The 55,350-nt window shown below is 69.3% G+C and carries 66 protein-coding genes and 3 tRNA genes; 65 read left to right on the top strand and 4 right to left on the bottom strand.

The window, feature by feature from the left end:
- The first annotated feature begins 80 nt into the window (after positions 1 to 80).
- From DA085_RS15920 to DA085_RS15895, 6 genes are all read left to right on the top strand, one after another.
- A tRNA-Thr gene (locus DA085_RS15920) sits at positions 81 to 153 on the top strand.
- Positions 154 to 191: 38 nt separating this feature from the next.
- A tRNA-Met gene (locus DA085_RS15915) sits at positions 192 to 265 on the top strand.
- 121 nt (positions 266 to 386) lie between these two features.
- Entirely contained in the window at positions 387 to 557 is a 171-nt protein-coding gene (gene rpmG / locus DA085_RS15910) for a 50S ribosomal protein L33 (RefSeq protein WP_109473970.1), read from the top strand.
- Between the two features lie 106 nt (positions 558 to 663).
- A complete protein-coding gene (locus tag DA085_RS15905; protein ID WP_109473969.1) occupies positions 664 to 1,110 on the top strand; it encodes an FAS1-like dehydratase domain-containing protein in 447 nt (148 codons plus the stop codon).
- Positions 1,110 to 1,520 carry a MaoC/PaaZ C-terminal domain-containing protein gene (locus DA085_RS15900; RefSeq protein ID WP_109473968.1) on the top strand — a complete coding sequence of 137 codons (411 nt, stop codon included), beginning with the start codon at positions 1,110 to 1,112 and terminating at the stop codon, positions 1,518 to 1,520. Before DA085_RS15905 ends, DA085_RS15900 begins: the two co-directional genes overlap by 1 nt.
- 107 nt (positions 1,521 to 1,627) lie before the next feature.
- Positions 1,628 to 2,695: a UDP-N-acetylmuramate dehydrogenase gene (locus tag DA085_RS15895; RefSeq protein ID WP_237565568.1), complete on the top strand. Its 1,068-nt coding sequence runs from the start codon at positions 1,628 to 1,630 to the stop codon at positions 2,693 to 2,695.
- Here DA085_RS15895 and DA085_RS15890 read toward each other — a convergent pair.
- Positions 2,685 to 3,755, bottom strand: coding sequence for an adenosine deaminase (locus DA085_RS15890; RefSeq protein ID WP_109473966.1), 1,071 nt, complete (start codon positions 3,753 to 3,755; stop codon positions 2,685 to 2,687). The genes DA085_RS15895 and DA085_RS15890 overlap by 11 nt on opposite strands.
- A gap of 233 nt (positions 3,756 to 3,988) precedes the next feature.
- Between DA085_RS15890 and DA085_RS21040 the strand changes: the two genes are divergently transcribed.
- From DA085_RS21040 to DA085_RS15865, 6 genes are all read left to right on the top strand, one after another.
- Positions 3,989 to 4,150: a hypothetical protein gene (locus DA085_RS21040; protein WP_154402228.1), complete on the top strand. Its 162-nt coding sequence runs from the start codon at positions 3,989 to 3,991 to the stop codon at positions 4,148 to 4,150.
- Positions 4,150 to 4,935: a glucosamine-6-phosphate deaminase gene (gene nagB, locus DA085_RS15885; protein ID WP_109473965.1), complete on the top strand. Its 786-nt coding sequence runs from the start codon at positions 4,150 to 4,152 to the stop codon at positions 4,933 to 4,935. The genes DA085_RS21040 and nagB overlap by 1 nt, the downstream gene beginning before the upstream one ends.
- Positions 4,936 to 5,008: 73 nt before the next feature.
- Positions 5,009 to 5,938 (top strand): ABC transporter ATP-binding protein, encoded by a 930-nt coding sequence (locus DA085_RS15880; protein ID WP_109473964.1) that lies wholly within the window; start codon positions 5,009 to 5,011, stop codon positions 5,936 to 5,938.
- Positions 5,922 to 6,821 carry an ABC transporter permease gene (locus DA085_RS15875; RefSeq protein WP_109473963.1) on the top strand — a complete coding sequence of 300 codons (900 nt, stop codon included), beginning with the start codon at positions 5,922 to 5,924 and terminating at the stop codon, positions 6,819 to 6,821. Before DA085_RS15880 ends, DA085_RS15875 begins: the two co-directional genes overlap by 17 nt.
- A complete protein-coding gene (locus DA085_RS15870; protein ID WP_109473962.1) occupies positions 6,818 to 7,732 on the top strand; it encodes an ABC transporter ATP-binding protein in 915 nt (304 codons plus the stop codon). The genes DA085_RS15875 and DA085_RS15870 overlap by 4 nt, the downstream gene beginning before the upstream one ends.
- Complete coding sequence (locus DA085_RS15865) at positions 7,729 to 8,454, top strand: ABC transporter permease (RefSeq protein ID WP_109473961.1); 726 nt, start codon at positions 7,729 to 7,731, stop codon at positions 8,452 to 8,454. The genes DA085_RS15870 and DA085_RS15865 overlap by 4 nt, the downstream gene beginning before the upstream one ends.
- Before the next feature lie 81 nt (positions 8,455 to 8,535).
- On the opposite strand, the gene DA085_RS15860 is transcribed toward DA085_RS15865, so the two are convergent.
- The gene (locus tag DA085_RS15860) at positions 8,536 to 9,753 is read right to left on the bottom strand and encodes a pyridoxal phosphate-dependent aminotransferase (RefSeq protein ID WP_237565561.1); all 1,218 of its coding nucleotides are present in this window, start codon (positions 9,751 to 9,753) and stop codon (positions 8,536 to 8,538) included.
- 120 nt (positions 9,754 to 9,873) lie between these two features.
- Between DA085_RS15860 and DA085_RS15855 the strand changes: the two genes are divergently transcribed.
- The 49 genes from DA085_RS15855 (at position 9,874) to DA085_RS15615 (ending at position 50,063) form a co-directional block, all read left to right on the top strand.
- Positions 9,874 to 9,946: transfer RNA gene (locus DA085_RS15855), tRNA-Trp, on the top strand.
- A 69-nt stretch (positions 9,947 to 10,015) separates the two neighbouring features.
- Complete coding sequence (gene secE, locus DA085_RS15850; protein ID WP_237565560.1) at positions 10,016 to 10,264, top strand: preprotein translocase subunit SecE; 249 nt, start codon at positions 10,016 to 10,018, stop codon at positions 10,262 to 10,264.
- 84 nt (positions 10,265 to 10,348) lie between these two features.
- A complete protein-coding gene (nusG, locus tag DA085_RS15845) occupies positions 10,349 to 11,293 on the top strand; it encodes a transcription termination/antitermination protein NusG (protein ID WP_109473958.1) in 945 nt (314 codons plus the stop codon).
- Positions 11,294 to 11,434: 141 nt separating this feature from the next.
- A complete protein-coding gene (gene rplK / locus DA085_RS15840; protein ID WP_109473957.1) occupies positions 11,435 to 11,866 on the top strand; it encodes a 50S ribosomal protein L11 in 432 nt (143 codons plus the stop codon).
- A gap of 96 nt (positions 11,867 to 11,962) precedes the next feature.
- Complete coding sequence (gene rplA / locus DA085_RS15835) at positions 11,963 to 12,670, top strand: 50S ribosomal protein L1 (RefSeq protein ID WP_109473956.1); 708 nt, start codon at positions 11,963 to 11,965, stop codon at positions 12,668 to 12,670.
- A gap of 197 nt (positions 12,671 to 12,867) precedes the next feature.
- Complete coding sequence (locus DA085_RS15830; RefSeq protein ID WP_109473955.1) at positions 12,868 to 13,878, top strand: GTP pyrophosphokinase; 1,011 nt, start codon at positions 12,868 to 12,870, stop codon at positions 13,876 to 13,878.
- Between the two features lie 16 nt (positions 13,879 to 13,894).
- Positions 13,895 to 14,524 carry a VOC family protein gene (locus DA085_RS15825; protein ID WP_161958520.1) on the top strand — a complete coding sequence of 210 codons (630 nt, stop codon included), beginning with the start codon at positions 13,895 to 13,897 and terminating at the stop codon, positions 14,522 to 14,524.
- Positions 14,525 to 14,812: 288 nt separating this feature from the next.
- Positions 14,813 to 15,487 carry a 50S ribosomal protein L10 gene (gene rplJ, locus DA085_RS15820; RefSeq protein ID WP_109473953.1) on the top strand — a complete coding sequence of 225 codons (675 nt, stop codon included), beginning with the start codon at positions 14,813 to 14,815 and terminating at the stop codon, positions 15,485 to 15,487.
- 73 nt (positions 15,488 to 15,560) lie between these two features.
- Positions 15,561 to 15,950: a 50S ribosomal protein L7/L12 gene (rplL, locus tag DA085_RS15815; RefSeq protein WP_109473952.1), complete on the top strand. Its 390-nt coding sequence runs from the start codon at positions 15,561 to 15,563 to the stop codon at positions 15,948 to 15,950.
- Between the two features lie 657 nt (positions 15,951 to 16,607).
- Entirely contained in the window at positions 16,608 to 20,099 is a 3,492-nt protein-coding gene (gene rpoB, locus DA085_RS15810) for a DNA-directed RNA polymerase subunit beta (RefSeq protein WP_109473951.1), read from the top strand.
- A 179-nt stretch (positions 20,100 to 20,278) separates the two neighbouring features.
- Complete coding sequence (locus DA085_RS15805) at positions 20,279 to 24,184, top strand: DNA-directed RNA polymerase subunit beta' (protein ID WP_109473950.1); 3,906 nt, start codon at positions 20,279 to 20,281, stop codon at positions 24,182 to 24,184.
- Positions 24,185 to 24,321: 137 nt separating this feature from the next.
- Entirely contained in the window at positions 24,322 to 24,903 is a 582-nt protein-coding gene (locus tag DA085_RS15800) for a GNAT family N-acetyltransferase (RefSeq protein WP_154402227.1), read from the top strand.
- A gap of 311 nt (positions 24,904 to 25,214) precedes the next feature.
- On the top strand, positions 25,215 to 25,589 hold the full coding sequence (gene rpsL / locus DA085_RS15795; protein ID WP_109473948.1) for a 30S ribosomal protein S12: 375 nt from the start codon (positions 25,215 to 25,217) through the stop codon (positions 25,587 to 25,589).
- Positions 25,589 to 26,059, top strand: a complete 471-nt coding sequence (rpsG, locus tag DA085_RS15790) for a 30S ribosomal protein S7 (RefSeq protein WP_109473947.1) — start codon at positions 25,589 to 25,591, stop codon at positions 26,057 to 26,059. Before rpsL ends, rpsG begins: the two co-directional genes overlap by 1 nt.
- Before the next feature lie 57 nt (positions 26,060 to 26,116).
- Entirely contained in the window at positions 26,117 to 28,219 is a 2,103-nt protein-coding gene (gene fusA, locus DA085_RS15785) for an elongation factor G (protein ID WP_109473946.1), read from the top strand.
- 101 nt (positions 28,220 to 28,320) lie between these two features.
- On the top strand, positions 28,321 to 29,517 hold the full coding sequence (gene tuf / locus DA085_RS15780; protein WP_109473945.1) for an elongation factor Tu: 1,197 nt from the start codon (positions 28,321 to 28,323) through the stop codon (positions 29,515 to 29,517).
- A 707-nt stretch (positions 29,518 to 30,224) separates the two neighbouring features.
- Entirely contained in the window at positions 30,225 to 30,533 is a 309-nt protein-coding gene (gene rpsJ / locus DA085_RS15775; protein WP_006946210.1) for a 30S ribosomal protein S10, read from the top strand.
- 10 nt (positions 30,534 to 30,543) lie between these two features.
- Positions 30,544 to 31,200, top strand: coding sequence for a 50S ribosomal protein L3 (rplC, locus tag DA085_RS15770; protein WP_109473944.1), 657 nt, complete (start codon positions 30,544 to 30,546; stop codon positions 31,198 to 31,200).
- A 4-nt stretch (positions 31,201 to 31,204) separates the two neighbouring features.
- Complete coding sequence (gene rplD / locus DA085_RS15765) at positions 31,205 to 32,206, top strand: 50S ribosomal protein L4, sunset domain variant (RefSeq protein ID WP_109473943.1); 1,002 nt, start codon at positions 31,205 to 31,207, stop codon at positions 32,204 to 32,206.
- Positions 32,203 to 32,508, top strand: a complete 306-nt coding sequence (rplW, locus tag DA085_RS15760) for a 50S ribosomal protein L23 (protein WP_109473942.1) — start codon at positions 32,203 to 32,205, stop codon at positions 32,506 to 32,508. Before rplD ends, rplW begins: the two co-directional genes overlap by 4 nt.
- A gap of 38 nt (positions 32,509 to 32,546) precedes the next feature.
- The gene (gene rplB, locus DA085_RS15755) at positions 32,547 to 33,386 is read left to right on the top strand and encodes a 50S ribosomal protein L2 (RefSeq protein WP_109473941.1); all 840 of its coding nucleotides are present in this window, start codon (positions 32,547 to 32,549) and stop codon (positions 33,384 to 33,386) included.
- A 19-nt stretch (positions 33,387 to 33,405) separates the two neighbouring features.
- Entirely contained in the window at positions 33,406 to 33,687 is a 282-nt protein-coding gene (gene rpsS, locus DA085_RS15750) for a 30S ribosomal protein S19 (protein WP_109473940.1), read from the top strand.
- 26 nt (positions 33,688 to 33,713) lie between these two features.
- A complete protein-coding gene (gene rplV, locus DA085_RS15745; protein ID WP_109474041.1) occupies positions 33,714 to 34,076 on the top strand; it encodes a 50S ribosomal protein L22 in 363 nt (120 codons plus the stop codon).
- Positions 34,076 to 34,900, top strand: a complete 825-nt coding sequence (rpsC, locus tag DA085_RS15740) for a 30S ribosomal protein S3 (RefSeq protein WP_109473939.1) — start codon at positions 34,076 to 34,078, stop codon at positions 34,898 to 34,900. Before rplV ends, rpsC begins: the two co-directional genes overlap by 1 nt.
- Positions 34,900 to 35,319 (top strand): 50S ribosomal protein L16, encoded by a 420-nt coding sequence (gene rplP, locus DA085_RS15735; RefSeq protein WP_109473938.1) that lies wholly within the window; start codon positions 34,900 to 34,902, stop codon positions 35,317 to 35,319. The genes rpsC and rplP overlap by 1 nt, the downstream gene beginning before the upstream one ends.
- On the top strand, positions 35,319 to 35,585 hold the full coding sequence (gene rpmC / locus DA085_RS15730) for a 50S ribosomal protein L29 (protein ID WP_109473937.1): 267 nt from the start codon (positions 35,319 to 35,321) through the stop codon (positions 35,583 to 35,585). Before rplP ends, rpmC begins: the two co-directional genes overlap by 1 nt.
- A gap of 2 nt (positions 35,586 to 35,587) precedes the next feature.
- A complete protein-coding gene (rpsQ, locus tag DA085_RS15725) occupies positions 35,588 to 35,887 on the top strand; it encodes a 30S ribosomal protein S17 (protein ID WP_109473936.1) in 300 nt (99 codons plus the stop codon).
- A gap of 136 nt (positions 35,888 to 36,023) precedes the next feature.
- Positions 36,024 to 36,392, top strand: coding sequence for a 50S ribosomal protein L14 (gene rplN / locus DA085_RS15720; protein ID WP_109473935.1), 369 nt, complete (start codon positions 36,024 to 36,026; stop codon positions 36,390 to 36,392).
- 2 nt (positions 36,393 to 36,394) lie between these two features.
- Positions 36,395 to 36,757, top strand: coding sequence for a 50S ribosomal protein L24 (gene rplX, locus DA085_RS15715; RefSeq protein ID WP_109473934.1), 363 nt, complete (start codon positions 36,395 to 36,397; stop codon positions 36,755 to 36,757).
- Entirely contained in the window at positions 36,757 to 37,347 is a 591-nt protein-coding gene (rplE, locus tag DA085_RS15710; protein ID WP_109473933.1) for a 50S ribosomal protein L5, read from the top strand. The genes rplX and rplE overlap by 1 nt, the downstream gene beginning before the upstream one ends.
- Before the next feature lie 3 nt (positions 37,348 to 37,350).
- A complete protein-coding gene (locus DA085_RS15705) occupies positions 37,351 to 37,536 on the top strand; it encodes a type Z 30S ribosomal protein S14 (protein ID WP_109473932.1) in 186 nt (61 codons plus the stop codon).
- Between the two features lie 91 nt (positions 37,537 to 37,627).
- Entirely contained in the window at positions 37,628 to 38,026 is a 399-nt protein-coding gene (gene rpsH, locus DA085_RS15700; protein WP_109473931.1) for a 30S ribosomal protein S8, read from the top strand.
- A gap of 19 nt (positions 38,027 to 38,045) precedes the next feature.
- On the top strand, positions 38,046 to 38,585 hold the full coding sequence (gene rplF / locus DA085_RS15695; protein ID WP_109473930.1) for a 50S ribosomal protein L6: 540 nt from the start codon (positions 38,046 to 38,048) through the stop codon (positions 38,583 to 38,585).
- Positions 38,586 to 38,588: 3 nt separating this feature from the next.
- Positions 38,589 to 38,963, top strand: a complete 375-nt coding sequence (gene rplR, locus DA085_RS15690) for a 50S ribosomal protein L18 (RefSeq protein WP_109473929.1) — start codon at positions 38,589 to 38,591, stop codon at positions 38,961 to 38,963.
- A gap of 34 nt (positions 38,964 to 38,997) precedes the next feature.
- Positions 38,998 to 39,639, top strand: coding sequence for a 30S ribosomal protein S5 (gene rpsE, locus DA085_RS15685; RefSeq protein WP_109473928.1), 642 nt, complete (start codon positions 38,998 to 39,000; stop codon positions 39,637 to 39,639).
- Positions 39,639 to 39,821: a 50S ribosomal protein L30 gene (gene rpmD, locus DA085_RS15680; protein WP_109473927.1), complete on the top strand. Its 183-nt coding sequence runs from the start codon at positions 39,639 to 39,641 to the stop codon at positions 39,819 to 39,821. Before rpsE ends, rpmD begins: the two co-directional genes overlap by 1 nt.
- A gap of 2 nt (positions 39,822 to 39,823) precedes the next feature.
- Positions 39,824 to 40,300, top strand: coding sequence for a 50S ribosomal protein L15 (gene rplO / locus DA085_RS15675; RefSeq protein ID WP_109473926.1), 477 nt, complete (start codon positions 39,824 to 39,826; stop codon positions 40,298 to 40,300).
- Between the two features lie 188 nt (positions 40,301 to 40,488).
- Positions 40,489 to 41,814: a preprotein translocase subunit SecY gene (gene secY, locus DA085_RS15670; RefSeq protein WP_109473925.1), complete on the top strand. Its 1,326-nt coding sequence runs from the start codon at positions 40,489 to 40,491 to the stop codon at positions 41,812 to 41,814.
- A complete protein-coding gene (locus DA085_RS15665; RefSeq protein WP_109473924.1) occupies positions 41,814 to 42,407 on the top strand; it encodes an adenylate kinase in 594 nt (197 codons plus the stop codon). Before secY ends, DA085_RS15665 begins: the two co-directional genes overlap by 1 nt.
- A gap of 11 nt (positions 42,408 to 42,418) precedes the next feature.
- On the top strand, positions 42,419 to 43,282 hold the full coding sequence (gene map, locus DA085_RS15660; RefSeq protein WP_109473923.1) for a type I methionyl aminopeptidase: 864 nt from the start codon (positions 42,419 to 42,421) through the stop codon (positions 43,280 to 43,282).
- Positions 43,283 to 43,484: 202 nt separating this feature from the next.
- The gene (infA, locus tag DA085_RS15655; protein WP_109474040.1) at positions 43,485 to 43,706 is read left to right on the top strand and encodes a translation initiation factor IF-1; all 222 of its coding nucleotides are present in this window, start codon (positions 43,485 to 43,487) and stop codon (positions 43,704 to 43,706) included.
- Positions 43,707 to 43,775: 69 nt separating this feature from the next.
- Positions 43,776 to 43,889 (top strand): 50S ribosomal protein L36, encoded by a 114-nt coding sequence (rpmJ, locus tag DA085_RS15650; protein ID WP_006592630.1) that lies wholly within the window; start codon positions 43,776 to 43,778, stop codon positions 43,887 to 43,889.
- A 204-nt stretch (positions 43,890 to 44,093) separates the two neighbouring features.
- Entirely contained in the window at positions 44,094 to 44,471 is a 378-nt protein-coding gene (gene rpsM, locus DA085_RS15645; RefSeq protein WP_109473922.1) for a 30S ribosomal protein S13, read from the top strand.
- Between the two features lie 47 nt (positions 44,472 to 44,518).
- A complete protein-coding gene (gene rpsK, locus DA085_RS15640) occupies positions 44,519 to 44,926 on the top strand; it encodes a 30S ribosomal protein S11 (RefSeq protein WP_109473921.1) in 408 nt (135 codons plus the stop codon).
- Positions 44,927 to 44,954: 28 nt separating this feature from the next.
- Positions 44,955 to 45,563: a 30S ribosomal protein S4 gene (rpsD, locus tag DA085_RS15635; RefSeq protein WP_109473920.1), complete on the top strand. Its 609-nt coding sequence runs from the start codon at positions 44,955 to 44,957 to the stop codon at positions 45,561 to 45,563.
- A gap of 217 nt (positions 45,564 to 45,780) precedes the next feature.
- Positions 45,781 to 46,803, top strand: a complete 1,023-nt coding sequence (locus tag DA085_RS15630) for a DNA-directed RNA polymerase subunit alpha (protein ID WP_109473919.1) — start codon at positions 45,781 to 45,783, stop codon at positions 46,801 to 46,803.
- 22 nt (positions 46,804 to 46,825) lie between these two features.
- Positions 46,826 to 47,629 (top strand): 50S ribosomal protein L17, sunset domain variant, encoded by an 804-nt coding sequence (gene rplQ / locus DA085_RS15625; RefSeq protein ID WP_109473918.1) that lies wholly within the window; start codon positions 46,826 to 46,828, stop codon positions 47,627 to 47,629.
- 248 nt (positions 47,630 to 47,877) lie between these two features.
- The gene (gene truA / locus DA085_RS15620; protein WP_109473917.1) at positions 47,878 to 48,729 is read left to right on the top strand and encodes a tRNA pseudouridine(38-40) synthase TruA; all 852 of its coding nucleotides are present in this window, start codon (positions 47,878 to 47,880) and stop codon (positions 48,727 to 48,729) included.
- Complete coding sequence (locus DA085_RS15615; RefSeq protein WP_109473916.1) at positions 48,726 to 50,063, top strand: serine hydroxymethyltransferase; 1,338 nt, start codon at positions 48,726 to 48,728, stop codon at positions 50,061 to 50,063. Before truA ends, DA085_RS15615 begins: the two co-directional genes overlap by 4 nt.
- Before the next feature lie 54 nt (positions 50,064 to 50,117).
- On the opposite strand, the gene DA085_RS15610 is transcribed toward DA085_RS15615, so the two are convergent.
- A complete protein-coding gene (locus DA085_RS15610; protein WP_109473915.1) occupies positions 50,118 to 51,041 on the bottom strand; it encodes an EamA family transporter in 924 nt (307 codons plus the stop codon).
- Positions 51,042 to 51,112: 71 nt separating this feature from the next.
- Here DA085_RS15610 and DA085_RS15605 point away from each other — a divergent pair, with 71 nt between their 5' ends.
- The 3 genes from DA085_RS15605 to DA085_RS15595 are packed head-to-tail and all read left to right on the top strand — an operon-like array spanning position 51,113 to position 52,777.
- Positions 51,113 to 52,033: a LysR family transcriptional regulator gene (locus DA085_RS15605; RefSeq protein WP_109473914.1), complete on the top strand. Its 921-nt coding sequence runs from the start codon at positions 51,113 to 51,115 to the stop codon at positions 52,031 to 52,033.
- A gap of 4 nt (positions 52,034 to 52,037) precedes the next feature.
- Positions 52,038 to 52,361 carry a TraR/DksA family transcriptional regulator gene (locus DA085_RS15600; RefSeq protein ID WP_109473913.1) on the top strand — a complete coding sequence of 108 codons (324 nt, stop codon included), beginning with the start codon at positions 52,038 to 52,040 and terminating at the stop codon, positions 52,359 to 52,361.
- 11 nt (positions 52,362 to 52,372) lie between these two features.
- Positions 52,373 to 52,777, top strand: a complete 405-nt coding sequence (locus DA085_RS15595) for a YjbQ family protein (protein ID WP_109473912.1) — start codon at positions 52,373 to 52,375, stop codon at positions 52,775 to 52,777.
- 3 nt (positions 52,778 to 52,780) lie between these two features.
- On the opposite strand, the gene DA085_RS15590 is transcribed toward DA085_RS15595, so the two are convergent.
- A complete protein-coding gene (locus DA085_RS15590; protein ID WP_109473911.1) occupies positions 52,781 to 53,218 on the bottom strand; it encodes a cupin domain-containing protein in 438 nt (145 codons plus the stop codon).
- Positions 53,219 to 53,391: 173 nt separating this feature from the next.
- On the opposite strand from DA085_RS15590, the gene DA085_RS15585 reads away from it, so the two are divergent.
- Entirely contained in the window at positions 53,392 to 55,086 is a 1,695-nt protein-coding gene (locus DA085_RS15585; RefSeq protein WP_109474039.1) for an ABC-F family ATP-binding cassette domain-containing protein, read from the top strand.
- Positions 55,087 to 55,350 lie beyond the last annotated feature (264 nt).

Here is a 55,350-nt window from a genome sequence, read left to right as displayed (position 1 = left end):
CGATTTCGTGGACACCGGGTGGGCCGTGTAAAGTCTGCGGAGCGTTCCGCGCCCGGGCAGGACCCGATGCGCTGACGCAGGCCCCTATAGCTCAGTCGGTAGAGCGTCTCCATGGTAAGGAGAAGGTCAACGGTTCGATTCCGTTTGGGGGCTCAGGGAAGCCACTCGGTCAGCCGGGAGGCACCGCCCAAGGCGGGATAGCTCAGCTGGTTAGAGCGCACGACTCATAATCGTGAGGTCGCGGGATCGAGCCCCGCTCCCGCTACTGGTCGCGATTCGGTGCACAGCCGATCGTCGCGTATCCTTGAGTGCTGCTGTCTGCCGCCGCGTGTGCGACGGACTCCCGCACGCACCACCACACCATCGTTTCGAGAGCAGGTTGCCCCGTGGCTAGCAAGAGCGCCGACGTCCGCCCGAAGATCACTCTGGCGTGCACGGAGTGCAAGGAGCGCAACTACATCACCAAGAAGAACCGCCGCAACAACCCCGACCGGGTCGAGCTGGCCAAGTTCTGCTCGCGCTGCGGCAAGCACACCGCGCACCGCGAGACCCGCTGACGCACTCCGGCACCAGCCGGACCGCTGACCCCGGTCAGCACCTCGAAGGCCGTCACCCTGCTGGGTGACGGCCTTCGGCGTGTCCCGGGCGGATAGGCTGACCGGCATGCCTGTGAATCCCGACTACGCCGGCCGGGAGTACCCGCCGGCCGGCCCGTTCCCGGTCACCGCCGCGGAGATCTCCGCCTTCGCCGAAGCGATCGGCTCCACGAGCCCGGCGCACCGCGACGCGGCCGCCGCGCAGGCCCTCGGTCACGCCGACGTGGTCGCGCCCCCCACCTTCGCGGTGCGGCTGGCGCAGCAGTGCGAGGCCCAGCTGATCCAGGACCCCGGCGCCGGCATTGACTTCTCGCGGGTGGTGCACGGTGAGGAGGGCTTCACCCACCACCGGCCGATCACGGCAGGTGACGCCCTGACCGGCGTCCTGCACGTCGACCGCGTCCGTGAGGCGGGTGGCCACGGCATGGTCTCGACCCGCGTGGAGCTCAGCGATGCCGAGGGGCAGCCGGTGACGACGGTGCGGTCCACCATCGTGGTGAGGGGAGAGGGCTGATGAGCGAGCTGACCACCGACACCGCCGCGCTGACGAGGACGGTCACGGTCGACCGGGCCCGCCTGGTGGACTACGCGAACGCCTCCGGCGACCAGAACCCGATCCACCAGGACGCCGAGTTCGCCCGGTCCGTCGGGCTGCCCGACGTCATCGCCCACGGGATGTGGACGATGGGTGCCGCGCTCGACGTCGTCACCGCCTACGTCGGCGGGGACCCGGGCCGGGTCCTGTCCTGCACCACGAAGTTCACCGGCATGGTCGTCGTGCCCGAGGGCGAGACCGTCGAGGTGCTCGTCGAGGGTGTGGTGCGCAAGACCGACGAGGAGGCCGGCACCCAGACCATCGAGGTGGCCGCCACCTGCGCCGGTGAGAAGGTCCTGGGCCGCTGCCAGGCCGTCGTCCGGGCATGACCCCGACCGACCCGGGCGCTGCCCCTGAGGTCGCGACCGACGCCTCACCTGCCGCCGGCGCACCTGCCGGCCCCACGGCATACAACGCCCTGGCAGGGCTGACCACGATGCGGGTCGGGGGACCGGCGCGACGCACGGTCACCGCCACCACCGAGGCCGAGCTGATCGAGGCGGTCCGGGACGCCGACGCCGCGGGCGATCCGCTGCTCGTCGTGGCGGGTGGCTCCAACCTGCTGGTGTCCGATGACGGCTTCCCCGGCACCGTCGTGCTCGTCCGCACCACCGGCATCGCGGTGCCCGACGCCTCGGCCTGCGGCGGGGTGACAGCGCAGGTCGCGGCGGGCGAGGTGTGGGACGACGTCGTCGCCCGGGCCGTCGCCGAGGGCTGGTCGGGGATCGAGGCGCTCTCCGGCATCCCGGGCAGTGCGGGCGCGACGCCCGTGCAGAACGTCGGCGCGTATGGCCAGGAGGTCGCGCAGACGATCGCCCAGGTGCGCGTGTGGGACCGCGTGGAGCAGCGGGTGCGCACGATGTTCGCCGCGGACCTGGGGTTCAGCTACCGGCACTCCGTGCTCAAGGACACGATCGTCGGCCCGGACGCGCCGGCCGGCGCCGTGACGCCCCGGCACATCGTGCTGTCGGTGACCTTCTCGCTGCGGCCGACCGAGCTCTCCCAGCCGGTGGGCTACGCCGCGCTGGCCGAGGGGCTGGGGGTGGCGCTGGGCTCGCGGGTGCCGCTCGCCGAGGCCCGCGAGGCGGTGCTGCAGCAGCGGCGCAACCGGGGGATGGTGCTCGACGCGACCGACCACGACACGTGGTCCTGCGGCTCGTTCTTCACCAACCCCATCCTCCCGGCCCAGGAGTATGCCGCCCTGGTCACCCGGGCCGCCGAGCGCCTGGGCCCCGACGGTCCCGTCCCGCCGCGGTTCCCGTCGGCGGAGGGCACGGTGAAGACCTCGGCGGCGTGGCTGATCGACCGGGCCGGCTTCCGCAAGGGGCACGGGCTGCCCGGCCCGGCCGCCCTGTCGACCAAGCACACGCTCGCGCTGACCAACCGGGGCCGGGCGCGCGCGGCTGACGTGGTGGCCCTGGCCCGCGAGGTGCGCGACGGTGTGCAGGAGGCCTTCGGCGTGACCCTGGTCAACGAGCCGGTGCTCGTGGGCCTCACCCTCTGAGCGCGTCGCCTGCCCGGCTCGGCGACCGGTCCGCAGAGGGGGCGGCGAGCCAGGCGTCGATGTCGGCCAGCAGGGCGGCCCGGGTCGCCTCAGGCGCGCGGCTGCCGCGCACGGAGCCGCGCGCCAGCTCGGCGAGCTCCTCGTCGGTCAGGCCGTGGTCGGTGCGCGCCGACTCGTACTGCGCCAGCAGCCGCGACCCGAACAGCAGCGGGTCGTCGGCGCCCAGCGCGATGCCGACACCGGAGTCGACGAGCCGGCGCAGCGGGACGTGCGACAGCTCCTCGTAGACGCCGAGCGCGACGTTGCTGGACGGGCACACCTCGAGGGTCACCCCGCGTCGCACCAGGGACTCCAGCAGGGCAGGGTCCTCCGTGGCGCGGACACCGTGCCCGAGCCGGTCCGGCGACAGGTGGTCGAGCGCGTCCCGGACGTGCGAGGGCCCGAGCAGCTCCCCGGCGTGCGGCACCCGGGCCAGGCCGGCCCGGCCGGCGATCCGGAACGCGGGCTCGAACTCCGCGGTGTCGCCGCGCCGCTCGTCGTTGGACAGCCCGAAGCCGACCACGGTGCCGGGCCCGTCCCCGGCGTACTGCGCCGCGAGGCGCGCCAGGGTCCGGGCATCCATCGGGTGCCGCGTGCGGCTGGCCGCCACGATGACGGCGACCTCGGTGGCCGTCTCCCGGCTCGCGGCCCGGGCCTCGTCGAGGACGATCTCGAGCGCCGGGGTGAGGCCGCCGACGAACGGCGCGTAGGAGGTGGGATCGACCTGGATCTCCAACCAGCGCGACCCCTCGGCCGCATCGTCCTCGGCGGCCTCGCGCACGATCCGTCGCATGTCCGACTCGTCCTGCACGCAGGCCCGGGCCGCGTCATACAGCCGCTGGAACCGGAACCACCCCCGCTCGTCCGTCGCGCGCAGCCGCGGCGGCCAGTCCTGCACCAGGGCGGCGGGGAGCCGGAGCCCGTGCTTGTCGGCGAGTGCGCGCAGCGTGGTGATCCGCAGGGACCCCGTGAAGTGCAGGTGCAGGTGCGCCTTGGGGAGCGCCTGGACGGAGCGGGCCATCCGCACTGTCTACCCCATGCCACCGACCCCACGGCCGGGCACCCCGGACAGGCAGGGGTATGCCGCGGGCGCGCCGGCCGCGCGCCCGTCCCGTCTCAGGGGGCCGGGTCGGGGTGCCGACGCGTGTCCCGTGCGGCAACCGAGGGGTGCCGACCCGCGCCGCAGGGCGAGAGGTCAGACTTGACCCCCGGGACGGCATACCGCGCCCCCTGACGACACCCGAGGAGCCACGCATGACCATCTCCCACGACGACCTGCTGCGCCCCGGGGCGCAACCGGTCGTCCCCAGCCAGGCCGGACCCGGTGCGCCGCGCACCGCGGAAGCCGGGACCCGTGCGGTCGACCGCCACCACCCCGGGTCGCGGGCCCGCTGGTTCATCGAGGGGATGCCCTGATGGAGGTGGTGATCCTCGAGGACGAGGCACAGGTCGGTCGGGCCGGTGCCGACGCGATCGCCGAGCACGTCCGGCGTGACCCGGCCGCGGTGCTGGGGCTGGCGACGGGGTCGACCCCCCTGGCGATCTACCGCGAGCTGGCCGACCGGGTGGGGCGCGGCGAGCTGAGCCTGGCCAGGTGCCGGGCCTTCCTGCTCGACGAGTACGTCGGTCTGCCGCCTGGCCACCCCGAGAGCTACCGCGCTGTGATCGACCGCGAGTTCGTCGACCTCGTCGACATCGACCCGGCGCACGTGCTGAGCCCGGACTGCGGGGCCACCGACCTGCCGGGAGCCTGCGCCACCTACGAGCAGGCCATCGCCGCGGCCGGCGGTGTCGACGTGCAGCTCCTGGGGGTGGGCAGTGACGGCCACATCGCCTTCAACGAGCCGGGGTCGTCCCTCGTCTCGCGCACGCGCGTCAAGACCCTGACCCCGCAGACCCGCCGCGACAACGCACGGTTCTTCGGTGGTGACATCGACGCCGTGCCGCGGCACTGCGTGACGCAGGGGATCGGCACCATCCTGGACGCCCGGCACCTCGTGCTCGTCGCTCTGGGGCCGGCGAAGGCGGAGGCGGTCCACCAGCTCGTCGAGGGACCGGTGAGCGCCCGGTGGCCCGCGTCGGCCCTCCAGATGCACGCCCACGTGACGGTGCTGCTCGACGAGGCGGCCGCCGACCGGCTGCACCTGAAGAACTACTACCGGGAGACCTATCTCGGCAAACTGTCCTGGCAGGGGTTCTGAGCGCTGAGGGCAGACGGCGCACGCGGACAAAATCTGGTCCGGAAGGTCGCGCCCACACGCTAGGTTGGTCCCTGTGGGGATCATCGACACACAGGGCCTGACCAAGCGCTACGGGCAGGTGACTGCGCTCGAGGGGCTCGACCTGTCGATCGGTGAGGGAGTCACGGGGCTGGTCGGCGCCAACGGCGCGGGCAAGTCCACCCTGATCAAGATCCTTCTCGGGCTCATCGCCGCGACCCAGGGCACCGCTCAGGTCCTGGGGCACGACATCCGGGCCGAAGGGCAGCGCATCCGTTCGGTCGTGGGCTACATGCCGGAGCACGACTGCCTGCCTCCCGACGTGCGCGCGATCGACTTCGTGGTGCACATGGCGCGGATGTCCGGGCTGCCGCCGACCGCCGCGCGCGAGCGGGCCGCCGACGTGCTCCGTCACGTCGGCCTCGCGGAGGAGCGCTACCGGCTGATGGGCGGCTACTCCACCGGCATGAAGCAGCGTGCCAAGCTCGCGCAGGCCCTGGCCCACGACCCGCAGCTCGTCTTCCTGGACGAGCCGACCAACGGCCTGGACCCCGCTGCCCGCGATGACATGCTCGCGCTGGTGAGCAAGATCGGCCGTGACTTCGGCATCTCCGTGCTGGTCACCTCCCACCTGCTCGGGGAGCTGGAGCGCGTCAGCGACCACGTCGTCGTCCTGGACGGCGGCCACCTGCTGCGCTCCTCGGCCACCACCGAGTTCACGTCCGACACCGGGCTGCTGCTCATCGAGGTGCTGGGCGAGGGCGACGCCCAGACCGCGATGGGGGAGCGCCTCGCGGCGCAGGGCATCCCGTGCCGCCCGCGCGGCCCGCTCATCGAGATCAACGCCCCCGGCCGGACCGACCTGCACGACCTGGTCCGGGACACGGCGGTCGACGTGGGTGTCGGGCTGGTCCGGCTGGCTGCCGACCACCGACGCATCGAGGACGTGTTCCGGGAGGAGGCGGGTCATGGCGCTGCCCACTGAGGCACCGCGGCCGGGAGGTGTCATCCACGACATCGGTTACCGGCCCTACACCGGGCCGCGGCTCGACACCGATGCTGCGGCACGCTCGCTGTTCGTGACGGGCCTGCTCAACGCCTACGGCATCGGCCGCTCCGGTCGCGCCAAGGGTCTGCCGATGACACTGCTCGCGCTGATGGTCGTCCCCGCGGCGATCATGGTGGCCGTGATGGTCACCCTCAGGCTGACCGAGCCCCTCCTGAACTACGGCACCTACCCGGTGACGCTGATGCTCATCATCGTCATCTTCGTGGCGGCGCAGGCGCCGGTGCTCTTCTCCCGCGACCTGAGGTCCGGGGCCATCTCGCTGTACCTCGCGCGTCCACTCAGCTCCACGGCCTACGCCCTGGTCCGTTGGGCCTCGCTCTTCGTGGCCATCCTGCTCTTCATCGCGCTGCCGGTCATCGTGCTGTATGTCGGTGCCCTCACCGCCGAGGCGGACATCGCCGAGCAGTCGAGAGACTTCTTTGCCGCCGTGGTCGGGATCGTGCTGCTGTCCGCGGTGCTGGCGACCCTGTCGGGGCTGGTCGCCTCGCACACGCGTCGGCGTGGCCTGGCGGTGGGCGTCACGATCATCGCGCTGCTGGTCAGCACCGGGGTGGTCACGGCCGTGCAGGCGATCACCGCGGAGGCGGGCAACGAGACGGCGGGGCTGCTGGCGGGCCTGTTCTCCCCGTTCTCCCTGGTCGACGGCGTGCAGGTCGAGCTGCTCGGCGGGCAGAGCTCCTTCCAGGTGCCGCCGGACACGACCGGCTGGGGGCTGCTCTACCTCGCGGTCTCGCTCGCCCTCGTCGCCGGCGGGCTCTGGCTCCTCGTCCGCTACTACCGGAAGCAGGCGGGCCGATGAGCGTCCTCGAGCTGGCGAACACGTCGCGCTGGTACGGCAACGTCGTGGCGGTCAACGACGTGTCCATGCAGATCGGGCCGGGCGTGACCGGGCTGCTGGGGCCCAACGGGGCCGGCAAGACCACCCTCATCGCGATGATGTCCGGGTTCCTCGCGCCCTCGGCCGGCACGGTGCTCCTGGACGGCACCCCCGTGTGGGGCAACGTGTCGGTCTACCGCGCGATCGGCCTGGTGCCCGAACGCGAGGCCAGCTTCGGTTACCTGAGCGGCCGACAGTTCGTCCGGGCCAACGCCGAGCTGCACAAGCTGTCCTCGCCGGGGGAGGCGACCGAGCGGGCCCTGGGCATCGTCGACCTGGTGGAGCCCGCCGGACGGCTGATCAGCACCTACTCCAAGGGGATGCGCCAGCGGATCAAGCTGGCGGCCGCCCTCGTGCACGACCCCGCGGTGCTCCTGCTCGACGAGCCGTTCAACGGCGTCGACCCGCGGCAGCGGATGCACCTGATGGAGCTCCTCACCCGGATGGGCGCGGAGGGCCGGACGGTGCTGTTCAGCTCGCACATCCTCGAGGAGGTCGAGCAGATCGCACGGCACATCGAGGTCATCGTCTCCGGCCGGCACGCCGCCTCCGGCGACTTCGGGGCGATCCGACGGCTGATGACCGACCGTCCCAACGTCTACCTGGTCCGCAGCAGCGACGACCGGCGGCTGGCGACGGTGCTGATGGCTGCGGAGAGCGTCGCCGGTGTCCAGCTCGAACCCCGGGGAGGGGTGCAGGTGCAGGTGACCGACTTCGGGGAGTTCGCCGTCGCGCTGCCGCGACTGGCCCGGGACCACCGGATCAGCCTGCGTGAGGTCACGCCCACGGACGAGTCGCTGGAGTCGGTCTTCGCCTACCTGGTGTCCGCGTGAACGGCACGATCTCCCGGCTGGCGTTCCAGTCGCTGTTCGGTCAGAAGCGGTGGTGGGTGCTGGTCGCCCTCCCGCTGCTGCTCATGGGGCTGTGCCTGCTCGTGCAGGTGCTCACCTCGGGCGATGCCGCCGCGACCTCGTTCGAGCCGGTCATCGTGGTGTTCGGGCTGGGCCTGGTGCTGCCGCTGGTCTCCCTGCTCGTCACCACCGGCGTCCTGGGGCCCGAGATCGACGACGGGTCGATCGTCTACCTGCTGTCCAAGCCGGTGTCCCGCTATGTCGTGGCGCTGAGCAAGCTGGTCGTCGCCGTGGCGGTCACCGTGGTCCTCGGGGCCGGGTCGCTGTTCGTCGCCGGCCTGATCCTCGACCCGTCCCAGCTGGGGCAGGCGCTCGCGGTGGCGGTCGGCGCGGCAGTGGCCGGCACCGCCTACTGCGCCGCGTTCGTCATGCTGTCGGCGATCAACCGCCACGGCATGATCTCCGGGCTGATCTACGTCCTGGTCTTCGAGGGGCTGCTCGCGTCGTGGTTGTCCGGGCTGCGCTTCGTGAGCGTGTCCGCCTTCGGCCGGCGCATCGCCGAGGGACTCGACGACTCGCTCAACCTGGTCGCCGGCAACCTGCCTGTCACGTATGCGTGGCTCGCCAGCCTCGTGGTGATCGTCGCAGGCTGCTACGTCGCGGGCCGGCGCCTGTCCCGGTTCCAGCTCCGCGGCGACGAGTAGCCCGCCCCGGGCACGAGACTGGCCGGGTCACACGGTCCTGCAGGTGGCGCCGGCCGGGGTCTCGACCGGGGCACGGGTGGCTCAGCGCGCCCCGCGCAGCAGCTCCTGGATGCGGCCCACACCCTCGGCGAGGTCGTTGTCACCCAGGGCGTACGACAACCGCAGGTAGCCGGAGGGCCCGAACGCCTCGCCGGGCACCACCGCGACCTCGACCTCCTCGAGGATGATCTCGGCCAGCTCGACGGAGGTCTGCGGGGTGCGACCGCGGATCGTGCGTCCCAGCACGCCCGCGACACTGGGGTAGGCGTAGAACGCGCCCTGCGGGGTCGGGCACTCGACCCCGTCGATCTCGTTGAGCATCGACACCATGGTCTGGCGACGCCGGTCGAAGGCGGTGCGCATCTCGTCGACCGCCTCCAGGGACCCCTGGAGCGCGGCGATGGCGGCACGCTGGGAGACGTTGGCGACGTTGGAGGTCGCGTGCGACTGCAGGTTGGTGGCGGCCTTGACGACGTCCTTGGGGCCCAGCATCCAGCCGACGCGCCACCCGGTCATCGCGTAGGTCTTGGCGACGCCGTTGAGGACCACGCAGGTGTCCGCGAGCTCGGGCACCAGCACCGGGAGCGAGGGGGCGGTGGCGCCGTCGTAGAGCAGGTGCTCGTAGATCTCGTCCGTCACGACCCAGAGGCCGTGCTGCACCGCCCAGCGACCGATCGCCTCCACCTGCTCGGGCGGGTAGACCGCTCCGGTGGGGTTGGACGGCGAGCAGAACAGCAGCACCTTGGTGCGCTCGGTCCGGGCCGCCTCGAGCTGGTCGACCGTCACCAGGTAACCCTGGTCCGCGCCGGCGAACACGTCGACCGGCACGCCACCGGCCAGCCGGATCGACTCCGGGTAGGTCGTCCAGTAGGGGGTCGGCAGAATGACCTCGTCACCCGGGTCGAGCAGGGTGGCGAAGGTGTTGTAGACCGCCTGCTTGCCGCCGTTGGTGACGAGCACGTTGGCCGGCTCCACGGCATACCCGCTGTCCCGCTGGGTCTTGTCGACGATGGCGACCTTCAGGTCCGGCAGGCCACCGGCGGGGGAGTAGCGGTGGTTCACCGGGTCCTGGGAGGCGGCGACCGCAGCGGCCACGATGTAGTCGGGCGTCGGGAAGTCGGGCTCGCCGGCCCCGAAGCCGATCACCGGGCGGCCCTGCGCCTTGAGCGCCTTGGCCTTGGCGTCGACCGCCAGGGTGGCAGACTCGGCGATCGAGCCGATACGGGTGGAGATGCGGGGCGTCTGGGTGCTCTCGGTCACCCCGACATTCAACCATCGGCGGCCGGGTTCGCACGGACCCGGCCTGATCGCGTAGACTGACTCCTCGGGTGTTGACGCATCCCATGCTGGAGCCTGCCCACCGAGGCCCCGGCAGCACCTAGGGCACTAGCTCAATTGGTAGAGCACTGGTCTCCAAAACCAGCGGTTGGGGGTTCGAGTCCCTCGTGCCCTGCGCGACGCGACCTGGCTGGTCGCTGCCGACAACGCCATGCCCAACCACGAGGGCAAAGGAAGGTTATCCGTGTCTGAGACAAGCGCCCGTGACACCCAGGGTGTCGACCGGGGCCACCCCCAGGCCGGAGGACCGCCACGTCCCACCACCTATGTGGCACAGGTCATGGCCGAGCTGCGCAAGGTGCACCGCCCCACGCAGCGCGAGCTGATCACCTACACGATCGTCGTGCTGGTGTTCGTGCTGGTGATCATGGGCTTCGTCGTGGGTCTGGACCAGATCTTCACGCGGGTCGTCGACTTCACCTTCGGCGGCTGATCAGCCAGTCCGTGTGGTCGCCCGGCGACCGTCCCCGGTCGTCACGACGACCGATCCGCCCGAGTCAGTAGTGAGGAAGTAGCCATGTCCGAGCAGTGGACCAACAACGCCGACGAGGCGCCCGAGGTCGCGGAGGTGACCCCAGAGGACTCCGCGGCGGAGCAGCCCGTGGACACCGAGGCCACCGAGGAGTATGCCGACGCGCCGGCTGGCGAGGTCGACGTCGAGCAGGAGGACCCTGCCTCGGGCGACGAGGACGACGCGTCTGCCGAGGGCGACGAGACGGCTGCGGCGGATGACGAGCCTTCTGTCGACGAGGAGCCCGCTGCGGCTGACGACGAGCCCTCTGCCGACGAGGAGCCCGCTGCGGCTGACGACGAGCCCTCTGTCGACGAGGAGCCCGCTGGCGACCCGATGGAGGAGTTCCGCGCGACCCTGGAGGGTCAGTTCGGTGACTGGTACGTCATCCACTCCTATGCCGGCTACGAGAACCGCGTCAAGGTCAACCTGGAGACCCGCGCCACCAGCCTCAACATGGAGGACTACATCTTCCAGGTCGAGGTGCCGATGGAGGAGGTCACCGAGATCAAGTCGGGCGTGCGCAAGCAGGTCCGCCGCGTCCGGATGCCCGGTTACGTCCTGGTCCGGATGGACCTGACCGACGAGTCCTGGGGTGCCGTCCGGCACACGCCGGGCGTCACGGGCTTCGTCGGCAACGCCCACCAGCCGGTGCCGCTGAGCATCGACGAGGTCATCAGCATGCTGGCGCCGGTGTTCGAGACCACGCCGAGCGGTGACGCGGCCGAGGGCGCCGCGGCCGGTGCCGCCACCCCGTCGACCCGGACGAGCTCCCCGGAGGTCGACTTCGAGGTCGGCGAGTCCGTCACCGTCATGGAGGGTCCGTTCGAGACCCTGCCTGCCACGATCTCCGAGATCATCCCCGAGAGCCAGAAGCTCAAGGTCCTGGTCTCGATCTTCGGCCGCGAGACACCGGTCGAGCTGTCGTTCAACCAGGTCGCCAAGCTGTAGTCGGTCAGGGGACTGCGTCCCCGGTCCGCACCGCTCCACAGATTTCCACGGACTCCGTCCGCGGGATCGCCAGGACTCCGTCCTGGCGTTGCAACCGGGTCATCGCCCACGGCGTCGGCCCACAACACCAGAGGAAGACATATGCCCCCCAAGAAGAAGGTCTCCGGCTTCATCAAGCTGCAGATCCAGGCCGGTGCGGCCACCCCGGCCCCGCCGGTCGGTCCCGCACTGGGTCAGCACGGTGTCAACATCATGGAGTTCGTCAAGGCGTACAACGCCGCGACGGAGTCCCAGCGTGGCAACGTCATCCCGGTCGAGATCACGGTCTATGAGGACCGCTCGTTCACCTTCATCACCAAGACCCCTCCGGCCGCCGAGCTGATCAAGAAGGCTGCGGGCGTCCAGAAGGGTTCCGGTGAGCCGCACAAGACGAAGGTCGCCAAGCTGACCAGCGCCCAGGTGCGCGAGATCGCCGAGACCAAGATGGCCGACCTCAACGCCAACGACCTGGACCAGGCGTCCAAGATCATCGCCGGCACCGCCCGCTCGATGGGCATCACCGTCGAGGGCTGAGCCCCCGGCACACCCGAGGGTTCCCCACCCTCACCGTGGCAGGGCCAGCGCTGGCCCGCAGACCACAACTCCACCACCGCACCAACAGGAGCACTCATGAAGCGCAGCAAGGCTTACACCGCCGCCGTCGAGAAGATCGAGGACGGCAAGTTCTACACCCCGGTCGAGGCGATCGCCCTGGCCCGGGAGACCTCGACCACCAAGTACGACGCCACCGTCGAGGTGGCCCTGCGTCTGGGCGTTGACCCGCGCAAGGCCGACCAGCTGGTCCGTGGCACCGTCAACCTGCCCAACGGCACCGGCAAGACCGCCCGCGTGCTGGTCTTCGCCAACGGTGACAAGGCCGAGGCCGCCCGCGAGGCCGGAGCCGACTACGTCGGTTCCGACGACCTGCTGGAGAAGGTCGCCGGCGGCTGGCTCGACTTCGACGCCGTCGTGGCCACCCCGGACCTGATGGGCAAGGTCGGTCGTCTGGGCAAGGTGCTGGGTCCCCGTGGCCTGATGCCGAACCCGAAGACCGGCACCGTCACGATGGACACCGCCAAGGCTGTCACCGACATCAAGGGCGGCAAGATCGAGTTCCGTGTCGACAAGCACGCCAACCTGCACTTCATCATCGGCAAGACGTCGTTCGACCAGGACAAGCTGGTGCAGAACTACGGCGCGGCGATCGACGAGGTCATGCGGCTGAAGCCGGCCTCCTCCAAGGGCCGCTACGTCACCAAGGCGACCATGAGCACCACGATGGGCCCGGGCATCCCGCTCGACCCCGCGCGAGTCTCCAGCCTGACCGCCGCGGAGTGATCTGAGCCGACAATGGGCCGGGTGAGCAACTGCTCACCCGGCCCTTTCTCATGCCCGCTGCCTCCCTGCCTCGCCTCCCCTCCCGCCGCCCGCCTCCCGCTTCCGCCAACCGCGGGCTGGGGCGCAGCAGCCGCGTTGGCAGGGCCAAGCGCGGGGCGCCCGCGCCGGCCGCGGCCGGCATCCGGCAGGATGGGGGCATGACGACGACGGACGTGCCGGACCCCGACCGGGTCCGCGAGGCCGTCCGCCTGTATGTCGCGCGCCAGCCCGAGCTGACCCGCGCCACGGAGGGTTTCCTCGCCCTGGTCACCGCGGCGCTGGACGACGCCGGCATCAACTACCTGACCGTGACGGGCCGCACCAAGTCGGTCGAGAGCTTCGCGGGCAAGGCGGCGCGCACGGTGGACGGCAGGCTGCTCTACCCCGACCCGCTCGAGCAGATCACCGACCAGATCGGGCTGCGGGTGATCACCTACGTCCGGGACGACGTCGACGCGGTCGCGCAGCTGCTGGCGAGCGAGCTCACCGTGCTGGACGATCGCGACATGGGGCAGGAGACCGCCGACCAGGGGCGGTGGGGCTACGTGAGCCGTCACCTCGTGGTCGCCGTGGACGCCAGCCGGACCCTGAGCCCCGAGCAGGCGGCCCTGCGCACGTTCACGGCCTCGGTCCAGGTCCGCACGGTGCTGCAGCACGCGTGGGCCGAGTTCGAGCACGACATCCGTTACAAGGGCACCGTGCCGGAGGCGCACGCCCCCGACCTCAACCGCCGGTTCACGCTGGCAGCGGGCCTGCTGGAACTCGCCGACCGCGAGTTCTCGGCGATCCGCGACCGGCTGCAGGCGACCATGCCGGAGCATCCGGGGGAGGAGCCGGACGAGACGGATCCGCGTCTCAGCGCCCAGGAGCTGGCCACGTTCCTGGCCGGGACCTACCCCGGTGCCGGCTGGTCCCGCACCGAGCACTACGCCTGGATCTCCGGGCTCCTGCTGGAGCTCGGGATCTCCTCGCTCGAGGAGCTGGCGCACGTGCTCGCCGGCACCGACAGTGACCGGATCACGGCGCGGATGGGTTACCGGTATCCGCCCGCGGCGGTCCGGCGGCTCGATGACGCGCTGCTGGCCGTCTACGGCGGGGACTACATCGCCCTGCACGGCAACGCGCACCGCGAGGAGCAGCTGCGTGAGCGGCTGGCAAAACTCGACTGACCAAGGAAGGGGTGCCGTGCGGGCACAGATCGACCACATCATCCTGGCCGGACCGGACCTGACCGAGCTGGAGGAGTATGCCGAGGCGCACCTCGGTCTGCGGCCGCAGCCGGGTGGGGCGCACCCGGGTCTGGGCACCCGCAACTCGCTGCTCGGCCTCGGTGGCCAGCGCTACCTCGAGCTCGTGGCGCCCGACCCGGACCAGCCGGAGCCGGACCACCCGAGACCGTTCCGGGTGGACGAGCTCACGGCGCCCACGCTGACCGGGTGGGCGCTGCGTGCACCGGGCCTGGGCGATCGTGTCAGCCGGGCCCGCGAGAAGGGCCTGGACCCGGGGGACCCCCGGCCGATGAGCCGCACCCGCCCCGACGGGACCGAGCTCTCCTGGGAGCTGACCTCCCTCGACACCGGGCTGGACGGCACCGTGCCGTTCCTCATCGACTGGGGGGACACCCCGCACCCGAGTGAGGGACTACCGGCCGTCAAGCTGGTGACGGTGCGGGTGCGCCACCCCGAGGCGGCGCGGCTCAGCAGCGCCCTGGAGGCGCTGGAGGCCCCGCGCGGGCCGATCCAGCTCCGCGCTGCCGAGCCCGTGCGCATCTCCCTGGTGATCGAGACGGAGCGCGGTCCGGTCGAGCTGGGCTGACCGGGGCAGCCGCACGGGCGGGCGCGGGCCCGTCCCGCGGCCGCTCGGCCCGGGTGGGATTTGTCCCGGCGGCCCCGGTGCCGGTACGCTGTGGCCATACCCAATGACCGCCGGTTGTCGGCGTGCCCGCAAGGGCGTCTCGACCGAAGGTCCGCACGATGCGGGCGACCTGCGCAGGTGAACTGAGCTGAACGGCATACCTCTGCCGTTGTGAGAGCCCCGTGCGCCTGCGCCGGGGCTCTTGTCGTCAGGCCTGGAGGGTGCCGGCACCACGACGAAGGAGGCCCCATGGCAACTGCTGCGAAGGCTGCTGCCATTGCCGAGCTGACGGACCAGTTCCGCAACTCGGGTGCGGCCGTGCTCACTGAGTACCGCGGTCTGACCGTGGCTCAGCTGACCGAGCTGCGAGGCTCGCTGCGCGAGCACGCGACCTATTCCGTGGTGAAGAACACGCTCACCAAGCTGGCTGCCAGCGAGGCCGGTGTCACCGACCTCGAAGAGCACCTGCAGGGCCCCACTGCGATCGCCTTCGTCACCGGTGACCCGGTCGAGGCCGCCAAGGGCCTGCGTGACTTTGCCAAGGCCAACCCTGCCCTGGTGATCAAGGCCGGTGTGCTCGACGGCAAGCCGTTGACAGCCGAGGAGATCACCAAGCTCGCCGACCTCGAGTCGCGCGAGACCCTGCTGGCGAAGCTGGCCGGGGCGCTCAACGCCTCGCTCACCAACGCCGTGTACCTGTTCGCCGCGCCGCTGTCCCAGACGGCTCGCGTGGTCGACGCGCTCCGCGCGAAGGTCGAGCAGGAGGGCCCTCAGGGAGGATCTGCGGCGGACACCGCTGCGGCCGACACCGCGGAGGCCGAGCCGGCCGCTGCGGAGGACGCCACGACCGAGTTCGCGGAGGCCGCACCGGCCGCTGCGGAGGAGGGCACCACCGACGTCGCCGAGGGTGGCGACGACAGCTGAGACGAGCCTGCGGGCACGTCAAGGCACAATCCACACACCGCCACTCACGGCACCACTAGGAAGGAACGCCACCATGGCGAAGCTGAGCACCGAGGAGCTCCTGGAGAGCTTCAAGGAGATGACCCTGATCGAGCTCTCCGAGTTCGTGAAGGAGTTCGAGGAGACCTTCAACGTCACCGCCGCGGCCCCCGTTGCCGTCGCCGGTGCTGCCCCGGCCGCTGGCGGCGGCGACGCCGCTGCTGTCGAGGAGCAGAGCGAGTTCGACGTCGTCCTCGAGTCCGCGGGCGACAAGAAGATCCAGGTCATCAAGGAGGTCCGCACCCTGACCTCCCTCGGCCTGAAGGAGGCCAAGGACCTCGTCGACGGCGCGCCGAAGCCGGTTCTGGAGGGCGTCGACAAGGACGCCGCCGAGAAGGCCAAGGAGGCCCTCGAGGGCGCTGGCGCCACCGTCACCCTCAAGTGACACCTGCCGGGCTCGCCCGGCACGCCTGTTGAGCGGGCGGGACCGACCACTGGTCGGTCCCGCCCGTTCTGCGTCGGGGGGAGTATGCCGCGTGGTCACCTCTGTGACGGTGTCCGCCTCTGGGACGGTGTCCGCTGGTCGCCGCGGGCTGCGGTTCCTGTCCGCACCGCAGGGCGAGCGCGGACGTCACCGCACCGGCCCCACGTCTTCGAGCGGCTGGTGCTTCTTGGAGCGCCCAGTGCTTCTTGGAGCCTCCTGTTGCCGGCTGTTAGAACACTGTGTTGCTCCAAGAACCCAGGCTCGGGCTGTGGGTCCGCGATACGGTGCGCTCGGTGGGGATTTGGGGCGCGGCGCGGTGCGCTCGGTGGGGGGTTTTGAGGGCGGTTTCGCAGGACACGCCGGGGGTGGGCTTGACGGATCGCGGTCCAGAGGGGCATCCTCTTTGCCGTCGTCACGCACCGGCGTGAGTCACCGTTGGAGGGGACGGTTGGACTGTGCCGGCAGTTCGTGTATGCTATCTCTTTGCGCTGCCCTGTCCCGTGCCGCACCCACCATCTGAGGTCCAGATTCGCTGTCGCGTCTGGTCCGACTTGAGTGTGGTCCAGGCTGGTGCAGCAGACCCGCTGCTCATTGTAAGGCCTGTGGAAGGACCCATCCTTGGCTGCCTCGCGCACTGCGAAGACGACTGTGTCCACCGCTCGGACGGCATCTGGCCGCCTGAGCTTCGCCAAGATCCGGGAGCCCCTTGAGGTCCCCGATCTCCTGGCGCTTCAGACGGAGAGTTTCGACTGGTTGCTCGGAAACGAGGACTGGCAGGCTCGCGTCGCTGCCGCGAAGGACGGCGGCAAGTATGACGTCCCGGACCGCTCCGGTCTCGAGGAGATCTTCGAGGAGATCTCCCCGATCGAGGACTTCTCCGGCTCCATGTCCCTGTCGTTCCGGGACCACCGTTTCGAGGAGCAGAAGTACTCCATCGACGAGTGCAAGGAGCGGGACATGACCTACTCCGCGCCGCTCTTCGTCACCGCGGAGTTCATCAACAACACCACCGGTGAGATCAAGTCCCAGACGGTCTTCATGGGCGACTTCCCGCTCATGACCGACCGGGGCACCTTCATCATCAACGGCACCGAGCGCGTCGTGGTGTCCCAGCTCGTCCGCAGCCCGGGCGTCTACTTCGAGCGGTCGCTCGACAAGACGGCCGACAAGGACATCTTCTCCAGCAAGATCATCCCGAGCCGTGGCGCCTGGCTCGAGTTCGAGATCGACAAGCGCGACCAGGTCGGTGTCCGCGTCGACCGCAAGCGCAAGCAGAGCGTGACCGTGCTCCTGAAGGCGCTGGGCTGGACCGAGGCGCAGATCCTCGAGGAGTTCGGCGAGTACGAGTCGATGCGCGCCACCCTGGAGAAGGACCACACGGCCGACCAGGACGAGGCGCTTCTGGACATCTACCGCAAGCTCCGCCCGGGCGAGCCGCCGACCAAGGAGGCCGCCCAGACCCTCCTCGACAACCTGTACTTCAACCCGAAGCGCTACGACCTGGCCAAGGTCGGTCGCTACAAGATCAACAAGAAGCTGGGTGTCGAGGCCCCGCTGAGCGAGTCCGTGCTGGGGGTCGACGACATCGTCGCGACCATCAAGTACATCGTGGCGCTGCACGCCGGCGAGGAGACCATGCCGGTCACCCGCCACGGCCAGGCCGAGGAGCTGCGCGTCGAGGTCGACGACATCGACCACTTCGGCAACCGTCGTCTCCGCTCCGTGGGCGAGCTCATCCAGAACCAGGTCCGCACCGGCCTGTCCCGGATGGAGCGCGTCGTCCGTGAGCGGATGACCACCCAGGACGTCGAGGCGATCACGCCGCAGACCCTGATCAACATCCGGCCCGTCGTCGCCTCCATCAAGGAGTTCTTCGGAACCAGCCAGCTGTCGCAGTTCATGGACCAGAACAACCCGCTGTCGGGCCTGACCCACAAGCGCCGCCTGTCGGCGCTGGGCCCCGGTGGTCTGTCCCGTGACCGCGCCGGCATGGAGGTCCGCGACGTCCACCCGTCGCACTACGGCCGCATGTGCCCGATCGAGACGCCTGAGGGCCCGAACATCGGCCTGATCGGCTCGCTCGCCTCCTACGGGCGGATCAACCCGTTCGGCTTCGTGGAGACCCCCTACCGCAAGGTCGTCGACGGTCGGGTCACCGACGACATCGACTACCTGTCCGCGGACGAGGAGGACCACTTCGTCATCGCGCAGGCCAACGCCGCGCTCAACGAGGACGGCACCTTCGCCGAGGAGCGGGTCCTCGTCCGCGCCAAGGGCGGTGGCGGCGAGGCCGTCGACGTCCCGGCCGGCGAGGTCGACTACATGGACGTGTCCGCGCGCCAGATGGTGTCGGCCGCGACCGCGATGATCCCGTTCCTGGAGCACGACGACGCCAACCGTGCGCTCATGGGCGCCAACATGCAGCGTCAGGCCGTGCCGCTGGTGCGCGCCGAGGCGCCGCTGGTCGGCACCGGCATGGAGCACCGCGCGGCGCTCGACTCCGGTGACGTGGTGCGTGCCGCCAAGGCGGGTGTGGTCCAGGAGGTCTCGGCCGACCTGGTCACCGTCGCCCACGACGACGGCACCTACCAGTCCTACAAGGTCGCGAAGTTCACCCGGTCCAACCAGGGCAACTGCTACAACCAGCAGGTCAAGGTCAACACCGGTGACCGCGTCGAGGCCGGCGACCTGCTCGCCGACGGTCCCGCGACCGACGGTGGCGAGATGGCGCTGGGGCGCAACCTCCTCGTGGCGTTCATGCCGTGGGAGGGCCACAACTACGAGGACGCGATCATCCTCTCCCAGCGTCTGGTGCAGGACGACGTCCTCTCCTCGATCCACATCGAGGAGCACGAGATCGACGCCCGCGACACCAAGCTGGGGCCGGAGGAGATCACCCGGGACATCCCGAACGTCTCCGACGAGGTCCTGGCCGACCTGGACGAGCGCGGCATCATCCGCATCGGTGCCGAGGTCCGCGACGGCGACCTGCTGGTCGGCAAGGTCACGCCCAAGGGTGAGACCGAGCTGACCCCGGAGGAGCGCCTGCTGCGCGCCATCTTCGGTGAGAAGGCCCGCGAGGTCCGCGACACGTCCATGAAGGTCCCGCACGGCGAGACCGGCACCGTCATCGGTGTCAAGGTCTTCGACCGCGAGGAGGGCGACGAGCTGCCCCCGGGTGTCAACCAGCTGGTCCGCGTCTACGTCGCGAACAAGCGCAAGATCACCGACGGTGACAAGCTCGCCGGCCGCCACGGCAACAAGGGCGTGATCTCCAAGATCCTGCCCGTCGAGGACATGCCGTTCATGGAGGACGGCACGCCGGTCGACATCGTGCTCAACCCGCTGGGCGTGCCCGGCCGGATGAACGTCGGCCAGATCCTCGAGCTGCACCTCGGCTGGGCCGCGGCGCAGGGCTGGGAGATCGCCGAGGGCGCCGAGTGGGCCAACGGCATCCCGGCCGACGCGCACAAGGCCGCGCCGCGCAGCCGGGTAGCCAGCCCGGTGTTCGACGGTGCGACCGAGGCCGAGATCGCCGGTCTGCTGGAGTCGACCACGCCGTCGGGCTCCGGCGAGCGGCTCATCGGTGAGTCGGGCAAGGCCCGGCTGTTCGACGGCCGCTCCGGCGAGCCGTACCCGCAGCCGGTGTCCGTGGGCTACATGTACATCCTGAAGCTGCACCACCTCGTGGACGACAAGATCCACGCGCGCAGCACCGGGCCGTACTCCATGATCACGCAGCAGCCGCTGGGTGGTAAGGCACAGTTCGGTGGACAGCGTTTCGGCGAGATGGAGGTCTGGGCCCTGGAGGCCTACGGTGCCGCCTACGCCCTGCAGGAGCTGCTCACCATCAAGTCCGACGACGTCACGGGCCGCGTGAAGGTCTACGAGTCGATCGTCAAGGGTGACAACGTCCCCGAGCCGGGTATCCCCGAGTCGTTCAAGGTGCTCATCAAGGAGATGCAGTCCCTGTGCCTGAACGTCGAGGTGCTCTCCAGCGACGGCACGCAGATCGACCTGCGTGAGTCCGACCAGGAGGTCTTCCGCGCGGCGGAGGAGCTCGGGATCGACCTGTCGCGCCGGGAGCCCAGCTCCGTCGAGGAGGTATGACGGACGGCCGGGCCCGCGACCACCCTCACCGGTGCGCGGGACTCGGCCACCGACAGACAGCCTGCTGAGCGAGGCAGCGTCCGAGCCGAACCACCACATCGGCTCCACGGCATACGCCACCTATGAACTGTTGCAAGACCTAACTGAGACTCACGAGATCTCACGAGAGAAGGATCCACGTGCTCGACGTCAACTTCTTCGACGAGTTGCGGATTGGCCTGGCCACGGCGGAGGACATCCGCCGCTGGAGCCACGGCGAAGTCAAGAAGCCCGAGACCATCAACTACCGAACCCTGAAGCCGGAGAAGGACGGGCTCTTCTGCGAGAAGATCTTCGGTCCCACCCGGGACTGGGAGTGCTACTGCGGCAAGTACAAGCGCGTCCGCTTCAAGGGCATCATCTGTGAGCGCTGCGGCGTCGAGGTGACCCGCGCCGGCGTGCGCCGCGAGCGGATGGGCCACATCGAGCTCGCCGCTCCGGTGACCCACATCTGGTACTTCAAGGGTGTCCCGAGCCGCCTCGGCTACCTGCTGGACCTGGCCCCGAAGGACCTGGAGAAGGTCATCTACTTCGCGGCCTACATGATCACCTCGGTCGACGAGGACGGTCGCCACCAGGCGCTGCCCTCGCTCGAGGCGGAGATCGACTCCGAGCGCAAGGCGCTGGAGAACCGTCGCGACGCCGACGTCAACGCCCGGGCTGTCAAGCTGGAGGCCGACCTGGCCGAGCTCGAGGCCGAGGGTGCCAAGGGCGACGCGCGCCGCAAGGTCCGGGACGGGGCCGAGCGCGAGATGAACCAGATCCGCCGCCGCGCGGACCAGCAGATCGAGCGCCTCGACCAGGTCTGGGACCGGTTCAAGAACCTCAAGGTCCAGGACCTCGAGGGCGACGAGATCCTGTACCGCGAGATGCGGGACCGCTTCGGCATGTACTTCGAGGGCGGCATGGGTGCCGCGGCCCTGCAGAAGCGTCTGCAGAACTTCGACCTCGAGGCCGAGGTGGAGCTGCTCCGCGAGATCATCGCCACGGGCAAGGGCCAGAAGAAGACCCGCGCCATCAAGCGGTTGAAGGTCGTCACCTCGTTCCTGACCACCAACAACAACCCGGACGGCATGGTCCTGGACTGCGTCCCGGTCATCCCGCCGGACCTGCGCCCCATGGTGCAGCTGGACGGTGGCCGGTTCGCGACCTCCGACCTCAACGACCTGTACCGCCGTGTGATCAACCGGAACAACCGGCTCAAGCGACTGCTGGACCTGGGCGCTCCGGAGATCATCGTCAACAACGAGAAGCGGATGCTGCAGGAGGCCGTCGACTCGCTGTTCGACAACGGTCGCCGCGGTCGCGCCGTCACCGGCCCGGGCAACCGGCCGCTGAAGTCGCTGTCCGACATGCTCAAGGGCAAGCAGGGACGCTTCCGGCAGAACCTGCTCGGCAAGCGTGTCGACTACTCGGGCCGTTCGGTCATCGTCGTCGGCCCGCAGCTGAAGCTGCACCAGTGTGGTCTGCCCAAGCAGATGGCCCTGGAGCTGTTCAAGCCGTTCGTGATGAAGCGTCTGGTCGACCTGGACCACGCGCAGAACATCAAGTCCGCCAAGCGGATGGTCGAGCGCGGCCGCTCGGTCGTGTGGGACGTGCTCGAGGAGGTCATCACCGACCACCCCGTGCTGCTGAACCGCGCACCCACGCTGCACCGCCTCGGCATCCAGGCCTTCGAGCCGCAGCTGGTCGAGGGCAAGGCCATCCAGATCCACCCGCTCGTCTGCACCGCGTTCAACGCGGACTTCGACGGTGACCAGATGGCCGTGCACCTGCCGCTGTCGGCCGAGGCCCAGGCCGAGGCCCGGATCCTGATGCTCTCGAGCAACAACATCCTGAAGCCGGCCGACGGTCGCCCCGTCACCATGCCGACGCAGGACATGATCATCGGTCTGTTCCACCTGACGTCCGAGTCGTTCAGCGCCCCGGAGCTCACCGAGGACGGCGCGCCCGCGCGCGCCTTCAGCTCGGTCGCCGAGGCGCAGATGGCCTACGACGCCGGTGAGATCGAGATCGGCTCGTCGATCCGGTTGCGCGTGCGGGACACCGCCGCGCCGCTGGGCCACAAGCTGCCCGAGGGCGTCGAGGTCACCGAGGACGGCATCGCCTCCGAGTTCATCGTGGACACCACGCTGGGCCGCGCGATCTTCAACGACTCGCTGCCGCCGAACTACCCGTTCGTCAACGCGGTCGTCGACAAGAAGCGCCTCTCGGAGATCGTCAACGACCTCGCCGAGCGCTACACCAAGGTGCAGGTCGCGGCGTCGCTGGACTCGCTGAAGGACACCGGCTTCTACTGGGCGACCCGCTCGGGGACCACCGTGGCCATCTCCGACGTGATGACCCCGGCCCGCAAGGCCGACATCCTGGAGACCTACGACGCCAAGGCCGCCAAGGTCCAGACGCAGTACGAGCGTGGTCTGATCACCGACGACGAGCGCCGTCAGGAGCTCATCGAGATCTGGACCCAGGCGACCAACGAGGTCGCCAAGGAGCTCGAGACCACCATGCCCAAGGAGAACACCATCTACCGGATGGTCACCTCGGGTGCACGTGGTAACTGGTTCCAGCTGCGTCAGATCGCCGGCATGCGTGGCCTGATGGCCAACCCCAAGGGTGAGATCATCCCGCGTCCGATCAAGTCCAACTTCCGTGAGGGCCTGTCGGTGCTGGAGTTCTTCATCTCCACGCACGGTGCCCGGAAGGGCCTGGCGGACACCGCGCTGCGCACCGCCGACTCGGGTTACCTGACCCGTCGTCTGGTGGACGTCAGCCAGGACGTCATCATCCGTGAGGACGACTGCGGCACCGACCGCGGGTTCCTCATGCCGATCGCCGTGGAGACCCCGAGCGGTGACCTGCGCGAGCACGACGACGTCGAGACCGCGGTCTACGCCCGGACGCTGGCCCAGGACGTCGTCCACGAGGGTCAGACCCTCGCCGAGGCGGGCATGGACCTCGGTGACGTGGTCATCGACGCCCTGGTCGCCGCGGGTGTCACGGAGGTCAAGGTCCGCTCGGTGCTCACCTGTGAGTCGCTGGTCGGCACCTGCGCCAAGTGCTACGGCCGCTCGCTGGCCACCGGCAAGCTGGTCGACATCGGTGAGGCCGTGGGCATCATCGCGGCGCAGTCCATCGGTGAGCCCGGCACCCAGCTGACGATGCGCACCTTCCACACCGGTGGTGTGGCCGGTGACGACATCACGCAGGGTCTGCCGCGTGTGGTCGAGCTGTTCGAGGCCCGAACGCCGAAGGCGGTCGCCCCGATCGCCGAGGCCACCGGCCGCGTCCAGATCGAGGACACCGACAAGTCGCGACGCATCCTGCTGGTGCCGGACGACGGCTCCGAGGAGCACGCCTACCCGGTCACCAAGCGGCAGCGGCTGCTGGTCGCCGACGGCGAGCACGTCGAGGTCGGCCGTCAGCTGGTGCAGGGTGCGATCGACCCCAAGCAGGTCCTGCGCATCCTCGGCCCGCGTGCTGCCCAGCAGCACCTGGTCGACGAGGTCCAGGCGGTCTACCGCCAGCAGGGTGTGTCGATCCACGACAAGCACATCGAGGTCATCGTGCGGCAGATGCTGCGGCGCATCACGGTCATCGAGGCCGGCGACGCCCAGCTGCTGCCGGGTGAGCTGGTCGAGCGCGGCCGGTTCGAGACCGAGAACCGTCGCGTCGTGTCCGAGTCGGGCAAGCCCGCCTCGGGTCGTCCGGAGCTGATGGGCATCACGAAGGCCTCGCTGGCCACCGACTCGTGGCTGTCCGCGGCGTCCTTCCAGGAGACCACCCGGGTCCTCACGGAGGCTGCCATGCAGGCCAAGTCCGACCCGCTGCTGGGCCTCAAGGAGAACGTCATCCTGGGCAAGCTGATCCCGGCCGGCACCGGTCTGCCGCGCTACCGCAACCTCACCGTGGAGCCCACGGAGGAGGCCAAGGCAGCCGCCTACGCGGTCCCGGACTACGACCAGTTCGAGTACCCGGCCTTCGGTCCGGGCTCGGGCGAGGCCGTCCGCCTGGACGACCTGTCGGTCGGCGACGACCGCTACTGACCGTCAGGTCGGTCGTCCGGCGCTGACCGTCTGACGAGCACCACCGCCGAGGGGCGGGTATGCCGTAGCGCACCTACGGCATACCCGCCCCTCGGCGGTGGGTCCGGCGACCCTCCGGCGCGTGCCAGAATCGGCGGGTGAGGCTGAACGATCGTGCGGTGGGTGCCGTGGCGATGGGCAGGGCGCTGCCGGTGACGACCGCACGCAGCCGGCTCCGGCTGGTGGAGCCGGGTGATCTCCCGGAGATCCGGGCCTACCGGCAGCTGCCCGAGGTCGCGCGGTTCCTCGGCCACCCGCCCCTCGGGGAGCAGGAGGCCAGGGAGCTGGTGGCCGGCTGGGTGGAGGACACCACCGCCGTGACGGTGGTGGCCGAGCACGCGGGGCGGGTGGTCGGTGACGTGCGCCTGCGGTTCCGTCCCAGCGCGGCCGTGCCGCCGGCCACGACGACCGCGGTGGAGGCCAGCCTCGGCTACGCCTTCCACCCCGACGTCGGAGGGCAGGGACTGGCCACCGAGTGTGTCCGGGCCGTGGTCGAGCTCGCGCGGGGACCGGGCGCGGCCCGCCGGATCACCGCCCGTGTCTTCGCGCCGGCCGAGCGCTCCACGCGGCTCCTGGCCAGGCTCGGGTTCACGCGCGACGGGGTCGACCGGCAGGCGGTGCTCTCACCAGACGGCGCCGAGTGGTGGGACGATGAGCTGTGGAGCCGGCTGGGGGAGTAGGGTCGGCGGACGGGCTCCTGTGCTGATTTGGTGCATATCACGCGCGCCGGTACTCTTGAGGCTTGTGTGCGCAGGTCACCCCTGCGCGCGTGTCGCCGGGCTAGGTCCCGGTGGCAGCCACCTCTCGCCGGGCGTCCCGCTCGAGTCCATCAACCTCCGTGAAGTATGGCGGTGCCGTGGCTCGGGGGAAGTGCAGGGGAGAGCACCGTCGCGACACACCCGTCCTCGGGGGTGACGTGCCGGCCAGACCAAGGAGTGCGACCCGTCAGCGATGACGGTGCGCGCAGACAACATCGACTGACGGAGAATCAGTGCCCACAATCAACCAGCTCGTCCGCAAGGGGCGCCAGGACAAGGTCAAGAAGACCAACAGTCCCGCCCTCAAGGGCAACCCGCAGCGGCGCGGTGTCTGCACCCGCGTCTACACCACCACCCCGAAGAAGCCGAACTCTGCCCTGCGCAAGGTCGCTCGTGTGAAGCTGACCAGCGGCATCGAGGTCACGGCCTACATCCCGGGTGTCGGTCACAACCTGCAGGAGCACTCCATCGTGCTCGTCCGCGGTGGCCGGGTGAAGGACCTCCCCGGTGTCCGCTACAAGATCGTGCGCGGTTCGCTCGACACCCAGGGTGTCAAGGGCCGCAACCAGGCTCGTTCCCGGTACGGCGCGAAGAAGGAGAAGAAGTAATGCCTCGTAAGGGCCCCGCTCCCAAGCGTCCGCTGATCTCCGACCCCGTCTACGGGTCGACCCTGGTCACCCAGCTGGTCAACAAGATCCTGGTGGACGGCAAGAAGTCCGTCGCCGAGACCATCGTCTACGGCGCCCTCGAGGGCGTCCGAGCCAAGACCGGCACCGACCCCGTGGCCACGCTCAAGCGCGGTCTGGACAACGTGCGCCCCGCGCTGGAGGTCAAGAGCCGCCGCGTCGGTGGTGCGACCTACCAGGTGCCGATCGAGGTCAAGCCGGGCCGCTCCACCACGCTGGCCCTGCGCTGGCTGGTCGGCTACTCCCGTCAGCGTCGCGAGAAGACCATGACCGAGCGTCTGATGAACGAGATCCTGGACGCCAGCAACGGTCTGGGCGCCGCGGTGAAGCGTCGCGAGGACACCCACAAGATGGCCGAGGCCAACAAGGCCTTCGCCCACTACCGCTGGTGACGCTGGTCTGAGCACCGCGACCACCCGACATACGCAACGAGCTAGAGAAGAGAGACTGTGGCACTCGACGTTCTGACGGACCTGAACAAGGTCCGCAACATCGGCATCATGGCCCACATCGATGCCGGCAAGACGACGACCACCGAGCGGATCCTGTTCTACACCGGTGTCAAGCACAAGATGGGCGAGACCCACGACGGTGCGTCGACGACCGACTGGATGGAGCAGGAGAAGGAGCGGGGGATCACCATCACCTCCGCTGCTGTGACCAGCTTCTGGAAGGGCTACCAGATCAACCTGATCGACACGCCCGGCCACGTCGACTTCACCGTCGAGGTCGAGCGCAACCTGCGCGTCCTCGACGGCGCGGTCGCTGTCTTCGACGGCAAGGAGGGTGTCGAGCCCCAGTCGGAGACCGTCTGGCGCCAGGCCGACAAGTACGGCGTCCCGCGCATGTGCTTCATCAACAAGATGGACAAGATGGGCGCGGACTTCTACTTCTCCGTGCAGACCATGGTGGACCGCCTCGGCGCGACCCCGCTGGTCATGCAGCTGCCGATCGGTGCCGAGTCCGACTTCGTCGGCGTCATCGACCTGGTGCGGATGAAGGCCCTGACCTGGCACGGCGAGACCGCGCTGGGTGAGGACTACGACGTCGAGGACATCCCGGCCGAGCTGCAGGCCAAGGCGGACGAGTACCGCAACCTGCTGGTCGAGAAGGTTGCCGAGGCCGACGAGGAGCTGCTCGAGAAGTACCTCGGCGGCGAGGAGCTGACCGAGGACGAGATCAAGGCCGGCGTGCGCAAGCTGACGCTGGCCGGCGAGGTCAACCCGGTCTTCTGTGGCACCGCCTTCAAGAACAAGGGCGTCCAGCCCCTGCTCGACGCGGTCGTCGACTACCTGCCCAGCCCGATGGACCTCCCGCCGACCGAGGGCCACAAGCCCGGCGACGAGGAGACGGTCATCACGCGCAACGCGGACACCACGGAGCCGTTCGCGGCCCTGGCGTTCAAGATCGCGACGCACCCGTTCTTCGGGACGCTGACCTACATCCGGGTCTACTCCGGTGAGATCAGCGGCGGGCAGCCCGTCATGAACGCGACCAAGGGCAAGAAGGAGCGTCTGGGCAAGCTGTTCCAGATGCACGCCAACAAGGAGAACCCGGTCGACAAGGCCTCCGCGGGTCACATCTACGCGGTCATCGGCCTGAAGGACACCACCACCGGTGACACCCTGAGCGACATCGGCAACCAGATCATCCTGGAGTCGATGACCTTCCCCGAGCCGGTCATCCACGTGGCCATCGAGCCCAAGACCAAGGGTGACCAGGAGAAGCTCGGCACCGCGATCCAGAAGCTGGCGCAGGAGGACCCCACCTTCACCGTCCGCCTCGACGAGGAGACCGGCCAGACCGTCATCGGCGGCATGGGCGAGCTCCACCTCGACATCCTGGTCGACCGCATGAAGCGGGAGTTCAAGGTCGAGGCCAACGTCGGCGCGCCGCAGGTGGCCTACCGCGAGACGATCCGCCGCTCCGTGGAGAAGTACGACTACACCCACAAGAAGCAGACGGGTGGCTCGGGCCAGTTCGCGAAGGTGCAGATGACCTTCGAGCCGCTGGACACCACCGAGGGCGAGCTGTACTCCTTCGAGAACTCGGTCACCGGTGGACGCATCCCGCGCGAGTACATCCCCAGCGTCGACCAGGGTATCCAGGAGGCCATGCAGCTCGGTGTTCTCGCCGGCTACCCGCTGGTCGGGATCAAGGCCACCCTGCTCGACGGTGCCTACCACGACGTCGACTCCTCGGAGATGGCGTTCAAGATCGCTGGCTCCATGGTCCTCAAGGAGGCGGTCCGCAAGGCGGACCCCGTCCTCCTCGAGCCCGTGATGGCCGTCGAGGTCCGTACGCCCGAGGACTACATGGGTGACGTGATCGGTGACCTGAACTCCCGCCGTGGCCAGATCCAGGCCATGGAGGACATCAGTGGCGCCAAGGTCGTCCGCGCAGTGGTCCCGCTGTCGGAGATGTTCGGGTACGTTGGTGACCTTCGGTCCAAGACCCAGGGTCGTGCCAACTACACGATGCAGTTCGACTCCTACGCCGAGGTTCCCCGGAACGTCGCGGAGGAGATCATCAAGAAGATCCGTGGTGAGTGAGCAGTAGACTCCCCACCGGAGTTTGACCACCACAACTTGCAAGATGTCGCCACGACACGAACCAGTGGCGATGACACAACACAGTCCTGAGGAGGACCCAAGTGGCTAAGGCCAAGTTCGAGCGGAGCAAGCCGCACGTCAACATCGGCACCATCGGGCACATCGACCACGGCAAGACGACGCTGACGGCGGCCATCTCCAAGGTCCTGCACGACAAGTACCCGGATCTGAACGAGGCTTCGGCCTTCGACACGATCGACAAGGCGCCCGAGGAGAAGCAGCGCGGCATCACGATCTCGATCTCGCACATCGAGTACCAGACCGAGAAGCGTCACTACGCTCACGTCGACTGCCCCGGTCACGCTGACTACGTCAAGAACATGATCACCGGTGCGGCCCAGATGGACGGTGCGATCCTGGTCGTGGCGGCCACCGACGGCCCGATGCCGCAGACCAAGGAGCACGTCCTCCTGGCCCGCCAGGTCGGCGTTCCCTACATCGTCGTGGCGCTGAACAAGTCCGACATGGTCGACGACGAGGAGATCATGGAGCTCGTCGAGATGGAGGTCCGCGAGCTGCTGTCCTCCTACGACTTCCCGGGTGACGACCTGCCGGTCGTCCAGGTCTCCGCGCTCAAGGCCCTCGAGGGCGACGCGGAGTGGGGCGACAAGCTCATGGAGCTGATGAACGCCGTCGACGAGGCGATCCCGGAGCCGGAGCGCGAGACCGACAAGCCGTTCCTGATGCCCGTTGAGGACGTCTTCACGATCACTGGTCGTGGCACCGTCGTCACCGGTCGTATCGAGCGTGGCATCCTCAACGTCAACGAGGAGGTCGAGATCGTCGGCATCCACGAGGGTCCGCCGGCCAAGACGATCGTCACCGGCATCGAGATGTTCCGCAAGCTGCTCGACGAGGGTCGTGCGGGTGAGAACGTCGGTCTGCTCCTGCGCGGCACCAAGCGTGAGGACGTCGAGCGCGGCCAGGTCGTCTGCAAGCCGGGCTCGATCACCCCGCACACCGAGTTCGAGGGCAACGTCTACATCCTGTCCAAGGACGAGGGCGGCCGTCACACGCCGTTCTACGACAACTACCGTCCGCAGTTCTACTTCCGGACCACGGACGTCACCGGTGTCGTGCACCTGCCCGAGGGCACCGAGATGGTCATGCCCGGTGACAACACCGAGATGAAGGTCGACCTGATCCAGCCGATCGCGATGGAGGAAGGCCTCAAGTTCGCGATCCGCGAGGGCGGCCGCACCGTCGGCGCCGGCCGGGTCACCAAGATCCTCAAGTGATCTGACGCACCACGGGTGCCGGATCAACCGGCACCAGGAAGGGCCCGTAACCTCCAGCAGGTTGCGGGCCCTTCGCGTTGCCCGGCGACCGAGACGTTGGGACGGTACTGCCCGCCGACCCAGACTTTGGGACGGTACTGCCCGCCGACCTCGAAGAAGGCCTCGGCTACAGGGCCGTCTGACGCTGTCGGGGAGGTGCGGGGACACCGGGAGGTCCTGTTGCCTCGCGAGCGGCGCCCAGGGCCAGCAGGAGGCGTCGGCGGGGTGCCGGTCAGCGGTCCCGTGGCAGGCGTCGGCGGGGCGCCGGTCACCGGTCCCGTGGCAGGCGTCGGCGGGGTGCCGGTGCCCGACAGACCGCCCCCGATCCGGTGGTGCCTACCATGCCGGCGTGCGTGTGCGCCGGATCTCATCACCTCGATTTGGGGTGTGCCGCCGATCCGTGGCACACTAGACAGGTTGCTTGACGCACGGTGCTGGCCCATGTCGGTGTCGTCAGCCATCCAGCACGCTCAGACGGCTTCCTTCGGTGGGAGTCGGGGCGGGCGGAGGCAGCTCAAGCCCCGGCCAGGCCGGGCTCCGAACACCACCACCGGAAGATGTTTGACGTTCTGGTGCCCGGCACGAGGGCGACACGCCCGACCGCGGGGGTCGGAGGCCACCTGGACGGCCGATAGCCAGTAGTACGACGAGAGAGAGTCAGACAAGCGATGGCGGGACAGAAGATCCGCATCCGGCTGAAGTCCTATGACCACGAGGTCATTGACAGCTCGGCGCGCAAGATTGTCGACACGGTGACCCGTGCCGGCGCGACCGTGGTTGGCCCGGTGCCGTTGCCGACGGAGAAGAACGTGTTCTGCGTCATCCGGTCGCCCCACAAGTACAAGGACAGCCGCGAGCACTTCGAGATGCGTACGCACAAGCGTCTGATCGACATCGTCGACCCGACGCCCAAGGCCGTCGACTCGCTGATGCGTCTCGACCTGCCGGCTGACGTCAACATCGAGATCAAGCTGTAAGGGTCCACCAATGACTGCTACTACCGAACGTGCCATCAAGGGCGTCCTCGGCGAGAAGCTCGGCATGACCCAGGTCTGGGATGCCGACAACCGCCTGGTGCCCGTGACGGTGATCAAGGCCGGACCGTGCGTCGTGACGCAGGTGCGCAGCGCCGAGTCCGATGGCTACAACGCGATCCAGATCGCCTTCGGGGCGATCGATCCGCGCAAGGTCAACCAGCCCACCAAGGGTCACTTCGAGAAGGCCGGGGTCACCCCGCGCCGCTACGTCGCCGAGCTGCGGACCAGTGACGCTGCCGACTACGAGATCGGCCAGGAGTTCACGGCCGAGACGTTCGAGAGCGGCCAGACCGTGGACATCACGGGCCGCACCAAGGGCAAGGGCTTCGCCGGCGTCATGAAGCGGCACGGGTTCGCCGGTGTCAGCGCCTCGCACGGTGCGCACCGCAACCACCGCAAGCCGGGCTCCATCGGTGGCGCGTCCACCCCTGGTCGCGTCTTCCGCGGCCAGAAGATGGCCGGCCGCATGGGTGGCGAGCGACAGACCACCCAGAACCTCACCATCCACGCTGTGGACGCCGACAAGGGCCTGCTGCTCATCAAGGGTGCCGTTCCGGGCCCGCGCGGCAGCGTCGTCCTCGTCCGCACGGCAGCCAAGGGGGCCTGACGCGATGACGACCATCACTATCACCAAGCCGACTGGTGGCGACGCCGGCACGGTTGAGCTGCCCGCCGAGATCTTCGACGTGCAGACCAACGTGCCGCTGATCCACCAGGTCGTCGTGGCCCAGCTGGCCGCGGCCCGCCAGGGCACGCACGCCACCAAGACCCGCGGCGAGGTCCGTGGCGGTGGCCGCAAGCCCTACCGCCAGAAGGGCACCGGCCGCGCCCGTCAGGGCTCGATCCGCGCGCCGCAGTACGCCGGCGGTGGCATCGTGCACGGCCCGCAGCCGCGGGACTACAGCCAGCGCACCCCGAAGAAGATGAAGGCCGCCGCCCTGCGCGGAGCCCTCTCCGACCGGGCCCGCAACGGCCGCATCCACTGCCTGAGCGCACTGGTGGAGGGGGAGACCCCCTCGACCCGCACCGCGTGGGCGGCGCTGAGTGGTCTGACCGAGCGCCCGAACCTGCTGGTCGTCATCGACCGCAGCGACGAGATCGGTCTGAAGAGCCTGCGCAACCTGGCCGACGTGCACGTCCTGTTCGTCGACCAGCTCAACACCTACGACGTGCTCTGCGCCGACGACGTCGTCTTCACGCAGGCGGCCCTCACCTCGTTCATCGAGAGCCGCCAGGGCGAGACGACCGCTGTCGCGCAGGACACCGCGGTGACCGAGGCGCCGGTCGAGGAGACCACCGAGGTCGAGGTCGCCGAGGCGACCGAGCCGGCCACCCTGGTCGAGGACGGCGCGGCTGACGGTGGCTTCGGCCCCGACTCCGCTCCCGCGACCGAGGACGGTTCCGCCCCCGAGGGCTTCACCGTCAAGGGCAACAAGGACTCGATGAAGTACCACGTCGCGGGCTCGCGCTGGTACGACCAGACCGAGGCAGAGGTGTGGTTCCGCACTGCCGAGGCCGCTGCCGCCGCCGGCTTCGCGCCGGCCGGTGGTGCTGCCGCGCAGTCGGCCGACGCCGGCCTCGACCTGGGCACCGATGAGGAGGGCACCAAGTGAGCACCGCACTCGAGGCCAACAAGGACCCGCGCGAGATCCTGATCTCCCCGGTCGTCTCGGAGAAGGCCTACACGCTGCTGGACCAGGGCAAGTACACCTTCGTGGTGGACCCGCGGGCCAACAAGTCCGAGATCAAGCGGGCCGTGGAGTCGGTCTTCGACGTCAAGGTCGAGTCGGTCCACACGCTGAACCGCGTCGGCAAGACCCGTCGCACCCGGTTCGGCCTGGGCAAGCGCAAGGACACCAAGCGGGCGATCGTCACGCTTCGCGAAGGCACCATCGACATCTTCGGCACGCTCTGAGCCGGTAGTCGAGACGAGAACCGAGGACTTCACTAATCATGGCTATTCGTAAGTACAAGCCGACAACGCCGGGCCGTCGTGGCTCCAGCGTCGCCGACTTCGTCGAGGTGACCCGCTCCACTCCGGAGAAGTCGCTGGTCCGTCCGCTGACCAAGTCCGGAGGACGCAACAACTCCGGACGCATCACCACCCGCCACATCGGTGGTGGCCACAAGCGTGCCTACCGCGTGATCGACTTCCGTCGCCACGACAAGGACGGCATCCCGGCCAAGGTCGCGCACATCGAGTACGACCCCAACCGCACCGCCCGCATCGCGCTGCTGCACTACGCGGACGGCGAGAAGCGCTACATCATCGCGCCGAACCGGCTCCGCCAGGGCGACGCAATCGAGCAGGGGCCGTCGGCTGACATCAAGCCGGGCAACAACCTGCCGCTGCGCAACATCCCGGTCGGTACCGTCATCCACGCCATCGAGCTCAAGCCCGGTGGCGGTGCGAAGATCGCCCGCTCGGCCGGCACCCGCGTGCAGCTCGTCGCCAAGGACGGCCCCTACGCACAGCTGCGTATGCCGTCCGGCGAGATCCGCAACGTCGACGCCCGCTGCCGCGCCACCATCGGTGAGGTCGGCAACGCCGAGCAGAGCAACATCAGCTGGGGCAAGGCCGGCCGTATGCGGTGGAAGGGCAAGCGCCCGACCGTCCGCGGTGTCGTGATGAACCCCGTCGACCACCCCCACGGTGGTGGAGAGGGCAAGACCTCCGGTGGTCGCCACCCGGTCAGCCCCTGGGGACAGCCTGAGGGCCGCACCCGTCGTCCGAACAAGCCCAGCGACAAGCTCATCGTTCGTCGCCGCCGCACCGGCAAGAAGAAGCGCTGAGTAGGGAGCAAGCGAACACATGCCTCGTAGTCTGAAGAAGGGCCCCTTCGTTGACGATCACCTCGTCAAGAAGGTCAACGCCCAGAACGAAGCCGGCACCAAGACCGTCATCAAGACCTGGTCGCGCCGCTCGATGATCACTCCCGACATGCTCGGCCACACCCTGGCCGTGCACGACGGCCGCAAGCACATCCCGGTCTTCGTGACCGAGTCGATGGTCGGCCACAAGCTCGGTGAGTTCGCTCCGACCCGGACCTTCAAGGGTCACGAGAAGGACGACCGGAAGGGTCGGCGTCGATGACCACCAACACCACTGAGGGAACCACCATGGAAGCCAGGGCCCAGGCGCGCTTCGTGCGCGTCACCCCGCAGAAGGCTCGCCGTGTCGTGGACATGATCCGCGGCAAGGCGGCCGACGAGGCCATCGCGGTCCTGCGGTTCGCGCCGCAGGGCGCCAGCGAGCCGGTGCTGAAGGTGCTGAACAGCGCCATCGCCAACGCGCGCTACGCTGCCGACCAGACCGCTCAGCCGTTCGACGAGCACCGGCTCGTCGTCACCGCGGCCTTCGTGGACGAGGGCCCGACGATGAAGCGGTTCCGGCCGCGGGCCCAGGGCCGCGCCAGCCGCATCCTCAAGCGCACCAGCCACATCACTGTGCTGGTGGGCGAGAAGCAGGGAGGTGCCCGCTAATGGGGCAGAAGATCAACCCCAACGGCTACCGCCTGGGGATCACCACGGACCACCGCAGCCGCTGGTTCGCTGACTCGACCAAGCCGGGTCAGCGTTACCGCGACTACGTCAAGGAGGATGTGGCGATCCGCAACCTCATGTCGACCGGTATGGACCGGGCCGGCATCAGCAAGGTCGAGATCGAGCGCACCCGTGACCGCGTCCGTGTGGACATCCACACCGCTCGTCCTGGCATCGTCATCGGTCGCCGTGGCGCCGAGGCCGACCGCATCCGCGGGGAGCTCGAGAAGCTCACCGGCAAGCAGGTCCAGCTGAACATCCTCGAGGTCAAGAACCCCGAGGTGGACGCCCAGCTGGTCGCCCAGGGCATCGCCGAGCAGCTCGCTGCCCGCGTGACCTTCCGTCGCGCGATGCGCAAGGGCATGCAGACCGCCCTGCGCGCCGGTGCCAAGGGCATCCGGATCCAGTGCTCCGGCCGCCTCGGTGGTGCCGAGATGTCCCGCTCGGAGTTCTACCGCGAGGGCCGCGTCCCGCTGCACACCCTGCGCGCCAACATCGACTACGGCTTCTACGAGGCCCGCACGACGTTCGGTCGCATCGGCGTGAAGGTGTGGATCTACAAGGGCGACATGACCGCCAAGGAGCTCGCCCGCGAGCAGGCCGCCGCCCCGTCGCGTCCCGGCCGCCCGCGTCGTGACGACCGTCCGGCCCGCGGCCCCCGCCGGGACCGCCGCGACCAGGTCGGCGGCGAGACCCCGGCCGAGGCTCCTGCGGAGGCTCCGGCCACCGAGACCCCGGCCAGTTCTGAGGGAGAGCAGTCCTGATGTTGATTCCACGTCGAGTCAAGCACCGTAAGCAGCACCACCCCGGTCGGAGTGGCGCTGCCAAGGGCGGCACCACGATCGCGTTCGGTGACTACGGCATCCAGGCCCTCGAGCCCGCCTACGTCACCAACCGTCAGATCGAGTCCGCTCGTATCGCAATGACCCGCTTCATCAAGCGTGGCGGAAAGGTCTGGATCAACATCTACCCGGACCGTCCGCTGACCAAGAAGCCTGCCGAGACCCGCATGGGTTCGGGTAAGGGCTCTCCCGAGTGGTGGGTCGCCAACGTCAAGCCGGGCCGCGTCATGTTCGAGCTCTCCGGTGTCTCGGAGGACGTCGCCCGTGAGGCGATGCGCCTGGCAATGCACAAGCTGCCGATGAAGTGCCGCTTCATCGCGCGTGAGGGTGGTGACATCTGATGGCGGTCGGAAGCAAGGACCTGACCCCGGAGCAGCTGCGAGGCCTGGAGGCCGACGCGCTGGCCGACGCCCTGGCGGCGGCCAAGAAGGAGCTGTTCAACCTGCGGTTCCAGTCGGCCACCGGTCAGCTGGAGAGCCACGGCCGGCTGCGTGCCGTCCGCAAGGACATCGCGCGCATCTACACCGAGATGAACGAGCGCAAGCTCGGCATCGGTCGCGAGCCCGGGGCCGACACCGAGGAGACCACGAAGGAGAAGGTGGGCTGACGATGAGCGACAACATCGAGACCCCGGCCCAGCAGGCCACGGAGGAGTCCGGCCGCAACTACCGCAAGGCCCGTCAGGGCTACGTGGTGAGCGACAAGATGGACAAGACCGTCGTGGTCAGTGTCGAGGACCGCGTCAAGCACGCGCTCTACGGCAAGGTCCTGCGCAAGAACAGCAAGGTCAAGGCACACGACGAGGAGAATGCCGCCGGTGTCGGCGACCTGGTCCTCATCATGGAGACCCGTCCGCTGTCCGCGACCAAGCGGTGGCGCGTCGTCGAGATCCTCGAGAAGGCCAAGTAGTCACACGCACGGGGGGCTCCGCCCCCCGTGTACCCCCCACACATCGGGGGCCCAGTAGAACCACTCATCCACAACGTTCGGCAAGGCTTACCCGGTGCGACCGGGGGAGAACCGGCTCGACGACAGGAGTTTGACAGTGATCCAGCAGGAGTCGCGACTGCGTGTCGCGGACAACACCGGTGCGAAGGAGATCCTCTGCATCCGCGTGCTCGGTGGCTCCGGCCGCCGCTACGCGGGCGTCGGTGACACCATCGTGGCCGCGGTCAAGGACGCCATCCCCGGTGGAAACGTGAAGAAGGGTGACGTCGTCAAGGCTGTCATCGTTCGCACCAAGAAGGAGCGTCGTCGTCCGGACGGCTCCTACATCAAGTTCGACGAGAACGCCGCCGTGATCCTCAAGGCCGACGGGGACCCCCGCGGCACCCGCATCTTCGGCCCGGTCGGGCGCGAGCTGCGTGACAAGAAGTTCATGAAGATCGTCTCGCTGGCCCCGGAGGTGATCTGACCATGGCGAAGATCCGCATCAAGAAGAACGACCTGGTGCAGGTCATCAGCGGGCGCACCCAGGCAAAGGGCGGCGACCGTGGCAAGCAGGGTCGCGTCATTGCCGTGTACCCCGAGACCAACCGGGTTCTCGTCGAGGGCATCAACCGCGTCACCAAGCACACCCGTGCAGGTGACAACGAGGGTGTGAACACCGGCGGCATCCAGGTCGTCGAGGCCCCGATCCACGTGAGCAACGTGGCGGTCGTGGACCCCGAGACCAAGAAGCCGACCAGGGTCCGCACCCGCGTCGAGAGCGTCGAGCGCGACGGCCGGACCAAGCAGCAGCGCACCCGCGTGTCCGTGCGCTCGGGTAAGGACCTGTGATGACGACCGAGACCACCACCGAGACCACCGTTGTGGAGGAGCGCGGCGTGCCGCGCCTGAAGCAGCGCTACGCCGACGAGATCAAGCCGGCACTGTTCCAGGAGTTCGGCTTCGCCAACACCATGCAGGTTCCCGGGATCGTCAAGATCACCGTGAACATGGGTGTCGGCGAGGCGGCCCGCGACAGCAAGCTGATCGAGGGCGCCATCCGTGACCTGGCCACGATCACCGGGCAGAAGCCGGCCGTGACCAAGGCGCGCAAGTCGATCGCGCAGTTCAAGCTGCGTGAGGGTATGCCGATCGGCGCGCACGTGACGCTGCGCGGCGACCGTATGTGGGAGTTCCTGGACCGCCTGCTGGCCCTGGCCCTGCCCCGCATCCGTGACTTCCGCGGCCTGTCCCCGAAGCAGTTCGACGGTCGGGGCAACTACACCTTCGGTCTGACCGAGCAGTCGATGTTCCACGAGATCGACCAGGACAAGATCGACCGCGTGCGTGGCATGGACATCACCGTGGTGACGTCGGCCACCAACGACGACGAGGGGCGCGCCCTGCTGCGTGCACTCGGCTTCCCGTTCAAGGAGAACTGACCCGTGGCGAAGACTGCACTAGTCAACAAGGCCAACCGCAAGCCGAAGTTCAAGGTGCGCGGCTACACCCGCTGCCAGCGCTGCGGCCGTCCCCACTCGGTGTACCGCAAGTTCGGCCTGTGCCGGATCTGCCTGCGCGAGATGGCGCACCGGGGCGAGCTGCCCGGCGTCACCAAGTCCAGCTGGTAATCCCGCACCCCACACATCCACGCACTGCTACATCGCAGGTCGGCCACCCTCCAGGTGGCTGAAACCGCGGTGAGGAAGGGCACGAAGCCCAATGACAATGACCGACCCGATCGCGGACATGCTGACCCGCATCCGAAACGCCAACTCGGCGCACAAGGATGAGGTCCGTATGCCGTTCTCCAAGCTCAAGTCGCACATCGCCGAGATCCTGCTCGCCGAGGGTTACATCGGTGGCTGGTCCGCCGAGGACGCCGAGGTGGGCAAGACCCTGGTGATCGACCTCAAGTACGGCCCCAACCGCGAGCGTTCCATCGCCGGGGTGCGCCGGGTGTCCAAGCCCGGTCTGCGCGTGTACGCCAAGTCCACGGGCATGCCCCGCGTGCTCGGCGGTCTCGGTGTGGCCATCATTTCCACCTCCTCCGGCCTGTTGACCGACCGGCAGGCGGCCCAGAAGGGTGTAGGTGGGGAAGTCCTCGCCTACGTCTGGTGAGAACGGAGGATTAAGAAACATGTCTCGTATTGGACGACTTCCGGTCACCGTGCCCACTGGTGTGGAGGTGACCCTGGACGGCAGCACCGTCAAGGTCAAGGGCCCCAAGGGCCAGCTCGAGCACGCTGTGGCCGAGCCCATCACGGTGGCCACCGGTGAGGGCGGCGCCCTCGAGGTGTCCCGCCCGAACGACGAGCGTGAGTCCCGGTCACTGCACGGGCTGACGCGTTCCCTCATCGCCAACATGGTCGAGGGCGTCACCAACGGCTACACCAAGAAGCTCGAGATCCACGGCACCGGTTACCGCGTCGTGGCCAAGGGCAGCGACCTGGAGTTCGCGCTCGGCTACTCCCACCCGATCCTGGTGAAGGCGCCCGAGGGCATCTCCTTCCAGGTCGAGAACCCGACCCGGTTCTCGGTCTCCGGGATCGACAAGCAGCAGGTCGGCGAGGTGGCTGCGAACATCCGCAAGCTGCGCAAGCCCGACCCCTACAAGGGCAAGGGTGTGCGCTACGAGGGTGAGCACATCCGCCGCAAGGTCGGAAAGGCTGGTAAGTAAGCCATGGCAATGATCATCAAGCGTGCCCAGGGCAAGAATGCTGCCCGCATCCGCCGGCACACCCGTCTGCGCAAGAAGATCGTGGGCACCGCCGAGCGTCCCCGCCTGGTCGTGAACCGCTCCTCCCGGCACGTGTTCGTCCAGCTGGTCGACGACGACGCGAGCCGCACGCTCGCGTCCGCCTCGACCATGGAGGCCGACCTGCGCGCGATGGAGGGCGACAAGACCGCCAAGGCCAAGCGTGTCGGCGAGCTCCTCGCCGAGCGGGCCAAGGCTGCCGGTGTCGAGACCGTGGTCTTCGACCGCGGTGGCAACCGCTACGCCGGTCGCGTCGCCGCGATCGCCGACGGTGCACGAGAGGGCGGTCTGTCCCTGTGACCGCGATCAACCTGAATGAGAAGAGGACCGTCTGATGGCTGACAACCAGCGCCGTGGGACCGGTGCCACCAGCGGCACCGACAGCAACTCGGACCGTCGCGGACGCGGCGGCCGTGACAACCGGGACCGCGACAACCGTCGCGGTGGCCGGGAGGAAGAGCGCAACCAGTACCTGGAGCGCGTCGTCACGATCAACCGTGTGGCCAAGGTCGTCAAGGGTGGCCGCCGCTTCAGCTTCACCGCGCTCGTCGTGGTCGGCGACGGCGACGGCACCGTGGGCGTGGGCTACGGCAAGGCCAAGGAGGTGCCCGCGGCCATCGCCAAGGGCGTCGAGGAGGCCAAGAAGAACTTCTTCCGCGTCCCCCGCATCGCCGGCACCATCCCGCACCCCGTGCAGGGTGAGGCCGCCGCAGGCGTCGTGATGCTGCGTCCGGCCAGCCCGGGTACCGGTGTCATCGCCGGTGGCCCCGTGCGTGCGGTCCTGGAGTGCGCGGGCATCCACGACGTGCTCAGCAAGTCGCTGGGCTCGGACAACGCGATCAACGTCGTGCACGCCGCAGTGCAGGCGCTGAAGGACCTCGAGCAGCCTGAGGCTGTCGCGGCACGCCGCGGTCTGCCCCTGGAGCACGTGGCACCGGCAGCGATGCTGCGGGCGCGCGCAGAGGCAGGTGCGTGATGGCTCAGCTCAAGGTGACCCAGATCAAGTCCGAGATCGGTGGCAAGAAGATGCACCGCGAGACCCTGCGTTCGCTGGGCCTCAAGCGCATCGGCCACTCGGTCGTCAAGGAGGACCGCCCGGAGTTCCGGGGCATGGTCCGCACGGTCGCCCACCTGGTGACCGTTGAGGAGGTTGACTGACGATGGCTGACACCGTCAACACCGGTGCCGAGCGCACCAGCGCCCTGAAGGTGCACCACCTGCGTCCCGCCCCGGGAGCCAAGACCGCCAAGACCCGTGTGGGTCGTGGTGAGGCGTCCAAGGGCAAGACCGCCGGACGGGGCACCAAGGGCACCAAGGCCCGCTACCAGGTCCCGGAGGCCTTCGAGGGTGGGCAGACCCCGCTGCACATGCGGCTGCCCAAGCTCCGTGGCTTCAAGAACCGGTTCAAGACCACCTACCAGGTCGTGAACCTCGACCGGCTGTCCGAGCTCTACCCGCAGGGTGGCGCCGTGACGGCCGAGGACCTGGCCGCCAAGGGCGCCGTCCGCAAGGACCTGCCCGTCAAGGTCCTCGGCACCGGTGAGATCACCGTGGCCGTGCAGGTCACCGGCGTCCGTTTCTCCGGCACCGCCAAGGAGAAGATCGAGGCTGCTGGCGGATCGGTCACCGAGGCCTGAGATGAGACCCCGGCTCGGAGGTCCCCACCACCGTGCCACGGCTCACCTCGCCCAGATCGCCCTGACCTGACGAAGCCCCGGAGTGCCACCAGGCACCCGGGGCTTCGTCCGCTCCACCCCCCCGGGTGTTATCGTCACCCGGATCACTGCTTGAGCCCGCCGCAGCGGGACCTTGGGAGGAAATCCTCGTGCTTTCCGCATTCGTGCGGGCGTTCAAGACGCCTGATCTTCGCAAGAAGATCCTCTTCACGCTCGGAATCCTGGCGATCTTCCGGCTGGGGAGCCACATCCCCGCACCCGGGATCGACTACGGGCTGGTCCAGCGCTGCCAGGACATGGCGACCTCGACCAACGCCGCACTGGGGATGGTCAACCTCTTCAGCGGTGGCGCGCTCCTGCAGCTGTCGATCTTCGCCCTCGGCGTGATGCCCTACATCACCGCGGCCATCATCGTGCAGCTGCTCACCGTGGTCATCCCGCGCTTCGAGGAGCTCAAGAAGGAGGGTCAGGCCGGGCAGACGAAGATGACGCAGTACACCCGCTACCTGACCATCGGTCTGGCGGTGCTGCAGTCCTCGACGCTGATCACCTTCGCGCGCAACCCCTCCTCGCTGTTCGGCACGACCTGCTCGACGGTCATGCCCGAGGAGTCGATCCCCGTCATCGTCCTGATGGTCCTGACGATGACCGCCGGCACGGGCCTGATCATGTGGCTGGGCGAGCAGATCACCGAGCGTGGCGTCGGCAACGGTATGTCGCTGCTCATCTTCACCGCGATCGCCGCCGGCTTCCCGAGCTCGCTGGCCGTCATCCAGCAGAAGTCCGTGAACACCCTCATCATGGTCCTGGCCCTGGGCCTGGTCATCATGACCCTGGTCGTCTTCGTCGAGCAGTGCCAGCGGCGCATCCCGGTGCAGTACGCCAAGCGCATGATCGGACGGCGCCAGTACGGCGGCACGTCCACCTACATCCCGCTGAAGATGAACATGGCCAACGTCATCCCCATCATCTTCGCCAGCTCGATCCTGATGCTCCCGACGATGATCGGTCAGTTCAACACCCCGTCCGACGGCTCGGCGCCGCCCGAGTGGGTCAGCTGGGTCAACCGCTACCTCGGCATGGGCGTCAGCGGCCAGGACACCCACTGGGTCTATATGGTGCTGTACACCGCGATGGTCATCTTCTTCGCCTTCTTCTACACCTCGGTCACCTTCAACCCGACCGATGTCGCGGACAACATGAAGAAGTACGGCGGTTTCATCCCGAGCATCCGCGCCGGCCGACCGACGGCCGAGTACCTCGCGTACGTCGTCAACCGCATCACCACGCCGGGTGCGATCTACCTGGCCATCCTGTCGCTGATCCCGCTGATCGCGTTCAACGTCCTGGGCACCAGCCAGGACTTCCCCTTCGGCGGCGCGTCCATCATCATCATCGTGGGTGTCGGCCTGCAGACCGTGAAGCAGATCGAGTCCCAGCTCCAGCAGCACGACTACGAAGGGTTCCTCCGCTGATGCGCATGATCATCCTCGGCCCTCCCGGTGCGGGCAAGGGCACCCAGGCAGCGCGGATCGCCGAGCAGCGGGCCATCCCCGCGATCTCGACCGGTGACATCTTCCGCGCCAACATCGCCAACGAGACCGAGCTCGGCCTGCAGGTCAAGGAGATCCTGGACAGCGGGGGCTACGTGACCGACGAGGTCACCAACGCGATCGTCCGTGACCGGCTCACCCAGCCCGACGCCTCCACCGGCTTCCTGCTGGACGGCTACCCCCGGACCGTCGGCCAGGTCGAGGCGCTCGACGAGATGCTGGCCGACCAGGGGGCCGGCCTCGACTCGGTGCTCGAACTCGTCGTCGACACCGACGAGGTCGTCCAGCGCCTGCTGGCCCGTGCCCAGGAGCAGGGTCGCGCGGACGACACCGAGGAGGTCATCCGGGCGCGCATGGACAAGTACACCGAGGAGACCGCCCCGCTGGCCCAGGTCTACCGGGAGCGCGGCCTGTTGCGCCAGGTCGACGGGATGGGCACGGTCGAGGAGGTCTCGGCGCGGATCCAGGAGGCCCTGGACACCCGCACCAACGGCGTCAACGGCTCGGCCCTCTGAGCCTGCTGCCGATGTCCTTCCTGCGCCGGCCCAAGATCGAGGGCAAGACCACCGAGCAGATCCTGCTGATGCGTGAGGCCGGCCTCGTCGTCGGCCGCACCCTCGAGCTGATGCGTGAGCACGCGGTCGCCGGCGTCACGACCGGGCGGCTCGACGCGCTGGCCGAGGAGCACATCCGCAGCCTCGACGCCGTCCCGTCGTTCAAGGGCTACCACGGTTTCCCCGGCTCGCTCTGTGTGAGCGTCAACGAGGAGGTCGTGCACGGCATACCGGGGGAGCGGGTGCTGCGTGACGGCGACCTGGTCTCCATCGACTGCGGTGCGATCCACCAGGGTTGGCACGGGGACGCCGCGATCTCGCTGATCGTCGGTGGGGCAGCAGCCGGCCGGCCGGAGGACGTCGCCCTCGTCGAGGACACCGAGGCCGCCATGTGGGCCGGCATCGCCGCGCTGCGCGCCGGCGACCGGCTCTTCGCGATCGGTGACGCGGTGGAGGGCAGCATCGAGGGGGCGATGGAGCGTCACCGTGCCGCGGGCCGGGAGCTCACCTACGGGATCCTCGAGGACTACGTCGGTCACGGCATCGGCACCGAGATGCACATGGACCCCAACGTGCCGAACTACTCGGTCGCGTCCAAGGTGCCGACGGTGCCCTCCGGGGCGACCCTGGCGATCGAGCCGATGATCACCCTGGGCACCATCGAGACCACGACCCTCGAGGACGACTGGACCGTCATCACCAACGACGGCTCCCGCGCCGCCCACTGGGAGAACACCGTGGCGGTCACCGACGCCGGGCTGTGGGTGCTCACGGCACTGGACGGTGGTCGCGAGAAGCTGTCCGAGCTCGGCGCCGCCCTCGCCCGGCCGGCCTGACCGGAGCCGCTGTCAGCACGACCGCGATTGGTGCTGGGACGGCCTCGTGGCGTAGACTAGGTCGTCGGTCCACGTCTGGGCCCCGTGAGGGGTGCCCGAGTGGTGGGCCGTGCAGTGCAATCAACCCTGTGACCGCGACGGTTCCCGGGTCGGCCACGGTCGATTCCAGGACCCGGCACGGTTGCTCAGAAATGTGGAGGACATGGCGAAGAAGGAAGGCGTCATTGAGATCGAGGGCACCATTGTGGAGGCCCTCCCGAACGCGATGTTCCGAGTCGAGCTGACCAACGGTCACGTTGTGCTGGCTCACATCTCGGGCAAGATGCGTCAGCACTACATCCGGATCCTCCCCGAGGACCGGGTCGTGGTGGAGCTCAGCCCGTACGACCTCACCCGCGGACGCATCGTCTTCCGTTACCGCTGACCCGGCGTGGGCCCCGTGCCCGCACCAGACCAGCATCCACCCACCAGATCCGAAAGACGGCACCAGAACATGAAGGTTCAGCCGAGCGTCAAGAAGATCTGCGACAAGTGCAAGGTGATCCGCCGTAACGGGCGGGTCATGGTGATCTGCGAGAACCTGCGCCACAAGCAGCGCCAGGGCTGATCACGCCGGACGGCATCCGCCGCCCAGCACAGGTCGCGGCTCGACCACGACGACACAACTGAAGCAGTACGCAGCACCCGACCCCCGATTTGCGGGACGTCACCCCCGGCGCGGAGGCCGGGGACCGCGGGCCCAGTGCCCACCACAGAGGATGCGGACCGGTGCTGCCCCACGACCTCCGCACGAAACCAGGAGAACAGCCACATGGCACGTCTCATCGGTGTCGACCTCCCGCGCGAGAAGCGCGTCGAGGTCGCTCTCACCTACATCTTCGGCGTGGGTCGCACCCGCGCCGACCAGACACTGGAGGCCACGGGCGTCGACCCGGCCACCCGTGTCAAGGACCTGACGGACGAGCAGCTGGTCAAGCTGCGTGACCACCTCGAGGGCAACTTCCGCCTCGAGGGTGACCTGCGCCGTGAGGTGGCAGCCGACATCCGCCGCAAGGTCGAGATCGGCAGCTACCAGGGACTGCGGCACCGCCGTGGCCTGCCGGTGCACGGTCAGCGCACCAAGACCAACGCCCGCACTCGCAAGGGTCCCAAGAGGACCGTCGCCGGCAAGAAGAAGGCCGCCAAGTAGTTCGCTGCTTGGCCACCCTCACTTGCTCCCAACGTCAGGAGAAATGAATGCCCCCCAAGAGCCGTAGTACGGCCGGCGCCCGCAAGGTGCGCAAGAAGGAAAAGAAGAACGTCGCCTACGGGCAGGCTCACATCAAGAGCACGTTCAGCAACACCATCATCTCGATCACCGACCCCACGGGTGCTGTGATCTCGTGGGCCTCGTCCGGCCAGGTCGGGTTCAAGGGCTCGCGCAAGTCCACCCCGTATGCCGCGCAGATGGCTGCCGAGGCGGCTGCCCGTCGCGCCATGGACCACGGCATGCGCAAGGTCGACGTGTTCGTCAAGGGCCCCGGCTCCGGTCGTGAGACCGCGATCCGCTCGCTCACCGCTGCGGGCCTCGAGGTCGGTGCCATCTCTGATGTCACCCCCCAGGCACACAACGGTGTGCGTCCGCCCAAGAAGCGTCGCGTCTGAGATCCGGAAGGGAAGGTAAGGAAACAACATGGCCCGTTACACCGGACCCATCACCAAGAAGTCCCGCCGGCTCAAGGTCGACCTCGTCGGTGGCGACAAGAACTTCGACCTGCGTCCGTTCCCCCCGGGGCAGCACGGCCGTCGCCGCAGCCAGGAGAAGGAGTACCTGACCCAGCTGCAGGAGAAGCAGAAGGCCCGCTTCACCTACGGCGTGATGGAGAAGCAGTTCCGCCGCTACTATGCCGAGGCCGCCCGTCGTCCCGGCCGCACCGGCAGCAACCTGCTGACCATCCTCGAGTCCCGCCTCGACAACGTGATCTACCGCGCCGGCCTGGCCCGCACCCGTCGTGCGGCCCGCCAGCTGGTGACCCACGGTCACTTCGAGGTCAACGGCCAGCGCGTGGACGTCCCGTCCTACCGCGTGGAGCAGTACGACATCATCACGGTCCGCAAGCAGTCCGTCGAGAAGTTCCCGCTGGAGCTGGCCCGCCAGACCTTCGGTGACCGTCCCGTCCCGGCCTGGATGAAGGTCGTCCCGGGCTCGCTGCAGATCCTGATCCACCAGCTGCCGACGCGTGAGCAGATCGACACGATCCTCACCGAGCAGCTGATCGTGGAGCTCTACTCGAAGAACTAGTCAGGTGGGGGCCTCGCCCCCTCCGACCCCCCCCGAACGGCCAGGAGCTCGCAGGCTCGCGAGTTCCTGGCTGTTCCGGGAAACCAACCCGAACGGGAGCGGAGCGCTCCCGGCAGTTCGGACCACACGGCATACAGACAGAGGTATGCCGTGAGCCGGCTTCGGCCGGCAGCTCACTGGGCGTCATATAGCGGTCGCCCGTGGAAAGGAAAACACCGTGCTCATCGCACAGCGTCCCACCCTGTCCGAGGAGGTCGTGTCCGAGTCCCGGTCGCGGTTCTCCATCGAGCCGCTGGAGCCTGGCTTCGGCTACACCCTCGGCAACTCCCTGCGTCGGACCCTGCTGTCCAGCATCCCCGGCGCCTCGATCACCAGCATCCGCGTCGACGGTGTGCTGCACGAGTTCTCGACCATCCCGGGGGTCAAGGAGGATGTCACCGAGATCATCCTCAACCTGAAGACCCTCGTCGTCTCCAGCGAGCACGACGAGCCGGTCATCATGTACCTGCGCAAGCAGGGCGCCGGTCCCGTCACCGCTGCCGACATCGCGCCGCCGGCCGGTGTCGAGGTGCACAACCCGGACCTGCACATCGCGACGCTGAACGACAGCGGCAAGATCGAGATGGAGCTGACCGTCGAGCGCGGTCGTGGCTACGTCTCGGCGCAGCAGAACAAGTCCGGTGACCAGGAGATCGGCCGCATCCCGGTCGACTCCATCTACTCGCCGGTGCTCGCCGTGACCTACAAGGTCGAGGCGACCCGTGTCGAGCAGCGCACCGACTTCGACCGGCTCGTGCTGGACGTCGAGACCAAGAACTCGATGGCCCCGCGTGACGCCATGGCCTCCGCCGGCAAGACCCTGGTCGAGCTGTTCGGGCTGGCCCGTGAGCTCAACGTCGAGGCCGAGGGCATCGAGATCGGCCCGTCGCCGACCGACGCCGCGCTGGCCTCCGACCTGGCCCTGCCGATCGAGGACCTGGACCTGACGGTTCGGTCCTACAACTGCCTCAAGCGCGAGGGCGTCCACACCGTGGGCGAGCTCGTGAGCCGCAGCGAGGCCGACCTGCTGGACATCCGCAACTTCGGTGCGAAGTCCATCGACGAGGTCAAGGAGAAGCTGGCCGAGATGAACCTGGCCCTCAAGGACAGCCCGCCCGGGTTCGACCCGGCGCAGGCGGACCTGTCCGAGGACCTGGAGGACGAGGGCGACGCCAGTTTCGCCGAGGACGAGCAGTACTGATTCCCTTTAGGAGACCTGAGTTATGCCTACCCCCAAGAAGGGCCCGCGCCTCGGCGGCGGTCCGGCGCACGAGCGCCTGATCCTGTCCAACCTCGCCACCGCCCTGTTCGAGCACGACCGCATCACCACCACCGAGGCCAAGGCCAAGCGCCTGCGCCCGCTGGCCGAGCGCCTGGTGACCTTCGCCAAGCGCGGCGACCTGCACAACCGTCGCAAGGTGCTGGCCACCGTCCGCGACAAGGGCGTGGTGCACCGCCTGTTCACCGAGATCGCGCCGGACATGGCCGAGCGTCAGGGTGGCTACACCCGCATCACCAAGATCGCGGCCCGCAAGGGCGACAACGCCCCCATGGCCGTGATCGAGCTGGTCCGCGAGCCGGTGGCCAAGAAGGCCGTCGTCACGCAGGCCGAGGGTGCCACCAAGCGCGCCGCCAAGGACGCTGAGGCTGCCGAGGCCGAGGCGACCGAGGTCGCTCCGGTGGCCGCCCCGGCCGAGACGGTCGAGGTCAACGAGACCGTCACCGAGGACACCACCGAGGCCGCCAACACGGTCAAGACCGAGGACGCCGCTGACGGCGGCTTCGGTCCGGACTCGGCCGCGGCGACCGAGGACGGCTCCGCGCCCGAGGGCTTCACCGTCAAGGGCAACAAGGACTCGATGAAGTACCACGTCGAGGGTTCCCGCTGGTACGACGCCACGGAGGCCGAGGTCTGGTTCCGCACCGCCGAGGCCGCCGAGGCCGCTGGCTTCGAGCCGGCCGGTGGCGCTGCCGCCCAGTCCGCCGACGCCGGCGCCGAGATCGGCACCGACACGGACGACGCCTGAGTCGTCCCGTCCGCGACGCCGTGAGCGCCCGTCTCCCCCGTGGGAGGCGGGCGCTCACGCGTCCGGGGCCCAACGGGCACACCGCGCTCCCCCGTTGGGAGACGCGCTGAACGGGCACACCGCGCTCGTCCTGGAGCGTGTGGAGCATCTTGGAGCCTCCTGCAGCCGGCTCTCAGACGTCGGACCTGCTCCAAGACGCCGGACCGTGCGGGTGAGGGTCCGCAGCTGCCGCCAGGTAGGTTCTGAGGGTGCGGATCCGGATCGACCTGGCCTATGACGGCACCGACTTCTCGGGGTGGGCCGCCCAGCCGGGGCTGCGCACGGTCGAGGTCGAGGTGGCGACGGCCCTGGGCACGATCCTGCGCACGGACCCGCCGCGCCTCACCGTTGGAGGCCGCACCGATGCCGGTGTGCACGCCCGCGGCTCCGTCGCCCATGCCGACATCGACCCGTCCGCCTGGGACCGCCTGCCCGGCCGCTCCGACCGGCCGCCGCCGGAGGCGGCGGTCACCCGCCTGGCCGGGGTCCTGCCGCCCGACATCGTCGTGCGCGCGGTCCGGGTGGTGCCGGACACCTTCGACGCCCGGTTCTCCGCGGTGCGCCGTCGCTATACCTACCGGATCTGCGACCGGCCCGCGACGCTGGACCCGCTGCGGAGGCGGGACACCGTGCTGCACAAGAAGCCTCTGGACGAGCGCGCGATGGACGCCGCGGCGCAGTCCCTGACCGGGCTGCACGACTTCGCCGCGTTCTGCCGGAGGCGGGAGGGCGCGACCACGGTCCGCACGCTCCTGGGCTACACGTGGGAGAGGGGAGCGGACGGCATACTGCTCGGGACGGTCGTGGCGGATGCGTTCTGCCACAGCATGGTCCGGGCCCTGGTGGGCTCTGTCGTCCCCGTCGGGGAGGGGCAGTATGCCGTGGGCTGGCCGGCCGAGATCCTCGCCGGGCAGGTGCGCGACCCGCGGGTGACGGTCATGCCGGCGCACGGCCTCTGCCTGGAGGAGATCGTCTACCCACCCGACGAGGAGCTGGGCACCCGCGCACAGCAGGCCCGCAGCATACGGTCCCTGGGCGAGGCAGGGGGTGCCCGGCCGTGACCGCCCTCAACCCCCGCCCCTGGGTCCCCGAGGACAGCGAACGCCTGGTGAGCTCGCTGGCCCGGCGCACGGCCGGCCGGACGGTGACGGAGACGCTCGCTGCGGTCGAGGAGCTCGCGGTGCGCAACAGACAGATCCACGACCGTGAGTGCTTCAACCTCAATCCGGCCACCAACGTCATGAACCCCCGCGCCGAGGCGCTGCTGGCCAGCGGTCTCGGGTCGCGTCCGTCCCTGGGCTACCCGGGGGCGAAGTACGAGATGGGGCTGGAGGCCGTCGAGGAGATCGAGGTCATCGCCGCGGAGCTGGCTGCGGAGGTCTTCGGGGCCTCCTATGCGGAGATCCGCGTGCCCTCGGGAGCGATCGCCAACCTGTATGCGTTCCTGGCCACGTGCGAGCCCGGCGACACGATCATCGCGCCGCCGCCGAGCATCGGCGGTCACGTCACCCATCACCGCGACGGGTCGGCGGGGATGGCCCGGTTGACGACCGTCCCGGCCCCGGTGGATGCCTCGGGATACACCGTCGACGTCGCGGCCCTGCGGGTCCTGGCGCACGAGGTCCGTCCGCGGATGATCACGGTCGGCAGCAGCCTCAACCTGCACCCGCACCCCGTGGGCGCTGTCCGGGAGGTCGCCGACGAGGTGGGCGCCGTCGTCCTCTTCGACGCGGCCCACCTGTGCGGGCTCATCGCCGGCGGCGTGTGGCCCAACCCGCTGGAGCAGGGGGCGCACCTGATGACGATGAGCACCTACAAGAGCCTCGGCGGGCCGGCCGGCGGGCTCGTCCTGACCAACGACGCCGGTCTTGCCCAGAAGCTCGACGCCATCGCCTACCCCGGCCTGACCGCCAACTTCGACGCAGCCGTGTCCGCTGCGCTGGCCGTGACCCTGCTGGACTGGAAGAGCCGTGGCCCGGCCTACGCCACCCGGATGGTCGAGCTGGCTGGTGCCCTGGCCGGTGACCTGCACGCGCGGGGCCTGGAGGTGTTCGGCCACGCGTCTGCCCCCACCGAGTCGCACCAGTTCGCGGTGCGGGCGCAGCCATGGGGTGGTGGTCAACAGGCCGCCGCGCGGCTGCGCCGGGCCAACCTCCTCGCGTGCGGCATCGGTCTGCCCGACACCCCGGTGGAGGGGGACGTCAACGGGTTACGGCTCGGCACCCCGGAGCTGGCCCGGATCGGGATGCAGGTGTCCGACATGCCACGGTTGGCAGACCTCATCGAGCGTGGCCTACAGCCCTCCGTGGACCCGGCGACGGTGGCGCCGGAGGTCAGTGCCTGGCGCTCTGAGTTCACCGGGGTGCACTACACCGCGGACGCGCCGGGGACCTGAGAGAGGCCTGAGCGGGTCGTTCGAGCGAGCCTCCCGAGACGGTGTGCGCTGCCGCTAGGCCGATGCCACCGGCTCGGGAGTGCGCCGGGGCGTGGGCGTCACAGCTGCCCGGGGGCGGCGACGCAGGGAGCCGAGCAGCACCCCGGTGACCACCACGAGGCCGCCGGCGATCTCGACGGGGCTCACCGTCTCGCCCAGGGCCAGCCACGCCGCGAGCATGCCGACGACCGGGACCAGCAGCGAGTACGGCGCGACCACGCCCGCCGGGTGGTGGGTCATCAGCCAGGTCCAGATGCCGCTGCCGACGACGGTGCCGATCACGACGGTGTAGGCCAGGCCGAGCAGGGCCGGCAGCGCCTCCGGGGCGAGGGCCGTGGTCAGCGACTCGACGATGCGGGTCGGGCCCTCGACCGCGAGCGAGACCGCGAGCATCGGCAGGGGCGGGACGACGGACATCCACAGGGTGAGGTGCAGGGAGTTGGCGGGGCGCGCCTGCTTGTTGCAGATGTTGCCGACCGCCCAGCCCAGTGCGCCCGCGAGGGTGAGCAGGAACGGCAGGACCGCCGCCACCTGTGCCCGGTGGAGGCCGACGACCGCCAGGCCGCCCACGGCGAGCAGGATGCCCAGCAGCTGGATGCCGGACACCCGCTCCCGCAGGAACACCGTGCCGAGGACGACCGTGAAGGGCGCCGAGGCCTGGAGCACCAGCGAGGCGAGGCCGGTCGGCATGCCGGTGGCCATGCCCCAGTAGAGGAAGAGGAACTGCAGGGTGCCGAAGCCCAGGCCGTACCCCACCAGCCAGCGGACCGGCACGCGCGGCCACGGCACCAGGAACATCGTCGGCACCGCGAGGACCAGGAAGCGCAGGGCAACCAGGAAGAACGGCGGGAAGTGCTCGAGCGAGGCGTGGATGGCGGTGAAGTTCAGGCCCCACATCACGGCGACGGACACGGCGAGGAGGCGGTGGAGGACGGGCACGGCTCCAGCCTCCCCGACACGACAGTGAAGGACAAGCGACATCTACTGGGTTGTCCTTATAGGCTGCCTACATGGACGTGCGGCACCTGGAGCTCCTCCGCGAGCTGTCCGAGCGTGGCAGCGTGACGGCGGTCGCCCGGGCCACCTACCGCACGCCCTCGGCCGTGTCCCAGCAGCTGCAGACCGCCCAGCGGGAGTTCGGGGCACAGCTGGTCGAGCCAGCAGGTCGGGGTCTGCGGCTGACCGGTGCGGGTGAGCTCCTGGCTCGTCGCGCGGCGGACGTCGCCACGGTCCTGGCCGACGTACAGGCGGAGTGGGACGCCTACCGGGACGAGCCGAGCGGCACCGTGTCCGTGATGGCCCTGCCCAGTGCGGGCGAGTACCTGCTGCCCCGTGCCCTGGTCGCGCTCGAGGGCACCGGGATCCGGGTGGAGTGCCACGACGCCGATGTCGCGGAGGCCGACTGGGCCGGGCTGGCCAAGGACCACGACCTCGTCATCGGACACTCCCTCCGGGAGCGGCCGCCGCCCGGGACAGAGGGTCTGTTGGTCACCCGGATCGTGCGGGAGCCGCTGGACATCGCCCTGCCCGCTGGCCACCGGCTCGCCGGTCACGGGCCGCTCCAACCGGCTGAGCTCGTCGCGGCGCCGTGGATCGGCGTGCCCCTCGGCTTCCCGTTCGACTCGGTCCTCCGGGCGATCGAGGACCGCACGGGCGCCTCCCTCGACGTGCGTCAGTGGGTGCGTGACAACCGGCTCGTCGAGGCGCTGGTGGCCGCAGGGTGTGGTCTGGGGGTGCTGCCGCGGTTCACCACCCGGCCCCGGGACGACCTGGTGCTGGCGCCCCTGGCCGGTGTGGAGACCGGCAGGCACATCATGGCGATCCAGCGACCCGACCGCGCCCGCCGCATCGCCGTCCAGCGGACGCTGGCGGCCATCCGCGACGTCGCGGCGGAGCTCCCCGGCGCCGCTACCGGTGACCTGGCAGAGTAGGACGATGGACCCTGTCGAGATCCGCGAGACCCTGCTCGCCAAGGAGGACGACCTGCTCGAGCAGATGGCGCGGCTGACCCGCCCCGAGCAGGACCAGGGGGCGATCAGCTTCGGCAAGCGAGTCGGCGACGGGACCGCGATGGCCGTCGACCGGCTCACCGCGGTGGGTGCCCACGACAACCTGCAGGACATCCTGGACCAGGTGCGCCGGGCCCTGCTCCGGCTGGACGAGGGCAGCTACGGCCTGTGCGAGGTGTGCGGTGCACAGATCCTGCCCGGGCGCCTCGAGGTGCGTCCGTGGTCCACCCGCTGCCTGGAGCACAGCTGAGGAGCCGGCCCATGGAGTCCGAGGTGCGCAGCTACGACACCGGTCACACGGAGGTCGTTCTCGACCTGACCGACGACGCGTCCACCTTCGTGAGCGGTCGGGGCGACGGTCTGCTCCACGTGTTCGTCCCGCACGCCACGGCCGGCCTGGCGATCATCGAGACCGGGGCAGGGTCGGACGACGACCTGCTCGCCGCGCTCGCCGACCTCCTCCCGGCGGACGACCGCTGGCGCCACCGTCACGGCTCCCGTGGGCACGGACGGTCACACGTCCTGCCAGGTCTCCTCGCGCCATACTGCTCCGTGCCTGTCCTTGCCGGCAGGCTGGCGCTCGGCACGTGGCAGAGCATCTGCCTGGTCGACCTCAACGTCGACAACACCGAGCGGGAGGTGCGCTTCTCCTTCCTGGCCGGGTGAGCGCTATCCCTCGTTGGGGTCCTTCTCCGCGTCCTCGTGGGTCGGGTGCTCGGTGCCCGGCTCGTGGTCCGGCGGCCCGTAGAGCGCGTAGAGCTTCAGCGGCTCGTCGCCCGTGTTGACCACGTTGTGCCAGGTGCCGGCGGGGACGAGGATCACGTCGTCGTCCTCGACGTCCCGGGTGAAGGGCAGGTCGTCCTCGGCCGGGCCCATCTCGGTGCGGCCCTTGCCCTTCTCGACGCGCAGGAACTGGTCGTTCTCGGGGTGGACCTCCAGGCCCACGTCATCGCCGACGTCGATGCTCATGACGGTGAGCTGGAGGTGCTTGCCGGTCCACAGCGTCCTGCGGAACTCGTCGTTGCCCAGCGTCTCCTGCTCGATGTCGACGACGTAGGGCTCGTCGCCGTGGTCCGTCGCGGTGGTGTAGTCCTGCTTCTCAGCCATGGAACACGCTCCTGTCGGATCGGGTGCGGACGCGGCCCGGCTGTGCCGGGCCGTCTGTCCCCGACAGTAGTGAGGTCGCGCCGCGGCGGCCAGCCGGAAGAGTGGGCGCCGACCGGGGCCGCTGGCCCCATATCCACTTGGTGCCACTGTGGGCACCACCGACAATGGGCTCCGTGGGTCATCTCGAGGTCAACGGTGTCAGCTTCGCCCTCCCGGACGGGCGGCCCCTGCTGCGCGACGTCTCGCTGCGGGTGGGGGAGGGCGCCAAGGTCGCTCTCGTCGGGCCGAACGGCACCGGCAAGACCACTCTGCTGCGGCTGATCGCGGGTGACCTGGTGGCCAGGGAGGGGTCCCTGTCCCGCACCGGGGGGCTCGGTGTGATGCGCCAGTTCATCGGGACGATGGGACGGGACACCAGCGAGCCGCCGAGCGTCCGGGACCTGCTGGTCTCGGTCGCGCCAGCCCCGGTCCGCGAGGCGGCCGACGCGCTGGACCAGGCCGAGTATGCCGTGGTGACGGTTGACGACGAACCGTCCCAGATGGCGTATGCCCAGGCCCTGTCCGACTGGGCGGACGTGGGCGGCTACGACTACGAGACCCTCTGGGACGTGTGCACGGTCAGCGCGCTGGGTGTCCCGTTCGAGAAGGTCCAGTGGCGCACGACCGACACCCTCTCCGGCGGGGAGCAGAAGCGGCTGGCGCTGGAGGCGCTGCTGCGGGGGCCCGACGAGGTCCTGCTGCTGGACGAGCCGGACAACTACCTGGACGTCCCGGGCAAGCAGTGGCTCGAGGGGCAGCTGCGGGAGTCGCCCAAGACGGTGCTGTTCGTCAGCCACGACCGCGAGCTGCTCTCCCGTGCCGCCACCCGGGTCGCGACCCTGGAGCAGGGCACCGCCGGGGCGTCCCTCTGGGTGCATCCCGGGAGCTTTGCCACGTGGCACGAGGCGCGTGTCCAGCGCAACGAGCGCCTGGAGGAGCAGCGGCGACGGTGGGACGAGGAGCACGCCAAGCTGCGCGAGCTGATGCTGATGTACAAGCAGAAGGCGTCCTACAACGCCGATATGGCCAGTCAGTACCACGCGGCGCAGACGCGACTGCGCAAGTTCGAGGACGCCGGGCCGCCGGAGGCCGTGGCCGTCCCGCAGCAGGTGACGATGCGGCTGCAGGGTGGGCGGACCGCCAAGCGCGCGGTGGTCTGCGAGGGCGTGGGGCTCACCGGGCTCATGGAGCCGTTCGACCTGGAGGTGTGGTTCGGCGAACGCGTCGCGGTGCTCGGCTCCAACGGTTCGGGCAAGTCGCACTTCCTGCGGCTGCTGGCTGCCGGCGGGTCCGACCCCGAGGTCGAGCACCGGCCCGTCGGCGACGTGGTCCCGGCACCTGTCCCGCACACGGGGACGGCGCGCCTCGGGTCGCGGGTGCGTCCGGGATGGTTCGCGCAGACGCATGACCACCCCTCCCTGCTCGGGCGGACCCTCCTGGAGATCCTGCACCGGGGGGACGAGCACCGCCGGGGCCGCCCGCGCGACGAGGCCGCCCGCGTGCTCGACCGCTACGAGCTCGCCAGGTCCGGTGAGCAGACCTTCGACTCGCTCTCGGGCGGCCAGCAGGCGCGGTTCCAGATCCTGCTGCTGGAGCTGTCCGGCGCGACCCTGCTCCTGCTGGACGAGCCGACGGACAACCTCGACCTGCACTCTGCGGAGGCGCTGGAGGCCGGTCTGGCCGCGTTCGAGGGCACCGTGCTGGCGGTCACCCACGACCGGTGGTTCACCCGCGGCTTCGACCGGTTCCTCGTCTTCGGTGCGGACGGCCAGGTCCGCGAGACGACGGAGCCCGTCTGGGACGAGGGCCGCGTCGTGCGTGAGCGGTAGCGAGGGGGCCCGGTCCTGGGCCCGACCCTTGGCCCGATTCTGGGCCCCCTGGTCGGATGCCCGAACTCGGTCGTCATCGCCACGGCCGCCGCGGTGCTCATCGCCGTGCCCAAGGTGAGGAGGCCTCTGTCCGACCCACTGTGGAGAACCCTTGGCGCGTCTCGTACACATGTCCGTCTCCTCACCTTTGTGTGGGTAGCGGGAGGCTGATTCCGCCGAGGCAGAGGTGGATCATGGCGATGAGGGAGTCGGGGTTGGCGTGGC

The organism is Ornithinimicrobium cavernae, assembly GCF_003121625.1.
Lineage (GTDB): Bacteria > Actinomycetota > Actinomycetes > Actinomycetales > Dermatophilaceae > Ornithinicoccus > Ornithinicoccus cavernae.
The sequence above is the reverse complement of the archived record's forward strand: the minus strand, read 5'-3'. Positions and strand labels throughout refer to the sequence as shown.

Coding starts and splice junctions, on each gene's coding strand:
- DA085_RS15905 (WP_109473969.1), top strand. CDS start 664: ATGCCTGTGAATCCCGACTACGCCGGCCGGGAGTACCCGCCGGCCGGC.
- DA085_RS15900 (WP_109473968.1), top strand. CDS start 1,110: ATGAGCGAGCTGACCACCGACACCGCCGCGCTGACGAGGACGGTCACG.
- DA085_RS15895 (WP_237565568.1), top strand. CDS start 1,628: ATGCGGGTCGGGGGACCGGCGCGACGCACGGTCACCGCCACCACCGAG.
- DA085_RS15890 (WP_109473966.1), bottom strand. CDS start 3,755: ATGGCCCGCTCCGTCCAGGCGCTCCCCAAGGCGCACCTGCACCTGCAC.
- DA085_RS21040 (WP_154402228.1), top strand. CDS start 3,989: ATGACCATCTCCCACGACGACCTGCTGCGCCCCGGGGCGCAACCGGTC.
- nagB (WP_109473965.1), top strand. CDS start 4,150: ATGGAGGTGGTGATCCTCGAGGACGAGGCACAGGTCGGTCGGGCCGGT.
- DA085_RS15875 (WP_109473963.1), top strand. CDS start 5,922: ATGGCGCTGCCCACTGAGGCACCGCGGCCGGGAGGTGTCATCCACGAC.
- DA085_RS15870 (WP_109473962.1), top strand. CDS start 6,818: ATGAGCGTCCTCGAGCTGGCGAACACGTCGCGCTGGTACGGCAACGTC.
- nusG (WP_109473958.1), top strand. CDS start 10,349: ATGTCCGAGCAGTGGACCAACAACGCCGACGAGGCGCCCGAGGTCGCG.
- rplK (WP_109473957.1), top strand. CDS start 11,435: ATGCCCCCCAAGAAGAAGGTCTCCGGCTTCATCAAGCTGCAGATCCAG.
- rplA (WP_109473956.1), top strand. CDS start 11,963: ATGAAGCGCAGCAAGGCTTACACCGCCGCCGTCGAGAAGATCGAGGAC.
- DA085_RS15830 (WP_109473955.1), top strand. CDS start 12,868: ATGACGACGACGGACGTGCCGGACCCCGACCGGGTCCGCGAGGCCGTC.
- rplJ (WP_109473953.1), top strand. CDS start 14,813: ATGGCAACTGCTGCGAAGGCTGCTGCCATTGCCGAGCTGACGGACCAG.
- rplL (WP_109473952.1), top strand. CDS start 15,561: ATGGCGAAGCTGAGCACCGAGGAGCTCCTGGAGAGCTTCAAGGAGATG.
- rpsG (WP_109473947.1), top strand. CDS start 25,589: ATGCCTCGTAAGGGCCCCGCTCCCAAGCGTCCGCTGATCTCCGACCCC.
- rpsJ (WP_006946210.1), top strand. CDS start 30,225: ATGGCGGGACAGAAGATCCGCATCCGGCTGAAGTCCTATGACCACGAG.
- rplC (WP_109473944.1), top strand. CDS start 30,544: ATGACTGCTACTACCGAACGTGCCATCAAGGGCGTCCTCGGCGAGAAG.
- rplD (WP_109473943.1), top strand. CDS start 31,205: ATGACGACCATCACTATCACCAAGCCGACTGGTGGCGACGCCGGCACG.
- rplB (WP_109473941.1), top strand. CDS start 32,547: ATGGCTATTCGTAAGTACAAGCCGACAACGCCGGGCCGTCGTGGCTCC.
- rpsS (WP_109473940.1), top strand. CDS start 33,406: ATGCCTCGTAGTCTGAAGAAGGGCCCCTTCGTTGACGATCACCTCGTC.
- rplV (WP_109474041.1), top strand. CDS start 33,714: ATGGAAGCCAGGGCCCAGGCGCGCTTCGTGCGCGTCACCCCGCAGAAG.
- rpsC (WP_109473939.1), top strand. CDS start 34,076: ATGGGGCAGAAGATCAACCCCAACGGCTACCGCCTGGGGATCACCACG.
- rplP (WP_109473938.1), top strand. CDS start 34,900: ATGTTGATTCCACGTCGAGTCAAGCACCGTAAGCAGCACCACCCCGGT.
- rpmC (WP_109473937.1), top strand. CDS start 35,319: ATGGCGGTCGGAAGCAAGGACCTGACCCCGGAGCAGCTGCGAGGCCTG.
- rpsQ (WP_109473936.1), top strand. CDS start 35,588: ATGAGCGACAACATCGAGACCCCGGCCCAGCAGGCCACGGAGGAGTCC.
- rplX (WP_109473934.1), top strand. CDS start 36,395: ATGGCGAAGATCCGCATCAAGAAGAACGACCTGGTGCAGGTCATCAGC.
- rplE (WP_109473933.1), top strand. CDS start 36,757: ATGACGACCGAGACCACCACCGAGACCACCGTTGTGGAGGAGCGCGGC.
- rpsH (WP_109473931.1), top strand. CDS start 37,628: ATGACAATGACCGACCCGATCGCGGACATGCTGACCCGCATCCGAAAC.
- rplF (WP_109473930.1), top strand. CDS start 38,046: ATGTCTCGTATTGGACGACTTCCGGTCACCGTGCCCACTGGTGTGGAG.
- rplR (WP_109473929.1), top strand. CDS start 38,589: ATGGCAATGATCATCAAGCGTGCCCAGGGCAAGAATGCTGCCCGCATC.
- rpsE (WP_109473928.1), top strand. CDS start 38,998: ATGGCTGACAACCAGCGCCGTGGGACCGGTGCCACCAGCGGCACCGAC.
- rpmD (WP_109473927.1), top strand. CDS start 39,639: ATGGCTCAGCTCAAGGTGACCCAGATCAAGTCCGAGATCGGTGGCAAG.
- rplO (WP_109473926.1), top strand. CDS start 39,824: ATGGCTGACACCGTCAACACCGGTGCCGAGCGCACCAGCGCCCTGAAG.
- DA085_RS15665 (WP_109473924.1), top strand. CDS start 41,814: ATGCGCATGATCATCCTCGGCCCTCCCGGTGCGGGCAAGGGCACCCAG.
- map (WP_109473923.1), top strand. CDS start 42,419: ATGTCCTTCCTGCGCCGGCCCAAGATCGAGGGCAAGACCACCGAGCAG.
- infA (WP_109474040.1), top strand. CDS start 43,485: ATGGCGAAGAAGGAAGGCGTCATTGAGATCGAGGGCACCATTGTGGAG.
- rpmJ (WP_006592630.1), top strand. CDS start 43,776: ATGAAGGTTCAGCCGAGCGTCAAGAAGATCTGCGACAAGTGCAAGGTG.
- rpsM (WP_109473922.1), top strand. CDS start 44,094: ATGGCACGTCTCATCGGTGTCGACCTCCCGCGCGAGAAGCGCGTCGAG.
- rpsK (WP_109473921.1), top strand. CDS start 44,519: ATGCCCCCCAAGAGCCGTAGTACGGCCGGCGCCCGCAAGGTGCGCAAG.
- rpsD (WP_109473920.1), top strand. CDS start 44,955: ATGGCCCGTTACACCGGACCCATCACCAAGAAGTCCCGCCGGCTCAAG.
- rplQ (WP_109473918.1), top strand. CDS start 46,826: ATGCCTACCCCCAAGAAGGGCCCGCGCCTCGGCGGCGGTCCGGCGCAC.
- DA085_RS15605 (WP_109473914.1), top strand. CDS start 51,113: ATGGACGTGCGGCACCTGGAGCTCCTCCGCGAGCTGTCCGAGCGTGGC.
- DA085_RS15600 (WP_109473913.1), top strand. CDS start 52,038: ATGGACCCTGTCGAGATCCGCGAGACCCTGCTCGCCAAGGAGGACGAC.
- DA085_RS15595 (WP_109473912.1), top strand. CDS start 52,373: ATGGAGTCCGAGGTGCGCAGCTACGACACCGGTCACACGGAGGTCGTT.
- DA085_RS15590 (WP_109473911.1), bottom strand. CDS start 53,218: ATGGCTGAGAAGCAGGACTACACCACCGCGACGGACCACGGCGACGAG.